Origin of the sequence: Thalassospira sp. MCCC 1A02898 (assembly GCF_001618185.1) — a bacterium.
GTDB lineage: Bacteria > Pseudomonadota > Alphaproteobacteria > Rhodospirillales > Thalassospiraceae > Thalassospira > Thalassospira tepidiphila.
This window is the reverse complement of record NZ_LPXK01000001.1, coordinates 288358-343866: the sequence shown is the minus strand read 5'-3', so window position 1 is coordinate 343866 and position 55509 is coordinate 288358. Positions and strand designations below refer to the sequence as shown.

Here is a 55509-nt window from a genome sequence, read left to right as displayed (position 1 = left end):
GGTGGTCGTCATGACACCGGCGTTATTGACGATGACATCAACGCCGCCAAATTCGGCGATGGTTTTGTCAAACAGGGCCTTAACCGCATCCGGCCGGGCAATATCCGCCTTGATTGCGATGGCCTTGTGGCCTTGCGATTTAAGCGAATCAGCCAGTTCTTCTGCCGGGGCGGCAGAGCTGGCATAGTTGATGACAACGTTAAAGCCATCCGCCGCCAGACGTTTGGCAAGCGCCACGCCGATGCCGCGCGATGCGCCGGTGATGATGGCGGTTTTGTTTTGATTGGCAGACATCAAAAGTCTCCTTGGTGGTTGTGGGGGCCTCAAGGGCATGGGCCCACTATGCCCAAGATGATTTTTTGGATAATTAGGTTATATTCGACATCATTATTCGAAATTGAATAACAATCAGGATGACGAATGGACCGGTTTGAGGAAATGCGCAATTTCGTGCGCGTGGTGGAGCGCAAAAGCTTTACCAAGGCGGCGAGTGATCTTTTGATCCCGCGTGCGACCATGACCAATTCCATTCAGCGGTTGGAAGAACGGCTGGGCACCCGGTTGCTGGAACGCACGACGCGCACCGTCAACCCCACACGCGACGGGGATGCCTATTACCAACGCTGTGTAAGGATTCTGGCCGATCTTGAAGAGGCCGATGGCAGCTTTACCAATGCCGACCCCAAGGGGTTACTGAGGGTTAATCTGCAAGGCACACTGGCCCGGACCTTTATCATCCCGGCCCTTGGTGATTTTCGGGATCGCTATCCGGGGATTGACCTGGTGCTGGCCGACGGTGATCGCTTTGTTGATCTGGTGCATGAAGGCTTTGATTGCGTGCTGCGCAGTGGCGATCTGGCCAGTTCATCGATGATCGGGCGGCGCTTGGCGCTTTTGCACGAGGCGACCGTTGCCAGCCCCGATTACATTGCCCGCATCGGCATGCCCGAAACCCTTGCCGACCTGAAAGGCCAGGGCCACCAGATGGTTTGTTTTTTATCCGGTGCCGATGACAAGCCGATCCCGCTTGATTTCAGGGTGGATGGCAAGCTTTGCGAGATCATGCTGCCGGCCAGTATTTCAGTGACCGGCGCCGATAGCTACGCCGCCTGTGCCGCGGCGGGATTGGGGATTGTGCAGGTGCCGCGCTATCGCGTTGCGGATGACCTTAAATCCGGAAAACTGATTGAAATCCTGCCCGATTGTCCGCCAGATCCGATGCCGGTTTCGGTGCTGTATCCGCAAAATCGGCAGCTTTCGGCACGGGTACGGGTGTTTGTCGACTGGCTGACAGAATTGCTGGCGGGGCTTGATTTTGCCGGGTCAGGCCGGGTTTGAACCGCGCGAAAGCAGTTTGATCCGGTTTCGAAATGAAACCAGATGCGCCTGCCAGTAATGGGTCATCATCGGCTTGAAACGGTTGTCATTCAGGCCATTGCGCCCGGGATGGGCCATCGAAAGCTTTTCAAGGCCAAGATGTTCCAGCGTGATGCGGGTGTAATCGCCAAGCGCGCTAAATCGGATATCGACCAATGTCGCCGGTTCCTTGGGATCGGCCATCGGCCAGTTCCATTCGAAACTCAGGCGTTTGGCGGGCTCCCACTTGGTGACCTTGCCCGCACGGACGATGAAATCCGGGCGGCGTTTGTCGACTTCCTGCAAATAGCGCACGCCATTTTCCGTCCCAAATTCCATAATACCCGGACGATTGCCAAGCAGGCGGTTGCGCGGCCCCTGTTTCCACCAGTGATCAATCCCGCCCGTGAACTGGTCAAAGGCGGTGGCTGCGTCACAGTCAACGCGAAGCGCAACAAAGGTTTTGGCTGACATCGAAAATCCCGTTTAACAGCAATGGCGCCGACTGCGTGTGCGGCTGTTCCTGTTTTGCAGAAAGCCTGTGGGCGGACAAGCAAAACCCGATCTGGCAGGCATAATGCGCCGGATCGGGTTTGAAGGGTGTGTGGTTTGAGCTTTGGCGGCTTAGTAGCCGACCTCGCGGTTCACAAGCCCGCGCGGCGTTTCGCCGCGGGCCAGACGATCAAGGTTTTCGGCAATCTGATCGACCGATTCTTCAAACCGGGTGGCCGCCGCAATATGCGGGGTGATGCGGATTTTCGCGTGATCCCAGAATGGATGGCTTTCGGGCAGTGGCTCGGTTGCCGCAACATCCAGGAACGCGCCGCGCAGATGGCCGGTATCAATGGCGCGCAGCAAGTCGGCCTCGTTGATCATGGCACCCCGGGCGGCATTAATGATCGCAGCCCCTTTTGGGAGGAAGGAAAGCGTGCTGCTGTTAAGCACGTTTTCGGTTTCCGACGTGCGTGGCAGAAGACAGATCAGGATATCGGACTGACCAAGAAATTCGGCAAGCGTTTCCTTACCGGCATAGGTCGAAATGCCTTCAATCGCCTTCATCGAGCGGCTCCAGCCCGAAACGGTAAAGCCGAGACTGGAAAGTGACACGGCAACGGCAGAGCCCAGTGCACCCAGCCCCATGACACCGACCCGGCATTGCGAAATGCGTGCGACGTCATGCTGGGTCCAGTCGGCCTTGGCCTGCTGGGCGCTATAGACATCAAAGTCGCGCATGAAGTGAAGCGCGGCGTAAAGATGATATTGCACCATCTGATCGGCCATCCCGGCATCTTCCAGACGAATGACCGGCAGTTCCTTTGGCAGGCTGGGCGAGGAAACAACATGATCGACCCCGGCACCGAGCGAGAAGATCGCCTTGAGCTTTGGCAGCGTCTTGATCAGGCCCTGCGGCTGTTTCCAGAACAGCGCATAGTCAATCGTTTCAGGATCGTAATCGTCTTCCTCGGTGACGATATTGGCGTCCGGCAGGCGGTCAACCATCACGCTTTTCCACTTTTGATCGTCGCCGGCAGCGGAAATCAGAATATTGAGCGGGGCGTTGGTGGTTGCCATCGGGGTCTCCTGGTCAAAACTTCGAAAGTTGGGGCGATGAAAAAGGTTTGCACATATCAAACGCGCCAGAGCGCAAAGCGTTCCGGCGCGTCAGTTGGCGCTTCAAACACAGTCTGTCACGGACCGCCCTGCTTTCACAAGGCCGGGTCGGCACTGGGTTTGTGCAGACTTAGTGGGCAAAGATCATCGCCGGATCGCGGAAGGTCTTGAATTCAAGACCATTTCCCGCCGGGTCTTCGACAAAGAAGGTGCCTTGTTCGCCCGGCTCACCCTTAAAGCGGATCTTGGGTTCGAGCAGGAATTTAACATTGGCCGCCTTAAGCTTGTCGGCCAGTTCGTGCCATTTTTCCCATTCCAGAACCGCCCCGAAATGCGGGATCGGCACTGCATCGCCATCGACATTCCCGGCACCGCTGTTTTGGCCGGCTTCCGGGCGGACATGGGCGGAAAGCTGATGCCCAAAGAAATCAAAATCAATCCAGGCCTCGGTCGAGCGGCCCTCGTCACAGCCGAGGATATCGATATAGAACGCGCGGGTGTCAGATATCGATTTGATCGGAAAGGCCAGATGGAACGGGGGCAGCGACATGGGTGTCTCCTAGATAATCTAATGCTGTATTGTTAGAGACAGTCTAAATCAGCATAATACCGGGCGTAAAATCAGAAGTTCTGAATTTAGGGTCAGGAAAACTATCGATATGGCGCTGCGCCCGACCACTCCGCCGCTGAACGCCTTGCGCGCCTTTGAAGCCGCCGCCCGGCTTGGCAGCTTTGCCCGCGCGGCTGCGGAACTCTCCGTGACCTCCGGTGCGATCAGCCAGCAGGTCGCCAATCTGGAAGCCAGCCTTGGCATGAGCTTGTTTGAGCGTAATGGCCCGAAACTGACGTTGCGCGAAGCCGGCCGGGCCTATTTGCCCAGTCTACGTCGGGCGCTCGACGAGATCGAGGCCGCCACCCTTGATCTGGTGACCCATGGCGCGGGGGAGCGGAAACTGGTCATCGGTGCGCTGCATACCTTGGCCAGTAGCTGGTTGATTCCAAGATTAAATCGATTTCAAAACGAACATCCCGATATCCGCCCGGTGATCGAAACCCTGGCACTTAATTTCGCCACCCCGGAACGCAGCCCGGACCTTGGCGCACGCCAGATGGATGTCGGGCTTTATTTCGGTGATGGTCGCTGGCCCGGGATGATCTGCGACAAGCTTTTTGATGAAATTCAAGTGGTTGTCGCCAAACCCGGATATGTTGCGTCAGGTGAGGCAGCGGGCGCAAACCGCCCTGTTGGCCCGGCAGAATTGATCGGACGCTACTCGCGACTGGTCCACACCACCCGGCCCAAGGCATGGCATGACTGGGCGCAGGCCAACGAGATTGCCATCACCGGTGCGCCCGGACCGGCGTTTGAGCACTTCTTCATGCTGATCGAGGCGGCCAAGGCAGGCATGGGAATCGCCCTGCTACCAAGGGTTTTGATCGAAGGACCACTTGCCGAGGGCAGTCTTGAAATCGTCAGCACGGCCAGCTTGAAATCCAGCGGCGCATACTATCTGATCACACCCGAAAGCCGTCAGGACGTTCCGGAAGTACGCGCCTTTCGCCACTGGGTGCTCGGTTTGGCAAGTCAATCCGGATTGTCAGAATAACGCAGCAAGTATTTGAAAATATGAACGGATGTTCCGTATTTCTGGATGCTATGCGCGGCGATAGATGCTGTGCAGCAGGTGATCCTTCTTCGGACCGGTGATTTTTATTTTTGTTTCGAAATGATCTGGCCCATTCCAGATCATGCAATGGTGATAAAAGTCCTCCCCACAGGGGTGAATGTCGCGGGCACAAACACCCTCTTCACCCGCTTCGCCAAATTGCAGCAGCACATAGCGATTGCCGAAACTCAACGGGTCGCGAAACAGAAGCTCGATTGCCGCCGGGTCCTTGTGCAGGACAAAATCATATTCCCGATAGCCATCAAACCGCTTGCCGTCCGGGCGGGTCAGAAACCCTTCCTCGCGATAGCGCAGTGTCTTGGGTTGGGCCGGATCGGCGGCATGAAACGTGACATCGCCGGTAAACTGCCCGGCTTCGCCCAGATCGCGCACAAGCGTCCAGTTGCCTGCAAGGGCATGGAAAATCTCGGATGCATTGGGGATGTTGGGTGCCATAGGTGTTTGCAGATCCATCTCGGGACAAAGAAGGCAGGGCGCGGAATGCGGGGCCCTGCCTTTTTAATGGGTTTCTAGTCGCTTAGGCGCCCGGCAGCATCCGCGGGAGTTTCTCACCGCCCAGGATATGCACATGCAGGTGCGGGACGTCCTGGCGACCGTGTTCGCGGGTGTTGGCGATCAGGCGGTAGCCGTCCTCAACCACGCCAGCTTCCTTGGAGATTTTACCAATCGCGCGGGTATAGGCGACGATTTCGGCGTCCGAGGCATTGAGCGCAAAGTCGTCATAGCTGGTGTAAGCACCCTTGGGGATGACCAGAACATGCGTTGGGGCCTGCGGCGCGATATCGTTAAACGCCAGCACATGGTCATCTTCATAGACCTTGGTGCACGGGATTTCGCCGCGCAGGATTTTGGCAAAGATGTTTTCCGGATCGTAGGGCTGAACGGCCATGATGATGCTCCTGATACCTTGTCGGGACATTGCCCGGATAGTTGAGGCTTTATGCCTTAATCTTTGCTGCGCGATGCCTTTTCGGCAATACCTGAAATGCTCTGACGTTCGGCCAGGATCTTCCAGACATCGTCAGGCTTCACCCCCTGATCGGCCCAAAGCACGGTCAGGTGGTAAAGCAGGTCCGCACTTTCCGATGCGACCTTTTCGGGGGTTTCGGCCAGGGCGGCAATTACGGTTTCAACGCCTTCTTCGCCGACTTTCTGGGCAATTTTGGCGGTACCCTTGGCAAACAGCTTGGCAGTATAGCTGGTTTCCGGGTCCGCACCCTTACGGGCAGAAACGGTCGCGTAAAGCGCATCAAGGATGTGTTGATTGGCCATGCTCTCATTCCTCACGTACCGGAATACCGGCGGCTTTCATGTGTTCCTTGACCTCGCGAATGCGATAGGTGCCGAAATGGAAGATCGAGGCGGCCAGAACCGCCGATGCATGGGCATCACGCACCCCTTCGACCATATGGTCGAGCGTGCCAACACCACCGGAAGCAATGACGGGCACATGGACGGCATCGGCAATGGTACGGGTCAGCGGAATGTTAAAGCCTGACTGGGTGCCATCGCGATCCATCGAGGTAACAAGAAGTTCGCCCGCACCGTATTCGACCATTTGTTTTGCAAACGAAACGGCATCAATTCCGGTGGGTTCGCGCCCGCCATGGGTGAAGATTTCGAAGGTGTCCGGGCCGGTTGATTTGGCATCAATCGAGACCACAATGCATTGCGATCCGAACTTGCGTGCGGCTTCGCGCACGAAATCGGGGTTTTTGACCGCAGCGGTATTGATCGAAACCTTGTCGGCACCGGCCAGAAGCAGCTTTCGGATGTCCTCAAGGCTGCGCACACCACCGCCAACGGTGACCGGCATAAAGCAGGCCTCGGCCGTGCGGGCAACCACATCAAAGATGGTATCGCGGTTATCACTTGATGCCGTGATATCAAGGAAGCAGAGTTCATCCGCACCCTCTGCATCGTAGATACGCGCCTGTTCGACCGGGTCGCCGGCATCGATCAGATCAACGAAATTGACCCCTTTGACGACGCGGCCGTCCTTGACGTCAAGACAGGGAATGACACGGGTTTTCAGCATGGTCTGTTTCCTGTTGGGTCGGTTACGAAAGGGCCGCGATGGCCTCTGCCAGATCGATGCGGCCATCATAAAGCGCACGACCGGAAATCGCGCCATCAATGCCAGCATCTGTGTGTTTCTTGACCGCGATCAGATCATCAAGCGATGAAACCCCGCCCGATACGATTACCGGGGTCGAGATTTCCGATGCCAGGGCAACGGTGCTTTCGATATTCGGGCCGCCCATCGCGCCATCACGGTCGATATCGGTAAAGATGATCGCCGCCACACCGCAATCCTCAAATTTCTTGGCGAGCTCAAGGGCGGTGACCTCAGACGTTTCCGCCCAGCCTTCAACCGCGACATAACCATCGCGGGCATCAATGCCGACAGCCACCCGGCCCGGCCATTTGGCACAGGCTTCCTTGACGAAATCCGGATTGCGAAGGGCCACGGTACCCAGGATCACGCGCGTGATGCCCTTGTTCAGCCAATAATCAACCGTTTCCATGGTGCGGATGCCGCCACCAAGCTGCGTCTGGGCCTTGCCCGAAACGGCGGCAAGGATGGAATCCACAGCCGCCCCATTGACCGGCTCACCGGCAAAGGCGCCGTTCAGGTCCACGATATGCACCCAATGGCAGCCGGCGGCGACAAATTCACCGGCCTGTGCGCCCGGATCGTCGTTAAACACGGTTGCCTTGTCCATGTCGCCGCGCAGCAAGCGCACACATGCACCATCTTTCAGGTCAATTGCGGGATAAAGGTTCACTGATCGGTGTCCTGTATTTTCTTGGTGTAGTAATAGCCTTCGACCATCTTGCCATCGACCATCGCGTAATAGGGATTGATGCCCCAACGGACATATCCAAGCCCGTTATACAGTGCGATGGCGGCTTCCTGGGTTTCGCGAAGGTCGAGTTTCAAAACGCTGTAGCCCGCTTCACGGGCGAAATATTCAATCGAACGCACGATCGCCTTGCCGTTGCCGCGCCCGCGTGCCCAAGGGGCAACGAAATGGCCGGAAATCTGGGCGGAATGACGCTGTGCTTCAAGGTTGGCCGGTGTTTCGATCAACTGGGCGGCACCGGAAATGATGCCGTCAACGCGTGACACAAACAGATGGCGACCAGGCATCAGCAACACACCGCGCCAGTATTTTTCCATGTCCGGGCGGTCCGGCGGTGTGAGCCAGCCAAAGCCACCGCCTTCGACAATCGCCTGGGTACAGGCATCGACAATATCGGAAATGTCACCCGCGGTCAGTTCGGTCACGCGTTCGGCAATCACGCCCGGCTGGATGGTATCAGATGGTGCGATCATGGCTTCCACCCCAGGAAGTTCCCGATGATGGTCAGCCCCGTTTTCTGGCTTTTTTCTGGGTGGAACTGGGTGCCAATCATGTTGTCACGCCCGATCATCGCGGTGATGTTCCCGCCATAGGAAACCGATGCCAAACGCTGATCCGGGTTGGTGACATGCATGTGATAGCTGTGCACGAAATAGGCGTGATCGCCATCCGAAATGCCGTTAAGGACCGGGTGCGCCTTGCCCGCCGGATCAAGCACCAGCTCGTTCCAGCCCATATGCGGGATTTTAAGGCTTGGGTCGCTGGGCTCGATGGCCACGACTTCGCCGGAAATCCAGTCAAGGCCATCCGTGACGACAAATTCACGGCCGACGGTCGACATCAACTGCATGCCGACACAAATGCCAAAGAACGGTTTTCCGCCTTTGATCACCTGTTCGGTAAGGACATCAACCATGCCCGTCACGGCATCAAGACCGGCACGGCAATCGGCATAGGCGCCAACGCCCGGAAGCACGATATGGCTGGCGTTGCGGACCTTTTCCGGGTCATCGGTGACAATGATCTCGTCAGAAAAGCCGGTTTCACGTGCAGCACGCTCGAACGCCTTGGCGCACGAACGCAAATTGCCGGAACCGTAATCTATAATCGCAACACTCATGGGTAGGATGGGCTCCCGGTTGAGGGGGTGGAGGTAAGGGCAGCTGCGGAGTGTGGGACGCGCAGCCGGGAATTTTTTGAACGCTCAAAGCAGCGATGTTCGGCGTCGGTTTCATCATGGCCCGCGACGATATCGACCATCTTCCAGCCAGATGCTGCCAGTTTGCGCCGGCGCAGGTCATTGGCGATCAGGCCAAAGCCGATACCGGTCACAAACGCTAGGGCAAAGTCCATTTCAGGCCCGCCGTTAAACAGCTCGACGGCAAAGGTGCAGAGAAATGAAACCGCGACAAGGCCGAAAAAGCCCAGCCAAAGGCGATGGTACAACGCCCAAAGGCCCGAGAGCAGAAAGGCCCAGAAATTAAAGCCTTCGCGGATCAGGATGGCGTTTTCCATCGGGTCGGCATCGCCGGGATGGGTATGGACTGTGTAAACCTTCATCGAAAACCGGTTCTCTGGACCGGTGGCAAAGTGTTGTCTGCTGTGCCACCGGTGTATTTTCGATCAGATCGAACTGACCTGCTTACAAGGAGCCGCCAAGCGTGCCCTTGGTGGACGGAATGGCATCGGACTTGCGCGGATCAATTTCGATAGCTGTGCGCAGGGACCGTGCAAGCGCCTTAAAGGCGCTTTCGATGATATGGTGGTTGTTCTCACCATACAGGTTCTCGACATGCAGCGTGATGCCAGCCGCCTGGGCAAAGCCCTGGAACCATTCACGGAACAGCTCGGTATCCATATCGCCCAGCTTGTCGCGGGTGAATTCGACATTCCAGATCAGATAGGGACGGCTTGAAATATCCAGTGCCACACGGGTCAGCGCCTCGTCCATCGGCAGCAGGCAACTGCCATAACGCGTGATGCCCTTCTTGTCGCCAAGCGCCTTGGCAAAGGCTTCGCCAATCGCGATGCCGCTATCTTCGGTGGTGTGGTGGAAATCAATATGCAGGTCGCCCTTGGCCCGGACTTTAAGGTCCATCAGGCTGTGACGCGAAAGCTGTTCGAGCATGTGATCAAGGAACCCGACCCCGGTCTCGACGTCATAAACGCCGGTCCCGTCAAGGTTCAGTTCAACCATGATCTGGGTTTCGTTTGTGTTACGCTCAACGCGGGCCTTGCGCATGCAAAGCTCCTTTCCTGCAGATATTGATGCATATGACGGGTCGTATGTAGCAACAAAGCTGTGGAAAAGCCAGTTTTAGGTGCCTACGTATTGGCCGCAAAATCACATGAATTCGTGCATCCGGTCGGCAAACCGTTTTCTACCCGACGTCACAGGCTGTTTTGGCATTAGACAAAGTCGAACTTATCGACGTCAAACAGGCCGCGATCGGTCATTTTCAGGTGCGGGATCACCGGCAGGGCCAGGAAGGCGACTTGCAGGAACGGTTCGGGCAAAACACATCCCAGATCCTTGGCTGCCTTGCGCAGATCAATCAGGTGCTCCTCGACGGTTTCGAACGGCTCAAGGCTCATAAGGCCCGCAACCGGCAGGGCCAGTTCAGCCGTGACTTTGCCGCCATCGGCCACCGCAAAGCCGCCGCCCATTTCAATCAGGCGATTGACGGCTGCTGCCATGTCGGCATCGCTGGCGCCGACCACAGTGATGTTGTGGCTGTCATGCCCGACGGAGGAGGCAATCGCCCCGCGTTTCAGGCCAAAGCCGCGCACGAAGCTGCGCCCGATATTGCCATTGATGCCATGGCGTTCGACGACTGCGACCTTGATCACATCATTGGCGAGGTCAGGTTTCAGGCCATTATCACCAATTTCAAGCGTTGCTTCATCGCGGAAGGTCAGGATAAGGCCCGGCTTGACCTTGATCACTGGCGTCTGGTTCTGACCTGGTTTGGGATCGCAGGCAAAGGCTTCTGCCGTGACCGGGGTGGCCTTCATCGACGTCAAACCGACCGGTGCAATTTCTTTGCGTTTGGCAAACAGATCCTTGGTGACAAGGCGGCCACCTGCGATGACGTCGGTGACGTGGCAGGCTTCCAGATCATCAAGGATCGCGATATCAGCCCGCCAGCCCGGCCCGATCAAACCGCGATCACGCAGGCCGAAAATGCGGGCTGCGGAATGGGACGCTGCGCGATAGGCATGATGGATCGGGCAATTACGTGCCTTCAAATGACCAATTAATCGCGAAACAAGACTATCAAGGTGACCTTCTTCACCAATATCAAGCGGGTTGCGGTCATCGGTACAGAGTGCCACGAAGCTTGAGCTGTTTTCATCAAGAATCTCTGCCAGTGCCTCCAGATCCTTGGACACCGATCCTTCGCGGATCAGGATCGCCATGCCCTTGGCAAGCTTTTCGCGGGCTTCCTCGGCCGAGGTGGCTTCGTGATCGGTACGAATGCCGACCGCCATATAGCCATTAAGGTCCAGTCCGCGAACCAGCGGCGCATGCCCGTCGATATGGCCATTCTGAAAAGCTTCAAGCTTGGCCATGATGCCCGGATCAAGGTTGAGCACGCCGGGATAGTTCATCATTTCCGCCAGCCCGACGACCTTTTCGTGCGACCGGAACGGCAGAAGGTCGTCGATCTCAAGCCGCGCACCGGCGGTTTCAAAGGCGGTGGCCGGTACGCAGGATGACAGATTAACCCGCACATCCATCACGGTCTGTTCTGCGCAATCCAGGAAGTATTTGATGCCCTCGGACCCCAGCACATTGGCAATTTCGTGCGGGTCACACAGGACCGTGGTGACACCGTGCGGCAATACGCAGCGATCAAATTCCAATGGTGTGACCAGTGAGCTTTCAATATGCAGGTGGGTATCGATAAAGCCCGGCACGGCGAACTTGCCGGTGCAATCAATCTCGGTCTCGCCAGCATAGCTGTCATGGGTGCCGACAATCCGGTCGCCAACAATGGCGATATCGGTTTCGGTGACCTTGCCGGTGATGACGTCAAGCAAGCCGATATTCCGCAGAACCAGATCGGCCTTGATTTTGCCCTGACCGGCAAGAATGCATTTGCCAAGATGGGTTTGGGTAAGATCGCTGCTCATGGGCTCTGGTCCTGTCTTCTTGAAATTCTTTTACCATCCCAAGGGTAAAGCATGTGGCGGGGGTATGCCTTGAATTTTTTGGGTATCTCAGCGTTGAAACTGTGTTTTGGTCGACATGAAGGTCGCGCGGTCAGCGGAAGCGGCAGTTGCGCGTGGCTTCTGCCCTTGACCGGGGCGTCTGCCGTGCTAACTCTTGGGCGAAGCAATCGATGAGATTCAAGGATAATTCATGAGCGAACAACAAAGCTGGCATGGCACGACAATTCTGTCCGTGCGCAAGGGCAATGAAGTCGTGGTGGCCGGTGATGGTCAGGTCTCGCTTGGTCCGACGGTGATCAAGGGCAATGCCCGCAAGGTGCGCCGGATCGGCCAGAAAGGCGAGATCATGGTGGGCTTTGCCGGGGCAACGGCGGATGCCTTTACCCTGCTGGAACGGCTTGAAGCCAAGCTTGATCGTCATCCGGGCCAGACGATGCGCGCCTGTGTCGAACTGGCCAAGGACTGGCGGACGGATCGTTACCTTCGCAAGCTAGAAGCCATGATGGCGGTGGCCGATAAGGACGTGTCACTGGTTCTGACTGGTCAGGGTGATGTTCTTGAACCCGAAGACGGCATTATCGCCATCGGATCGGGTGGCAACTATGCGCTTGCTGCGGCACGGGCCCTGCTAGATCAGGACCTCAGTGCCGAGGAAATTGCACGCAAGGCCATGGCGATTGCCGGTGAGATTTGCGTCTACACCAACGGCAATGTACTGCTTGAAAAAATTGATCTTGAGGATGCGAAATAATCAAGGTGCCAAATCGGGCCTTGTTACGGCATTCGTCGCAAAAAGATACGGAATAAATCATGACCCAACATTACAGCCCGCGCGAAATTGTTTCCGAACTGGACCGTCACATCATCGGTCAGAAGGATGCCAAGCGCGCGGTCGCCATTGCGCTGCGTAACCGCTGGCGCCGTCAGCAGCTTGACGAAACCATGCGCAATGAGGTGCTTCCGAAAAACATCCTGATGATCGGCCCGACCGGTGTCGGTAAAACCGAAATCGCGCGTCGCCTTGCCAAATTGGCCGAGGCCCCGTTCATCAAGATCGAAGCCACCAAATTCACCGAGGTTGGTTATGTCGGGCGCGATGTCGAACAGATCGTGCGTGATCTGGTGGAAGTTTCGATCGACCTGACCCGCGAAAGCATGCGCAAGAAAGTCCGCGCCAAGGCAGAAATGCAGGCCGAGGAACGCATTCTGGATGGTCTGGTTGGTGAAAATGCATCGTCTGATACCCGCCAGAAGTTCCGCAAGATGCTGCGCGAAGGCGAGCTTCAGCACAAAGAAATCGAGATTAACGTGCAGGAAAGCAGTGCGGCTTCTATGCCGACCATCGATATCCCGGGCATGCCCGGTGCACAGATGGGGATGCTGAACCTCAATGACATGTTCGGCAAGGCGTTTGGCGGCAATACCAAGCCAAAACGCATGACGGTCGAAGAAGCCTTTGAACGCCTGATCGATGAAGAAGGTGACAAGCTTCTCGATAATGACAAGGTCACCGCCGAGGCGATTGAAAATGTGGAACAGAACGGCATCGTGTTCCTGGACGAGATCGACAAGATAACTGCACGGTCCGAACGTGGTGGCGATGTGTCGCGCGAAGGTGTTCAGCGCGATCTGTTGCCACTGATCGAAGGCACGAACGTTTCAACCAAGCATGGCACGGTCAAAACCGACCATATCCTGTTCATCTGTTCTGGTGCGTTCCATCTGGCAAAGCCGTCCGACCTTCTGCCGGAATTGCAGGGGCGTCTGCCGATCCGCGTTGAGCTGAAGGCGCTGACCGAGGGCGACTTCCGCCGCATCCTGATGGAGCCGGAAGCATCGCTGATCAAACAGTATATCGCGCTGATGAAGACCGAGGATGTGACACTCGACTTCACCGAAGATGCGGTCGATGAAATTGCCCGTATTTCGGCCAATGTGAACGAATCGGTCGAAAATATCGGGGCGCGTCGCCTGCACACGGTGCTCGAAAAGCTGCTCGATGATATCAGCTTTACCGCCACCGACCGTGGGGGCGAGACGTTCAAGGTCGATGCCAATTATGTCCGCGAACAGGTCGAAGATTTGGCCAAGGATACCGACCTTTCGAAGTTTATTCTGTAATCGAAACGTTCAATCGGACCAGATATGCAAAAGGCCAGCACGATGTTGCTGGCCTTTTTACTGTAATACTATGCGGTCGCACTTTGGCCTATGGTGAAGCCGTTGAAGTGGATTGATTGGGGATGATCATGGCTTTCGACATCGTTTATCTGGCAGACAGGCCTGATTGCGTTGATGCTTGTGCGGCATGGTCGTTCGGGCGTTGGGGTGTGCAAAAGCCAGATAGCAAACTTGAAAATGTCAGGGCGTACTTTGCCCAATGCAGTCAAAAAGACGATCTGCCACTGACCCTTTTGGCAATTAATCGGGAAACCGGTTTGCCAATCGGCATGGCAAGTTTATGGCCGCAGGACGGAACAGATTGGCCAGAAAAGACACCATGGATTGCAGCTGTCTATACCCTGTACCGTTATCGCGGGTTGGGGATCGCGAGATGCTTGGTCAATCGTCTGCTTGGTGAAGCAGAACGTCTTTCAATTAAGACAGTGTATCTTAAAAGCGGATCGGCTGCCGAAATGTATCGTAGTTTCGGCTTTAAAGAGCTTGATCGCCAGCCTTCAATCACGGCCGCAGCGGGCTATAAAACCCTGTTTTCAAAAAATATTTGAATAGCATACCGGCGAGCGCAACTTATCAGGCGCTGTGCAGTTTCCGGACATTGTCGCCGGTTTTGGCCGGGAGATAGACCGTAAAGACCGAGCCAACACCCTGTTCACTTTCGATCTGCATGGTCCCGCGGTGGCGTTGCACCAAATGTTTGACGATGGCGAGGCCGAGGCCGGTGCCGCCAACCGCGCGGGAGCGTGCGGTATCAACTCGGTAGAAGCGTTCCGTCAGGCGCGGCAGGTGTTCACGGGCGATGCCATCGGAATGATCGCGGATGGCAACGGCCATGATGCGGTCATGGCGGAAACGCGCCAGTGCGCCCGGCGGGTTTTTCGCCAGACTGATCGAAACTTCGACATCGGTATTGGCGTGGCCGTATTTGATGGCGTTTTCGACCAGATTGACAAAGACCTGGGTCAGTTCCTTTTCCTCGCCAACCATTTCCGTGTCATCAAGCGTGCTGGTGACACGGATGTTCATGCCCTTGGCTTCGGCCTTCAGGGCAAGGCTTTTGGCGACCTTGCCGATGATCTTGCCGACATCGCAGTCTTCGGACGGCGGGGTATGTTCATTAAGTTCGATCCGGGCAAGCGACAGCAGATCTTCGATCAGATGCTGCATGCGTTGGGCCTGATCGCGCATCACCGGCAGGAACTGGTTGAGCGCATCGGGATCATCCTTGGCCGGGCCTTCAAGCGTTTCGATAAAGCCCAGCAGCACCGAAAGCGGGGTACGGAGTTCGTGCCCGGCATCGGTCGCGAAGTCGGCGCGCATCTGTTCAAGTTTGCGAAGCTCGGTCAGATCGGAGAATGTCAGAACGAAGTTCCGATCACCTGCGGCAGCAGGCAGGCGTGCGGTCAGTACGTCGAAGTGACGGTGCGCGTCAGCCGCCAGCACGAATTCCGCATGCTTCATGGTTTCGCGCGCGCTTGCGACATCGTCAAAGGCATCCAGCAGGATCGGGTCACGGATAAAACGCGTCAGATCACGGCCGGTTTCAAGGTTGTGAAACAGGCCCTTGGCCGCCCGGTTAAAGCCGGTGACCACGCGATGGCGATTGACCATCACCACCGGGTTTGGCAGGTGATCAAGGATTTCGGCATCGGTGCTGGTTTGTGCTTCAAGCAGCGCGATGCGATCACGAAAGGCTGCGGCAATCTGGGTATAGAGCGATGAAAGCTCGGACGCGGCGGCAAAGCTGATATGTTGCGGCGGGGTGCCTTTATAGCGGTCGCGCAGATCGGTCGCATAGCGTGCCACCCGGCGCAGATCGCCAAAATAGATGCGCAAGATCGCCGCAGCCCCGAGCCACGCGGCGGTCGCAGACAGGATCGCTGTGCCCCAGCCAAGCTGCTCCATCGCCGCAAGGACGACAAAGACAACACCTGCCGGAAAGGCAACGGCCAAAGCCGTAAGTATCAATTGGCGGAAACCCAATTAACGCTCCTGTTTAAACGGGGTGACGGCGGTTTACCATGCGTGTGATCAAAAGTGGACCTAAAATGGTTATGGGCCAGTAAAGATCAAATAAAACTTTGATGACAGTTTTCTAAGCACTGAAGTGATTGAAAATATCTGTCGGGTGCGTGGTGATGCCGTCCTCTGCCCAAGGCCTTTGGGCAAGATGCTCATGTGGGGAGCGTATCGGTTTGCGCCAACCGGCGGGCGGGTGTTTTGGCGCCCGCCGGTCAGGTTCTTGTTTGGTGTGATCAGAAGCCTGATCAGATGATTTCAGCACCCTGGTCGAAGCTCAGACGCGGCTGGCGTTCAAACAGCTTGCTGCCATCGCCATAGCCGATATTAAGCAGGAAGTTGCTTTTATACGGGGTGCCAGCAAAGAATTCGGCATCGACTTTGGCGTTATCGAAGCCCGACATCCCGCCACAATCAAGGCCAACGGCCCGAAGGGCCAGGATGAAATAGCCTGCCTGCAGCGTGCCATTGCGAAATGCGGTGGTTTTGATGGCCTCTTCCTTGCCGGCAAACCATGACCGGGCATCGGTATGGGGGAACAGATCGGGCAGCTTTTCGTAAAATTCCATGTCATGGGCGATGATGGCTGTCACCGGTGCTGTCATGGTTTTTTCGATATTGCCCTCTGCCAGGCAGGGTTTAAGGCGTGCACGGGCCTCGTCGGTGGTGACAAAGGTAATGCGCATCGGTTCGCAATTGGCGCTTGTCGGTCCCAGTACGGTCAGGTCCCAGGCCTTTTTGAGAAGTGCCGGGTCAACCGGTTTGTCGTGCCAGACATTGTGGGTGCGGCCATTGTGAAAAAGAAGGTCAAGTCCATCAGAATTAAGCATGCATCCTCGTCAATCAGAAGTGGTTGCCAAAAGTTCAATATGGTTACCATTAGATTTGTAATGTGGCGGACAATTGGCAAGAGCTGATATGAACTGTGGAAAAACAATCGGTTCACTGGTATTTTCGAAGTCAAAATGACCCTGCAAAACGCATTGCGTGGGGCAGGAGCCGGGTTTTCTACTGGGGGGGGATCCGAGGGCGCGAATGAGTTGCGCCCCGGAGTGGGTGGATCGCAAGATACTGGAAACAGATATGGCAGTTGAGACCAAAGGGCACAGCGCAATTTCGGCAGTGATGCGGGTGAAACCGCCGCGCAGGATGCACGGCCTTATTGTCGGTGTCTCCTTCGCGGTTGGGCTTACTTTTGGTGCTACGGCGGGCTTTGCCCAGATCGCGTCGGATAGCGCACCTGCAACGGATGAAACGGTTGAGGCGACGACAGCTGAGCCTGCGGTAACGGGTGCAGATGGCGCCGAAGCCCCGGAAACCCCGGACGTCCCGACGACCGATGCAACAGCACAGGACGCAACCCAGTCCGATGCGCCGCAAAATGCGGATCAGGAAATGGTTGCGCAAAGCGGAGACGCGACCTCGGCCGTGGTGTTTATGTATCATCGCTTTGGCGAGGGCGAATATCCTTCGACCAACATCACGATGGAACAGTTCGACCAGCACGTCAAAGAACTGACCAGCGGCCCTTATACCGTCTTGGGCGTTCCGCAGATCGTGAGCGCGCTTGCCGATGGCACGGGACTTCCGGACCGCACCATTGGCATTACGGTCGATGATGCCTATCGTTCAGTTTACGAAAAGGCCTGGCCGGTATTTCGTGAACACAACCTGCCCTTCACGGTGTTTGTTTCCACCGAACAGCTTGATTCGGGCTATGCCAACTACATGACTTGGGACATGGTGCGCGAATTGTCCAAGGCGGGTGTAACGATTGGTGGTCACAGCCAGAACCACGCCCATTTGCCTGATTTTGACATTGATCGCGTCAAGGCAGAGCTTGCCAATTCTGCCGCCCGGTTTGAGGAAGAACTCGGCTATGTTCCGGAAATCTTTGCTTATCCCTATGGGGAGGCCAATGGCGAGGTCATCGCCGCGGTAAAGGAAGCTGGCTATCGCGCGGCCTTTGGCCAGCAAAGCGGTGCGATGCACACCGAATCCGATTTCATGTATCTGCCGCGTTATGCTCTGAACGAGCATTACGGCGCGATGGACCGGTTTAATCTGGCGGCAAATTCCCTGCCACTTGTGGTCAGCGACGTCACACCGGCTGATTACACCCTGACCCGCAATCCGCCGGCCTTTGGCTTTACGCTGGCAGAACCGGCCCCGTCGATGAACTGTTATCCGTCCGAAGGGGAGCCGACCATGTCGCGCCTTGGCGAAGAACGGGTTGAAATCCGTCTCGATGGTCCGGTTTCAAGCGGGCGCTGGCGGATCAACTGCACCGCCATGGGGCCAGATTCACGCTGGCGCTGGTTCGGGATGCTTTATACCGTTCCATAAGCAACCGCTTGATGGCGTAAAACCCGATATTCAGCATCGGGATCTGAAATCCAAATAAAATCAACGCCATGTCCAGATACCGGGCATGGCGTTTTTCAAACAATCGTGCCGCTTTTATCGTGTTCTTGATTGGGTTCTTGCGCCCGATTGGGGGACAATGTAGGTTAACCACACTTCTTAACCGTAATTAATTGGTAATCACAGTGCCAAGTGACTTAAATCGAAAGAGTGTGCTTCTGATCATCTCGGGCGGCATTGCTGCCTATAAGGTGCTTGAAGTGATCCGTCGGTTGCGTGATCGCGGGATCCATATCCGCGCCATCCTGACCAAGGGCGGGGCCGAGTTCGTGACACCGCTTTCGGTTGCGGCACTGACCGAAAACAAGGTCTATCAGGATCTGTTTTCCCTGACCGACGAAGCGGAAATGGGCCATATCCGCCTGTCGCGTGAGGCCGACCTTGTTCTGGTCGCTCCGGCAAGTGCGGATATTCTGGCCAAGATGGCCACCGGACAGGCCGGTGATCTGGCGACAACTGCGTTACTTGCGACCAACAAGCCAGTGATGATTGCCCCCGCGATGAATGTCGAGATGTGGAACCATCCGGCGACGCAAGCCAATATCGCCACCCTTGAAAGCCGTGGCGTGCTCCGCGTCGGCCCGTCATCTGGTGACCTGGCCTGTGGTGAATTTGGATCGGGCCGTTTGGCCGAACCGGCCGAGATTATCGCAAGTGTTGTTGATTTCCTGGAACAGCAAGACGCGCCCAAACCCCTTGCCGGTAAAAAGGCAGTGGTCACAAGCGGCCCGACGCACGAGCCGATTGATCCGGTGCGTTATATCGCCAACCGGTCCTCAGGCAAGCAGGGCCACGCGATTGCCGAGGCGCTGGCACAGGCTGGTGCCGATGTGACGCTGGTGACGGGTCCGGTGACCCTGCCCGATCCCGCAGGGGTGAAGGTCGTGCGCATCGAAACCGCACGCGAGATGCTGCGTGCCGTGCAGGCCGCCCTTCCCGCTGATATTGCCGTTTGTGCCGCGGCGGTCGCCGATTGGCGCACGGCTGATGAAGCCGGTCAGAAACTTAAGAAAGATGGATCGGGGGTGATCCCGGACCTGAAGCTTTCGGAAAATCCGGACATTCTGGCAACCATTAGCAAGGCCGGCCCAATGCGCCCGGGGCTCGTCATCGGTTTTGCCGCCGAGACGGAGAATGTCACCGACCATGCCCGCGCCAAACGGGCACGCAAGGGGTGTGACTGGATCCTGGCCAATGATGTGGCGCCCGCGACCGGGACCTTTGGCGGTGATGATAACGAGATTTGCCTGATTTCAGGCGATGACGAAACCAGTGATGAACGATGGGAACGCCAAAGCAAGACCGGGGTTGCCCGCGCGTTAAGTGCGCGCATCATCAAACATTTTTCCTGACGGGCGTATCCCGGAAGGCAGACCGAACGATTAGACCGGCAGATGATCCTGCCGGGACAAGACAAGGATAGACGATGTCGCTTTTAAGCGTTGATTTAAAACAGCTTCCGCACGGGGCGGACTTGCCGTTACCGGAATACGCAACCGCGCAGTCAGCCGCCGTTGATTTGCAGGCCGCGATTGACGGGACGCTGGTTCTGGCACCGGGCAAACGTGCCATGGTCGAAACCGGTATCGCCATCGCATTGCCCGCCGGGTTTGAAGCGCAGGTGCGTCCGCGGTCGGGTCTGGCTGCGAAAAACGGGGTCACGGTCCTTAATAGCCCCGGCACGATTGATGCCGATTATCGCGGCGAGATCAAAGTCATCCTGATCAATCATGGTGACGAAGCCTTTGAAATCGAGCGCGGCATGCGCATTGCCCAGCTGGTCGTCGCACCGGTGACGCAAGTGACATGGAATGCCGTAGAAGACTTGAATGAAACCACGCGCGGTGCGGGTGGTTTCGGTTCGACCGGAACAGCCAGCCCGGCCCGTTAGGCCAGGGAAAGCATGCTGGTCGATCCGGTTTGACGCTATCTGGTTATGCCGTCTGGGGGGATGGCTGAACCGCAAGGGGAGTTGAGTGAAAAAATGCTGAAGCTTTCTAAGAAGATGCTGTTTGCGATCGAGGCGGTCGTGGACATTGCCTATAACGCGGCGGGTGAGCCGGTCCAGAGCCGGGATATCACCGCGCGTCAGGGCATTCCGAAGCGCTATCTTGAACAGACGTTGCAACAGTTGGTGCGTGCCGACATTCTGGTCGGCGTGCGTGGCCCACGCGGGGGATATCGGCTGGCGCGTGAACGCCGTCGCATCACGCTTGCCGATATCGTTTCTGTCATTCGATCAATGGAAACATCCGATGACCCGATCGAGGATCCGGCAGGATCACCACTGGGCAAGGAAGTCGTCCGTCCGCTGTGGCGGGAATTGCAGGACGAAATGATGAAGCAGCTTGAAAAAATCACGGTCGAAGACCTGTGTAATCGGGCACGTGATGCGGGCCTGCGCAGCGGGATCGAAGAGTCCCCGGATTTCATCATTTGATCTTATCGGGGTGCAGCGGTTTGGTGTATCGTCATTGCACAAGAAACTGCTGCTATTGAAGGTAAAACTACAAGTTTATGGAACGTTGCCCGGCACAGGATGTGTAAAAAATCTTTCAATCCGTTTGACCCGGATAAATAGCGAGATAAATACAGATCAAAGATGTGCTTGATGGCAAAAATACAGAAACGTGCGAGGAAAACATGACTGAGTTTCGCGGCAAGATTTACGACAGCATCATCGACACCATTGGCGCAACGCCGCTGGTGCGCCTTTCGCGACTGGCAGAGGCCGAAGGTGTCAAAGCCGATCTGATCGGCAAGCTTGAATTCTTTAACCCGCTGGCCTCGGTCAAGGACCGTATTGGTCTGGCGATGATCGAAAATGCCGAGAAATCCGGCAAGATCAAGCCGGGCGCAACCCTGGTGGAGCCGACCTCGGGCAATACCGGTATTGCGCTGGCTTTCGTCGCAGCGGCAAAGGGATACAAGCTGATCCTGACCATGCCTGAAAGCATGTCACTGGAACGTCGCAAGATGCTGATGCTTCTGGGCGCGCAGATTGATCTGACCCCGGCGGCCAAGGGCATGAAGGGTGCGGTTGCCCGTGCCGAGGAACTGGTTTCGGAAATTGACGGTGCCGTCATGCTTCAGCAGTTTGACAACCCGGCCAACCCGGAAATCCACCGCAACACCACGGCCGAGGAAATCATCAAGGATACCGCCGGCAAGGTGGATATCTTTGTTGCCGGTGTCGGTACTGGCGGGACCCTGACCGGGGTTGGTGAAGTGCTTAAAAAGCATAACCCGAACATCCAGATCGTTGCTGTTGAGCCCGAAGACAGCCCGGTCATTTCCGGTGGCGCACCCGGCCCGCATAAAATTCAGGGCATTGGTGCGGGCTTCATTCCGGGCAACCTCAATATCGATGTCATCGACAAGGTCATGACCATCGGCAACGAGACCGCCTTTGCCACCGCCCGCAAGCTTGCCAGCATCGAAGGCCTTCCGACCGGTATTTCGTCCGGTGCAGCGGTTGCGGCCGGGATCGAGCTTGGTCAGTTGCCGGAAAACGAAGGCAAGCGCATTGTTGTGATCATACCGAGCTTTGCCGAACGGTATCTTTCGACCCCGTTGTTCGAGGGCCTGCAATAAGCAGCCTGAAAGACCAAATATTTCAAAGGGTCCGGCACGATGTGCCGGGCCTTTTTCATTGGCGGAATGCGGGGCTCCGGCTTGGTTGATTGAACAAGCAAAGCATTTCGTTGCGATATAGATATGAAATCTTTGCTTGAGGCCACTGTTCCATGGGCTATATGCAAAAGCCTAATGGATTACCATCTGATCTGATGGCCGACGTTCTGACAGGAAGCCCACCCGCGTGAGTGATTTCGATTTCAGCGAAAATGAAGTGCAACGCTATGCCCGCCACATCGTCCTTAAGGAGGTTGGCGGCACGGGGCAGATGAAGCTTAAACGCGGTCGGGTTCTGATCGTTGGGGCGGGGGGACTTGGATCGCCGCTTGCGATGTATCTGGCCGCTGCCGGGGTTGGCACGATTGGCATTGTCGATGCCGACACGGTCGAACTTTCAAACCTGCAACGCCAGATCGCGCATGGCATGAAGGATATCGGAACGCCCAAGGTCGACAGTGCCAAGGCAACCATGGCCGATATGAACCCCGAAGTCACCGTGCAGGCCCACAACACCCGCCTGGATGCGTCAAACGTCATGGATCTGATTGCCGATTATGATGTGATTGCCGACGGTTCGGATAATTTCGATACGCGCTTTTTGCTTAACGATGCCTGCTACCACGCGGGCAAGACGCTGGTTTCGGGTGCCGCCCTTCGCTTTGACGGGCAGGTATCGACCTTCAAGGCCCATCTGGGTGCGCCGCATCCCTGTTATCGCTGCATTTATCATGCTCCGCCGCCCGAAGACGCCATTCCGTCCTGTGCGCAGGGCGGCGTTTTGGGCTCGGTTGTTGGCATGATCGGCGGCATTCAGGCGACAGAGGTGCTCAAGGAACTGATGGGCATTGGCGACGGCCTTTCAGGGCAGCTTTTGATTATCGATGCGCTGTCCGCCTCGTTTCGCAAGATCAAGGTGCCCCGCGATCCGGGCTGCCCGACCTGTTCAGAAAACGCCACAATCAAGGACCTGTCTATTCATGAGCACTGAGTCTGATACGCCCAAAAAGCTTTCCCTGGTGGTGTTTTCCGGGACCTATGAAAAGGTTCATTACGCCCTCGTAATGGCATCGGCCGCCTTGGCATCGGGCCGTGAAGTGACGCTGTTCTTTACCATGGAAGCCAGCCGGGCGCTGTTTGCGCCGTCGGGGTGGCGTCATCTGCGCACCGAGGTTGACGGGGCGACGGCGACTTCGATTGATCTTAGTTACTCGACGCGCGGCATCGGCACTTTCGAAGAATTGTTGTCGGCCTGTGCCAGCCTCAACGCCAAATTCATGATCTGCGAGATGGGCCTGCGCGCCCTTGGCCTTGAAAATCAGGCAAAGCGCGAAGAATTGGCAATCGAGACCGGCGGTGTTGTCACGTTCCTGAATGATGCCAAACAGAATGGCGAGATGCTGTTTATTTGAATTTTACGACGGTGTAGATAGCTGCTTTGTCAGCAACCCTCGCAGGTACTCAGTGAGTTCTGTTAGATCGGGCGACCCGCACTTCTTATAACTTTCGTCAACTCTCTTTAGAATTTCACAATATTGAGGCCTAGTTTCTCGGATGGACTCGGGGATAATTTTTGTACCAGGTAGCCACATATTCAAATTTTGACAAAGCACGAAGTATGAAAGAGCTCTGGCAGTCCGGCCATTCCCCTGCACAAATGGATGAATCCAGTTAACACGCCAAAGAACATATGCGGCTGTTTTAACAGGCTCATTCGCTCCATCGTACCTATCCAGTTCGGCTAAAAAATCGATCATAAGTTGATCAACTTTTTCCCATTCAGGAGGTTCGTGTGGGGTGTTTGTAATATTTACATATTCTTTACGGTATTCGCCGGGGTTGCTTGACAAGTAGTGGACTGCATAGAAGTTTAACTCCTTGATAAACCGATGGTTTATCTGGAAGTCGCCATGATGTTGCGAGACAATGTAGGATGTTTGCAGGAAATCATACTGTCTTCCTAGATTAGCAATCTTTACATCGTTACCTAGGTCCGAAAGTTCATCAACAACAATTAACCCACTCAAAGCTTTCCCCTTAAGCAAAAAAATAGACCCGAGCTTTCGGGTCTATTCTATCAACCTTTGGTGGTTGATCAATGTCTTGCTTAATTAGCTTTCCGGATCTTAGGGCTCGTAAGAGCCTCACGTACGGTTTCAATCGTATTCGTGTCGTCACTCGGAGCATTACCGTAGACAAACGCGATTTTTTGCTGTGCGAGTTCGTCTGCGGTCATTTCTCGAGTACGTGCTTTCTCGATAAGGTCTACAAGATGTTGATCCATAGATATTCCCCAGCGAACGTTAAATCTATATACTTATAACACAAAAAGTCAGAAGATTCAATTGTTTAACTAAAATGGCAAGAGGGCGCATAAAGATTCTAATTTCAATAACTTAGCCAATCTAAAAGCTAATAATGAACATAAAGCTAAATTTAAAGTAGCATTAAAGCTGCGAAATTCTTTACCAATCAAACAAGTTTTTGGGCGGCGCCTTCTTACCATATGTGGTGTTGAGGGAATTATATTTCGGTTGAGCACACAAAATGTCAATACAGATAGCTGCTAAATTACCATGAGTTTGATGCCCAACCCGGCAAGACAGATGCCAACACCGCGTTCGATCCATGATTTGATTGCGGCAATGCGCGCCTGCACCGATGGCAGGGTCAGGGCTGTTGCGACAAGCGCAAACCAGATCATATGGCAGGCCGCGATATAAACACCATACGCGACTTCCTGAATGATCGCGGTGTCTGGTGAAATTACCTGACTGAACAGCGATACGATAAACAGCATTGTTTTGGGGTTGAGCGCATTGCAGGCAAAACCGATCCAAAACGCCGATCCGCTGTTTTGTGCCGGACTGGTTTGGTTTTGATCCGGCTGATCAGAAGGTGTTACGTTCGAAGCACTTTTGCTGTGATCCGGCCTACCCAGCAGGCGTCGAATGTCCGGCCAAAGCGCCGATACGCCAAGCCAGATCAGATAAGCCGCCCCAAGGTAGCGCAAAGCCGATAAAACCCAGATATTGCTGGCAAAAACAACACCAAGCCCGATCAGCGTGTAGCCGAGATGCACCGAAACGCCAGTACCGATCCCGATGGCGCAAAGCACGCCTGCCCGCCGTCCGCGTGCAAGGGCGATCCGGGTCACCATCGCAAAGTCCGGGCCGGGGCTGATCACGGCGAGAACGGTGATGATGCCAACGGCAATGATTTCCATCGATAAGATATCGCCTGTCCATTCCGGCATGATGTGATCCCTTGTGAATGATGAATTCATTTGATGTGTGAGTGAATTCAGTATCAAACTGTTCAGATCGCCGGAAAATCGAAAAATACTGGTACTTATTGTGAGTAATATTCACAGAAAACGCAGTTTGCCACCCTTGGCGGCCCTGCCCGCCTTTGAGGCCGCAGCCCGCCGTCAGAGCTTTTCGCGTGCGGCGGATGAGCTTAATCTGACACACGGTGCGATCAGTCGCGCGGTCGCACAAATCGAGGAACGTCTGGGGGTTAAGCTGTTTGTTCGGCGCAATCGGCGTGTCTGGCTGACGGCCGCAGGCGAGCGGTTGTTGAAGGCAACAACGGTTGCGCTTGATGGGCTTGATCAGGCGATTGAGGATATCCATCGCCATGACAAGTCGTCCCCGATATTGACCGTATCGTGCGAGCCCAGCCTTGCGATGCGTTGGTTGATGCCGCGACTTGGCGACTTTCGCGAGGCCAATCCGGATCTTAATATTGATCTGAGACTGGCGGGCGGGCCGGTGGATTTGTTGGCGGATGGCTGCGATGTTGCCATCCGGCGTGCGGATTACGGGATTTCCGAGCATTACATCACCACCCGACTTTGGCCGGAATATGCGGGGCCGGTTTGCGATCCGGAATGCTGGGAAACCATCCTTTCAAGGGATTTGTCCAACGCCCGCTGGCTTCATACGCGAACGCGTCCCGATGCCTGGGATGACTGGAAGCGGACAAGCGGCAGCACGGCAACTCCGGCAAGCGAGCAGTATTTCGATCATTTCTTTTTTGCCCTGCAGGCAGCCGTTAACCGACTTGGTACGGCGATTGGTCCCTTGCCGCTTGTGGCTGATGATCTGGCGTCCGGGCGGCTGATAGCACCGCATGGCATGGCGCCGACGGGCTTTGATTATGTCCTGATCACGCTTGATCCGCCCAAGCGTGACCCGCGGGTTGCGCTGTTTTTTGACTGGTTGATGTCCAAGGCAACCGACATGGAGCATGCCATATCACCAGCCTGACTGTGATCAGTGAACTGGTTGGCCGCGCATCAGCTCGGAACATTGATTGCGTGCCAAGCGTTTGGGGATTGTTTGAATGGCAAGGGTTTATCGCATGCTGACCGACCTTCCCTATTTCGCCACGGCGGAAAAATACTTCGATATTGGCGTGATCGATATGATTGCGCGTCTGGTGGCGGCAACAGTCATTGGCATGCTGATCGGGTTGAACCGTGATGTGAATGGCAAGCCAACCGGCATGCGCACCCTTGCCCTTGTGTCACTTGGTGCTGCAGTGGTGTCAGTCGTGGCGGTCCATTTTCAGGATCTGATTGATCATCCCGACGCGCTTTCACGTGTGGTACAGGGGATTTTGCAGGGTGTTCTGACCGGGATCGGTTTCATCGGTGCCGGTGTTATTTTGCGTGAGCCAAAAAACATGTCGGTTACGGGGCTTACCACCGCTGCGACCGTCTGGATGACGGCAGCACTTGGCATCGCCTGTGCGCTTGCGGCCTGGCATATCGTGATTATTGCAACCGTCTTGACCTTTATTATCCTGGTTGCGCTGAAACCGGTCGAGCTTATGCTGGTGCGCTGGGTGGGCAATTCAGAGGCCGCCAAGGACGCCAAGGAGAGCTAGGGGACGGTTAGGGTAATCCGCCTTGGCGGGTTTGCGCTTAAAAATCCTCGCCCTCGCGGAAGGCGGCAAGGTCGTCAATGCGGTGATAGGGCAGAAGCGTCTGAAGATTTTCGGGCGGTGTGCCGTTCATCAGGTCATGCAGGTGGCGGGCAAGAACTTCGCCGACATGGCGTTGCGGCTGGTAGTAATAGGCAAGTTTTTGTTTCGAAAGCATGCGAAACGGCATGCCGCCAAAGCCGACAACACCAATTCCGTCGCGGATGGTGTCCATGCCAAGTTCCATCAAGGCCTCAAGCGCGCCGATCATCGTCATCTGACTTGCGCAGACGACAGCCGTGACATCGCGCTGATTGGCAAAAAGCCGTGTTGTTGATTCGCGCGCAGCCCGCACGGAAATTTCCGACGGCATCCAGATCAGGCTATCGGGATCAAGTCCCGCATCAACCATGGCCCGGCGGGCCCCCTGTTTGCGATATCCGAAAAAGGTCAGGGCTTCGGGCGGGTCGATCATGCCGATATTGCGGTGACCATCATCAAGCAACCGTTTTACCGCGTCATAGGCAGCCTGTTCGTCATCGTGGTCGACAAAGGCATGCGGGGTCAGAAGTTCTGTCCGGCCAAAGCTGACAAATGGAAAGTCATGTTGCAGACAGTATTTCGCGCGACTGTCTTGCAAGGTTGTGCGTGAAAACACCACGGCATCGGCAAGGCGTTGGGTATGAACCTTGCGCACCGGATCAAGCGGATCTTCGCCGCGGGTCTGGGCCAGCACCAACAGGGAATAGTTATCGGCCTCAAGACCCTGGGTCAGGCTTTCGACCTGTGCCAGAAAGCCCGGGTCGCCGTAATCACCGACTTCGGGGGAATACAGAATGGAACAGACCTGCATGGTTTTACCGGTTCGAAGCATGACGCCACGGGCATCTGGCTGATAACCGATTTCTGCTGCGGCTGCCTTTACGCGGGCGACGGTGTCAGGTTTGACTTCCGGCCCGTCTTTAAGCGCACGCGATACCGTCGTGATCGATAGACCAAGGCGATCGGCAATCGTACGCAAATTGGGGCGAGCAGCAGGCATATACAGGTCCGTTCCATTCAAATTTCGGACAATCTAAGCGCCCGGTTGGCCTAAGGCAATGCGTTCTGTGAAATCACCTTGCGCATGAAATCATAGGATGCCTTGGGGGTACGTTTCTGCGTGGTGTAGTCAACATGCACCAGACCGAAACGCTTTTCATAGCCATATGCCCACTCGAAATTATCCAGAAGCGACCATGGCATATAGCCCCGAATGTCGGCACCCTCGGACTTCGCGCGAAGCAGGGCTTCGAGATATTCGGTGTAATATGCAATGCGGTCCTGATCATCAATCTGGCCGTTTGCCTTCGGGATATCGGTAAAGGCACCACCGTTTTCGGTAATGAAAACAGGTGGGTTACCGTAATCATCCTGCAGGATCTTCATGGTCTGATAGAAGCAATCCCCGTCAATCGCCCAGCCCATTTCCGTGCGGCGGAAATAGTTTGGCGGCTGGGCATGTTTGAACGGCCATGCAGCGCCTTCGGCGGCCTGAATGTAGCTTGGGAAATACTGGTTTAGCCCCTGGAAATCGACCTTGGTCTTGATGGCTTCAAGATCGCCATCCTGAATATGGGGCTCCATCCGGTCGATAATCAGTTCCGGATAGCGACCGTAATATACGGGGTCCAAAAAGATGCCGTTCCATTTGGCTTCGAACAGATCAATCAGATGCGCATCCTGTTCGCGACGGTGCGGAAGCGTATAGCCCTTGTGCATCGGCAACACGAAACCGACCGGCACATCCGGATAATGGTTCTTGATCACCCGGGTCGCACGCGCGTGACACAGGTTAAGGTGGTGGGCAACGCGCATTGCCGCACGCGGATCGGTAATCCCCGGCGCATGGCGGCCTTCTTCGTGGCCGACCCAGGCAACGACATTCGGCTCGTTGAAGGTGACCCATGATTTTACCCGGTCGCCAAGTCGGCTGAACAGAAGTTCGGTATAGTCGCCAAACCAGTCAACAATGTCACGGTTGGTCCAGCCACCGCGATCCTGAAGCGCCTGTGGCAGATCCCAGTGATAGAGGCACAGCCACGGATCCAGCCCACGTTCAAGCATGCCGTCAATCAGGCGGCTGTAAAAATCAATGCCGGTTTCGTTGACCTTGCCGGTGCCTTCGGGCATCACGCGTGGCCACATCACCGAAAACCGGTAATGGGTTGCGCCCAATCCTTTGATAAGATCAAGGTCTTCGGCCCAGCGATGGTAATGGTCGCACGCGACACTGCCATCATCGCCATTGGCAACGCGGCCCGGTGTTGCGCAATATGTGTCCCAGATGCTGGCACCGCGTCCGTCATCTTTTGCGCCGCCTTCGATCTGATAACTTGATGTCGAGACTCCCCAGCGGAAACCGTCAGGAAATGATTTGGTCATGTTCGCTTCCTTGCCCTAGCTTTGGATGTCTTTATATTGAACGCATCCAAAATCGTAACGTTTCGAAAAGCACAGCAAAAAAGCTTCCGTACTTTCATCTTGGCCTATTATGGTAAGGTTTTCGTGATTGACAAGGGTGAATAAAGCGCTTATCAAAAAAATCGTAACGTTACGATTTTCCGGTCATATCACTTAATAAGAAGCCGGGCGTGATCGTGTCCATTAGGGAGGAACATCCGTTATGATGAAATTTTCAAAGATTGCCGCAAGCGTGGCATTTCTGAGCGTCGGTGTGTCTGCCGGTGCACTTCATGCCCAGACTGCCGAAGTTCTGCACTGGTGGACTTCGGGAAGTGAACAGGCGGCCCTTGGCGAAATCCGCAAGGCGTTCGAGGCCAAAGGCGGCACCTGGGTCGATACCCCGATTGCCGGTGGCGGCAATGCGCGTGCAGCGGCTGTGAACCGTATGCTGGGTGGTGACCCGGCCGCCGTATTTCAGTTTTCCATTGGTCAGCAATTGCGCGAATTGGCTGATCAGGGGCTTCTGGCCAATGTCGGCGACGTTGCCACGGCAGAAAACTGGGATGAAAAGCTTCCGCCGCTGATCGTCAAAGCCGCGAAATATGATGGCAACTACATTGCCGCACCGATCAACATCCATGGTGAAAACTGGATGTTCTATAACACGTCGGTTCTTGGAGAGGCCGGGATCGAGGTTCCGAAAACCTGGGATGATTTCATTGCTGCGGCAGAAAAGCTTAAGGCCGCCGGTGTGATCCCGATTGGCCTGGGTGGTCAGCCCTGGCAGGAACGCATCATGTTCAACAGCGTCCTTTTGGGTGTTGCCGGTCGTGAATTTTATGCCGAGCTTTACAGCACGCTTGATGATGACCTTCTGAAATCCGATACCATGCGCAAGGTGTTTGAAACCTTTGCCGCGCTCAAGCCGTTTGTCGACGAAGCAAGCCCGGGCCGTAACTGGAACGAAGCGACCAACATGGTCGCCAAGGGCGAGGCCGCCTTCCAGTTCATGGGTGACTGGGCCAAGGGTGAAATCATCGCAGCCGGGATTGAGCCCGGCACGACAGTCGGATGTGCCTTCGCCCCGGCGATTGATACCGCCTATATCATGACCGTCGATGCCTTTGCTTTCTCGGCCATGGATGGCGAAGACGCAACGCCTGCACAGACCTTGATGGCGCAGGTGATGCTTGAGCCGGACGTGCAGATTGCCTTTAACAAGAAAAAGGGATCGATCCCTGCCCGTCTTGATGTGCCTGCTGACAGCTTTGATGTCTGCGCCCAAACCGCCATCAAAACTCTTCAGGACAAGAAAACCCACCTTGTCAGCACCGGTTTGTTCGGTGTGCCAAGTGCGGTTTCGGGTGCGATTGATGACACCATCTCCAATTTCTGGAACAGTGCAGATATGAGCCCCGAAGAGGGTCAGGCACAATTCCAGCAAGCGATTTCCTACGCAAAATAACGATTTTGCGAAATTCCGGATATTGCGGAAAAGCGCCGCTGAAACCATGGATATGGGTGCAGCGGCGCCTCCATAAATAGGCGAGAATGTCATGGCCGAACCGGCACCGGACGTGTTGCAGCACTCCGAAGATCGAAAATTCAAACTCAAGTCTGGAAAAAAGCATTGGCGGCCGCAATGGAGTGCGGGGATGGCGCTGATCCCGGCGATGACAATCACGATTGTCTGCTTTTACGGGTTCATCATCTGGACTTTCGTCATTTCACTGACCCGTTCACGGCTTTTACCCGTCTATAAATTCACCGGCTTTGAGCAGTATGTCCGGCTGTTTGCCAATGAGCGCTGGTGGACGGCGATGCAGAACCTGGCGATTCACGGGTTCCTGTTTATCGGTGGCTGCGTTGTTTTTGGCTATTTTCTGGCGATTCTGATTGATCGCGGTGTCAAGGCAGAGGGGATGTTTCGAACGCTCTTTATGCTGCCGCTTTCGATGTCGTTCATTGTTACCGGTGTGATCTGGCAGTGGGTAATGAATCCGGGGCTCGGCCTGCAAGAGGCCGTGCGCGCCCTTGGTTGGACCGGTTTTGAGTTCAACTGGATCGTGCGCCCCGACAGATCGATTTATACGCTGGCGATTGCTGGAATCTGGCAACAGGTCGGGTTGTGCATGGCACTGTTTCTGGCCGGTCTTCGCAATATTGATCCCAATATCTGGAAAGCATCGCGCGTCGATGGCATTCCGGTATGGCGGGTTTATCTGCACATCATCACCCCGATGATGCGCACGGTTTTCTTCACGGTCTTTATTCTGATGAGCGCGATTGTGATGAAGGCGTTTGACCTGGTGGTCGCCCTTACCGGCGGTGGACCGGGCTTCTCATCGGATCTGCCGGCCCGATTTGTTGTCGATCATATCCTGAACCGTCAGGAACTTGGTCTGGGGGCGGCCGGTGCGTTTGTCTTGCTGTGCACCGTGATTGCCGTGATTTCCCCTTATATCTATTTCGAGCTCAAAAAAGAGCGCGGCGGGCGGGGGCATTGATCATGCGATATAATCGATGGGCCCTTTACGGATTGCTTTGCCTCGCGGCCATTATGATCATGGCCCCTGTTTTCATCATGATTTCGACATCGCTGAAATCAATGGATGAAATCAGGAATGGCAGCATCTTTACTCTGCCAGCCGACCCAAGCTTTGCCGCCTGGAGCAAAGCCTGGTTTGGTGACTGCACGCAGACACTTGGCGAAAAATGCGGTGGGTTGTCATCTTCGTTCATGACCTCGGTACAGATCGTCATCCCGGCCTTGTTCCTGTCGGTCGGGCTGGGCGCGGTGACGGGCTATTCGCTGGCGGTGTGGAAGATGAAGGGGGCGAATGTGATGTTTGCAGCCCTTCTGGTGGGCATGTTCATTCCCCCGCAAGTAACGCTTTATCCCCTGATCATCATGATCCGTGAGTTGGGGATTTTCGGGTCCATTCCGGGTCTTATTCTGGTGCATGTCATCTGGGGTGTCGCATTTACCACGATGATGTTCAGAAACTTTTTCAAAACCGTTCCGCAGGATCTTTTGAAGGCGGCCCGCATTGACGGGGCCGGGTTCTGGCGATTGTTCTGGCATGTGATGTTGCCTTTGTCGCTGCCGATCCTGGGTGTCGCGATGATTTTGCAGTTCACCTACATCTGGAACGACTTCCTGTTGGGGCTGACATTTGGCGGGCGTTCCGGCCAGCCAATGACGGTGGCACTGAACAACCTTGTCGGATCCCAGTTCGGCGAGAAGGAATACAATGTTGATATGGCTGCAACCATGCTGACGGCCTTGCCCACACTGGCGGTTTATCTGCTGTCCGGGCGGCTGTTTGTGCGCGGCATTGCCGCAGGTGCAGTGAAAGGATAACGGGAATGAATGGCGTTGAACTGCGCAATGTGACCAAGGCCTATGCCGGTATCACGGTGATGGAAAACATCAATCTGGAAATCGCCGATGGGGATTTTCTGGTGCTATTGGGGCCATCGGGGTGCGGCAAATCAACATTGCTGAACATGATTGCCGGGCTTGAACCAGTGACCGGGGGCGCGATTGATATTAACGGGCGCGATGTAACAGCACTTGAGCCGGATGAACGCGATATCGCGATGGTGTTTCAATCCTACGCCCTGTATCCGACGATGTCGGTGCGCAAGAATATCGGCTTTGGCCTTAAGATGGCCGGAATGCCCAAGCCCGAGATCGAAGAACGGGTGAACGAAGTCGCCGAGCTTTTGCAGATCACGCCGCTTCTGGATCGCAAGCCATCGCAGCTTTCGGGCGGGCAGCAGCAACGTGTTGCCATTGGCCGGGCGCTGGTGCGCGAGCCCGCGGTCTTTCTGTTTGATGAGCCATTATCGAACCTTGATGCCAAACTGCGTGCAGATATGCGGATCGAGCTTAAGCGTTTGCATGAACGTCTTGGCCGCACGATTGTCTATGTCACCCACGATCAGATCGAGGCAATGACACTGGCAACCAAGGTTGTCGTCCTTGATCGCGGCAGCATCCAGCAGGCCGACACCCCGGAAAATGTATATCGCCGCCCGGCAAACCGGTTTGTCGCAAGCTTCGTCGGGGCACCGACGATGAATTTCGTCGACGGCACCCTTGTTCGCGATGGTGATCAGGTCTTTTTCGATACCGGTAACGGGAAATTGCCGCTGGTTGATGTCCCCGCCGAGGCCAATGATCTGGTCGGGCGTCCGATGACGCTGGGCGCACGTCCGGAACATTTGATGTTTGATGATGCCGGGATTTCGGCGCGTGTTGTGCTGGCGGAGCCGACCGGCCCCGATCAATATGTGCGCTTGGCGGTGGCCGGTGCGGAAATGACTGCCCGAAGCGGCCCGGAACAGGCATTCAAGTCGGGATCAGATATCGGGGTCGTGATTGATGGCGCGCGGATGTCGCTTTTTGATCTGCAAAACGGCAAGGCGCTTTTGCACGGCTGAGTTTGATCGTTTGCTGGCCTTGGAATTGAAAAATGGCGGTGCCGCAATGCACCGCCATTTTAGTTATTTGACCATCATTGGTTCGGGCAGCGAACTGTCGGAAAACAGCGGATAGCGCGCGCGTGCGTTGGGCAACTGATAGTGCCACCATTCATGATCGTAATATTCGAACCCGGCACTGACCATGATGCCAAGCAGCAGGAAGCGGTTGGCTTCGGCCTCTTTGGAGATCAAATCAGACCCGTGATAGGACCGGATATGCATTTCATCAAACCCTGCCCCCATATCCAGTTCCTTGCCGTTTTGATCAATCAGCGTTAGATCAATGGCCACACCACGACCATGTGGCGATCCGAAATCCGGATTGGCGACGAAATCGGGGTTGGGCGAATGGTTCCAAAGGGCCCGTTGGGCTTCCTGGGGACGAAACGCATCAAGAATGCGCAGTTTCACCCCCTGACGACGCGCCATGGCGGCGGCCTTTTTCAGACAGGCAGCGGCATCCGCGTGAAGATAGCAGGCAGGTCGTGTATAAATCGGTGCCCCGGTGAAATTGCGATCCGTGGCATAGACGATATCAATTTCGACATCATATTCGTAAGGCGTAATTTCGACCAGCGCCATCGCCGGAGGCTCCCTGTTCTTGTCGTTCACCGATTACATAAAGAAGATGCTGACTGGACAGTCGCGCATATCAGATGGCGCCGACCATAGCGCATCGGACGCCGCAAAGACAAAGGCGGAAAAGTCCGGTCCGACAATTTTGGCGATTGATACGGCATCAACGTCGCTATCGACGGCCGTCTTGATAAATGGCGAGGTCAAAGGCGAACTTTATGAAGATATGGAACGTGGTCAGGCCGAGCACCTGATGGGTTTCATCGCCAAGACGCTTGAGACCGCAAAAGTCGACCTTGCCGATCTTGACGGGATTGCGGTGACGGTTGGTCCGGGGGCGTTTACCGGCATGCGGATCGGTCTTTCGACGGCGCGTGCGCTTGGTCTGGCGCGCAAGATCCCGGTGGTCGGTGTCAGTTCGCTTGAAGCCGTCGCCTATGGTGTGACGGAGCGCGATCATCAGGGCCGCAACATCCTGGTCGCGCTTGATAGCAAACGAAACGAGATCTTTGCCCAGGCTTTTGATGGCAAAAAACGCCCGCTTAGCAATGCTGAATGTGTCGCCCCGCGTCAGGCCCTGATGATGGCACCACCCGGTGATACCTTGCTTGCCGGGGATGCCACCCCGCGCCTTCTGACCGCTGCTGCCCATGCGCCGGATGCCTTTTATGATTGCACGGCACCCGGCCTTCCGCGGGCGGGCAATGTGGCAAGGATCGCGGCCGCGCGTTGGGAAACCGGTGAAAACCTGGCGCCGGTGCCGCTTTACCTGCGCGCGCCCGATGCAAGACGTATCGAAGATCAGGGACCGCAGAAAAAGAAATGAGCCCGGCCAAATCCAACGATGGCAGTTCTGGTTATGACGCCTCGCAGATTGTGCTGGTGCCTTTGACGGCGGCCTTTGCGACGGTGGCAAGTGCGCTGCATGCCGAGGGGTTTGATGATGCCTGGGATGAGGATGCGATTATCCGGTTGCTTGATGTACCCGGTGCGTTTGGCATTCTGGCTTATCGACCCGGCGATCAGGCCAAAAATGCGAAAGACCAGCCACTTGGCTTTGTTCTGATGCAGACTGTTCTCGATGAGGCGGAAATCAATACGATCACGGTTGCCCCGGATGCCCGGCGCATGGGGGTTGGACGCGCATTGCTTGATGCGGTCAAGGATCGTCTCGTGACGGCGGGTGTTACCCGTATCTTGCTGGAAGTCGCAGTCGATAATGATGGCGCGATTGCGCTTTATCGTCAGAACGGCTTTGCCGAAATCGGGCGTCGCAAGGGCTACTATGCCCGGCCCGATGGCCGAAAAGTTGATGCCTTGGTCCTCGAACGACTGATCTAGATAATTTTTTCGATGTCGGTGACCTTTTCGATCCATGGCAGGAATTTTTGTTTGCCAATAGGGTGTTAGGTAATCTGGAACAATTTTAATCGATTATACCCACATAATGAGTGTGGTTTTGAGCGCCAACCTGTTGTAGTGTAAGCCTGCATCGGAACTGGCGGTTTTATGATCCCTTGCGGATTATGAGCCGGTAGGTTCCCGGTGTATCAGTGATTTCGGCCAGTTCGACGACTTCGTCGCCCATCTCGGTTACCGAGCGCGGAACGTTTTTCAACGGTTCACCGGCGCCAAGGGTAACCTCCAGAACCTGACCCGGTGTCATGGTTTCGAGTTTGAGGCGGGTGCGCACAAATGTCATCGGGCAGACGTCGTTTGTGATGTCTATTTTATGGTCGGGGGTTGCGGTGGCCATGTTGGTCTCCTGCCTTGATGCGTAACTTTGAAGTAGCGCCCTTCATCGCAGGTAGCAAGTGGCCAGAAGAATGCCGATATGATTGTGATTGCAGGGTGTTAGTACCGGCGATCTACAGGAAGCGGAATTTATCGCGAATTCAACCTTGCGATATGTGGCGGATTTTTCAATATTGAGCCACAAGAGATCGACGCCAGAGACACGTCTCGGCTGGGGACAGGTGGAACCGGAAACGGAAACGAGAAACAAGACAATGCTTGCAGAATCAACTATCGAGCAGAAATGCATCGACGCGGGCCTGAAAATGACGGGCCAACGCCGGGTGATTGCCCGTGTGCTCTCTGAGTCCGAAGACCACCCGGACGTTGAACTGGTTTATCGTCGGGCGACCGACATTGATCCGAAGATTTCGATTGCGACCGTATATCGCACCGTGCGCCTGTTTGAAGAGGCGGACATCCTTGAAAAACACGATTTCGGCGATGGCCGTGCGCGTTACGAGGAGCTGACCGAAGAACATCACGATCACCTGATCGACATGCGTTCGGGCGAGGTGATCGAGTTTTCGAACGAAAAAATCGAAAACCTTCAGGAAGAGATTGCGAAGGAACTGGGCTTCCGTCTGGTGGGGCATCGTCTTGAGCTTTACGGTGTTCCTTTGAAAGACGGCAAGTAATTCCAGCGTTCAATTGCGCACTGAACTTACAGTTTTCAAGGCCACTTGCCTGTTTCAGCAAGTGGCCTTCATAATTTTGTTACCTGTTCTTCACAAAGCCTTCACTCGCTCTTCACGCCGTTCTTGCGCAAAATCCGTGCAGTTGAACGAAAGGGTGTTGTCATGCGTGACGAAAAACAGCTTCAGCGGCTTGAGGTTCGCCTTGCCGAGAATGAAAACGAAATTCTCGCTAGCCAGAAGCTTCGCTACAAAGTGTTCTATGAAGAACGCGGCGCCAAACCGACCGAGGAAATGGCAGCCGAAAAGCGCGACTTCGATCACTATGATCCGCTCTGCGATCATCTGCTTGTTCTTGATCACAATCGCGGTGCCGGTGCAGATGCGGTTGTTGGCACCTATCGCCTGCTGCGCCAGTCGGTAGCCAACGAACATGGCGGCTTTTACAGCGCTGATGAATACCATATCGAAAGCATGCTTAATGCGGTGAAAGATACCGGCGAGATCATGGAACTTGGCCGTTCCTGTGTCGAAGCCGAATACCGCACCATGCCGACCTTGCAGCTTCTGTGGCAGGGGATTGCAGCATATGTTTTCAAATACGACATCAAACTGATGTTTGGCTGCGCATCCTTCCATGGCACCGATCCGGATGCCTTCAAGGATGTCCTGACCTATCTGCATCACAATCACCTTGCCCCCGAAGACATGCGCCCGCGTGCGATCGCCGATCGTTACGAGCCGATGATGCGTGCCGAGATCGATGGCATTGATCAGCGCCAGGCACTTCGTGATCTGCCGCCGCTGATCAAGGGCTATTTGCGTCTGGGTGGTTTTGTCGGTGACGGGGCAGTGGTCGACCATCAGTTCAACACCACCGACATTTGCATCGTGTTGCCGACCGAAAAGGTAACCGATCGCTATTACAAGCATTACGAACGCACCGCGAGGGTATCGTGAACTGCTATGTGTGCGCTGCCATCCGCCTGATGGCCTATGTGCTTCTGACACTGGTTTTGCTGCCGGTGCAGATGGTGGCAATTGCCGCACGATTGAAGCTGGCTGAAGAATTGCCGCGGTTCTATCACGTCCTTTGCCTGCGCATCCTGCATATCGAAGTCCGGGTTTCGGGTGTTGATATGATGGATGGTCCGGGTGTGATCGTTGCCAACCATGCATCCTATCTTGATATCCCGGTGCTGGGTGCCTTGACCCGTGGCAGCTTTATCGCCAAGACCGAAGTTGCCGACTGGCCGGTGTTTGGTTTGCTTGCCAAACTTTCACGCACCACCTTTATCGAACGCCGTGCGGCCCGATCCCGCGAACAGAACGATCAACTAAGTCAGCGTTTGCGCGATGGTGACAAGCTGATCCTGTTCCCGGAAGGGACAAGCAACGACGGTAACCGTGTGTTGCCGTTTAAATCGACCCTGTTTGCCGCGGCAGAGCGTGTGATGCCCGATGGGTCGCCGGTCAAATTCCAACCTATTTCGATTGCAGCCACCCGTCTTGACGGTGCGCCGATCGGTCGCGATTTGCGGGCATTTTATTCCTGGTACGGGGATATGGACTTGGCCCCGCATTTGTGGCAGTTTCTCGCGCTCGGCAAGGTGACGGTTGAGATTGTTGTCCATCCGCCTGTGACGCTGGCAGATGCAGCCGGATCACGCAAGGAACTTGCCCGGATGTGTGAAGCCCGTGTTGCCCAGGGACATCAGGCAGCTTTGCGTGGCTTGCATCAGGGTGTGCCGGTTCAGTTGATTGACAGTGATCTGTCGGGCGAGCTGATTGGGTTTTCGCCGCTTGCGATCATTTCGGAAGATTTTCGACTGTTTGGTCCGGATCGACAGTTCGGCTCCTGACCGTTTTGCCGTATAATGCCCCGGTTGATGTGAAATTCGGTTTCACCTGACCGGGATTTCAGATAACGAGATGTCCGAGGAGTTCCGATCACCGATTGTTCGGAACTCAGGCGCGGTGTGAGTGATCACACCGCTTTTCGGCGTTTTGAGAGAGCGAAACGGATCTGGCGTGACTGAACCGAAGAAACTTTTTGTAAAAACATATGGCTGTCAGATGAATGTCTATGACAGCCAGCGCATGCAGGATGTACTGGCGCCGCTGGGTTACCAGCCGGTCGACAGTGCCGAGGGGGCCGATATGGTCATCCTCAATACCTGCCATATCCGCGAAAAGGCCGCCGAAAAGGTATTTTCTGATCTGGGCCGCGTGCGCAAGCACAAGGAAGCCAAGGAAGCCAATGGCGGCGACAAGATGATTGTCGCCGTTGCCGGATGCGTCGCGCAGGCCGAAGGGGCCGAATTGATGAAGCGCGAACCGATGGTCGATATGGTGTTTGGCCCGCAGACCTATCATCGCCTGCCTGAAATGGTTGCACGTGCCAATCGCGCGGTTGGCCGCAACCGCATCGTTGATACCGATTTCCCGGCCGAAGAAAAATTCGATCATCTGCCAGAGCAGGTTTCAAAACAGGGCTATTCAGCGTTTCTGGCCATTCAGGAAGGCTGTGACAAGTTCTGTACGTTCTGTGTTGTACCCTATACCCGCGGGGCAGAATATTCGCGCCCCGGTGCCGATGTCATCCGCGAAGCCAAGCAACTTGTCGCCCATGGCACGCGCGAACTGACCCTTTTGGGGCAGAACGTGAATGCCTATCACGGCGAAGCGCCGAATGGCGGCGAATGGACGCTGGGCCGTTTGTTGCGTGAATTGGCCGAAATCGACGGGCTTGATCGTATCCGTTACACCACGTCGCATCCGCGCGATGTTGATGAGGATCTGATTTCGGCGCATCGCGATCTTAAAAAGCTGATGCCGTTCCTGCATTTGCCGGTTCAGGCCGGTGGCGACCGGGTTTTGCAGGCGATGAACCGCAAACATACCAATGCGGATTACCGTGATATCGCAGCACGGCTTAAGGATGCTTGCCCTGATCTTGCGCTGTCTTCGGACTTTATCGTCGGCTTCCCCGGTGAATCCGACAAGGATTTCGAAGACACGATGGAGATCGTGTGCGACATCACCTTCATTCAGGCGTTTAGTTTCAAATACAGCCCGCGCCCGGGAACCCCGGCATCGGCGATGGAGCTGCAGGTGCCTGAAAAAGTCAAAACCGAACGGATCATGCGCCTTCAGGCGCTGCTGGCGGAACAGCAGTTGGTGTTCAACCAGAACAGTGTCGGCAAGGAGATGGATGTCCTTCTGGAACGTCGGGGCAAGTATGAAGGCCAGTTGGTGGGCAAAAGCCCTTATATGCAGCCAGTTCATGTCAGCGGTTTGCCGGAATCAGCCCTTGGACAGATCGTTCGCTTGAAAATTACCGAAGCGCTGCCTAATTCCCTTGGCGGCGAACTGGTCGACGCCACCCGAAACGACCAGAAATCTGAAAGGAACGTTGCGTGAGCGGCACCCCCACGAAAAGCAAGACCAACACCAAAACCAAACACGCCCCCAAGGATTCCGATCAGATCGAGTTTCAGGACAACGCGCTTGCCCAGGTTTTGTACGGCCCGCAGGCCGAAAACCTGACGCGTTTGTCTGAACGGACCGGTGTTCAGGTTTCAAGCCGCGGGCTTGTGGTGATGCTGGCCGGTGATCCGGCCAAGGTCGCACAGGCCAAAAAGGTTCTTGCGCAGCTTTATGCGCGTCTGCGTGACAAGGAAATCGATCATATCGATGTCGAAACGGTGGAAGGTGCGGTGCGCCTGTCCGAACCGGACGACACTGATCCATGGAGCGGCCAGACCAAGGATATGTTTGGTGGATCACGTCTGACGATCCAGACCAAGAAACGCCGGATTTCGCCGCGCTCCAAGCGCCAGAAAGATTATGTCGAGGCGATCCTTGATAACGAGCTGATCTTTGGCATCGGCCCGGCCGGTACCGGTAAGACCTATCTTGCGGTCGCGATGGCGGTGCAGGCGTTTATTTTGGGTCAGGTGGATCGTATTATTCTGTCGCGACCGGCGGTCGAAGCCGGTGAACGCCTTGGCTTCTTGCCGGGTGATCTGAAAGACAAGGTCGATCCGTATCTTCGCCCGCTTTATGACGCGCTGCATGACACGCTTCCGGGGGATGTGGTGATCAAACGCATGGAAAGTGGCGAGATCGAAGTTGCCCCGCTGGCCTTCATGCGTGGTCGTACCCTTTCGCACGCCTTTGTCATTCTGGACGAGGCGCAAAACACCACCCCGATGCAAATGAAAATGTTCCTGACCCGTCTGGGTGAAGGATCACGCATGGTGGTGACTGGCGACATGACCCAGATCGATTTGCCTGATGGCACGAAATCAGGTTTGCGCGATGCGCTTGAAACCATTGGCGATGTCAAAGGTGTTGCCACGATCAAGTTTGATCAGCGCGATGTGGTGCGCCATCACCTTGTGACCAAGATTGTCCAGGCCTATGACGCGGCGGATGCCCTGCGTGATCGCCTGAAAAAGGGCTATCGCGGGGACAAGGACAGCGCTGCCAAGGATGCGGGTGATGACGGCACCGCTTGAACTGGACCTTGAGGTCGAAGCAGGCGACTGGCATCAGGACGAGATCGCGGCCATCGAAGCCGCCGTGATCGCGGCCCTGGATGGTGCGCTTGGCGACGGTGCCCTTTGGGATGACAACGCGGTGCCGACCGACGGGACCGAAGATGAAGGCGATGGTGCATCGCTTCTATCGGTTGCCCCGGTGATCGAGATCGGGGTGCGTTTGTCAGATGATGCATCGGTTCAGATCCTCAATCGTGATTATCGCGACAAGGACAAACCGACCAATGTGTTGTCCTTTGCTGCCCTTGAAAGTGCCGAGGATGCCGATGCCTTTATGATGGCGCCAGATATGCCCTTGATGCTGGGTGATATCGTGATTGCGCGTGAAACATGTGCGCGCGAAGCCATCGAACAGCAAAAGCCATTGAAAAATCATCTTGTTCATCTTGCCGTTCATGGCACGCTACATCTTGTCGGCTACGATCATATGGTTGATGATGAAGCCGAAGAGATGGAAGAACTTGAACGTCAAATTCTTGCCGGACTTGGGATTGATGATCCCTACGAACCGATTGAAGATGAACCGGTTTAGTAGCCCTGCACACGGTTTGTTTGAATTATAGGATGTCGAAACCGACCCATGAACGACTCTAGTCAACGTGACGACGACCACGAGAGTATGCGCCCTCGCACTGGCGAGGATACAATTCAGGACGCTGAAAACGGCTCCTTATGGGATAACGTGGCCTCGGCCCTGGGGTTCAAGCGTGGCAAATCCCGCAACGGTGAAGCTTCGCTCAGCGATACGCTTGAAGAACTCGCCGAGCGGACCGAACAGGATGAAGAGCCGGTCTCGCTGCACGAACGTTCCCTGTTTGAAAACATCATTGCACTTCGCGACATGACGGCAGAGGACGTCATGATCCCGCGCGCCGATATTGTGGCGGTTGCCAAGACCATCGCACTTGAAGAACTGGTCGAGGTGATGGTCAAGAAGGCCCATTCGCGGCTTCCGGTGTATGGCGATACCCTTGATGACATTGCCGGCATGGTGCACATCAAGGATGTGCTTGGCTGTGTTGCTGCTGGTCGGGAATTCAGTCTGCAGTCACTGCTGCGTCGGGTTTTGTTCGTGTCGCCGGCCATTCGGGTGCTTGATCTATTGTCGGAAATGCGGCTGTCGCGTACGCATATGGCGCTTGTTGTTGATGAATTCGGCGGGATTGATGGTTTGATCACCATCGAGGATCTGGTGGAAGAAATCGTCGGCGAGATTGATGACGAGCACGATATCGACCAGACCCCCAAACTGATCCGCCTTTCGGATGGTTGTTACATCGCTGATGCCCGGTTCGAGGTCGAAGACCTTGAAGAAAAGCTGTCCTTCGGATTACTTGACGAGGACGAAGACGAGGATATCGACACGCTTGGTGGGCTTGTCTTCTCGTTGGCGGGGCGCGTTCCGGCACGTGGGGAATTGATTGAACATCCAAGTGGCATTCAGTTCGAAGTCCTTGATGCCGATCCAAGGCGCATCCGTCGCCTGCGTATTCATATGATACGCCGGGAGGATGAGGATCCCGCCGCTGCCATCGAAAAGCAGGAAAAAGCGGATGATTGAGGCCATGGCGCGCCGACTTGCCGGTCTTTCAGGCTGGCGCAGGCGTTTTGTGTGGTTGTTGTCCGGTGCGGTGGCGGTTTTGGCGCTGCCGCCTTTCTTTATCATCCCTGTTTTGCCGATCTGCTTTGCGGTTTTGCTCTGGAGCCTTGAGGGTGTTCGTTGCAACAAGGGGGCGCTTTCTGCCGGCTGGTGGTTTGGTACCGGCCATTTTGCCGCCGGTTTTTACTGGGTCAGTCATGCCTTCCTCGTTCAGCCCGAAATTTATGGCTGGATGATTCCGTTTGCCCTTTTGGGGCTTGGCGGCGGATTGGCGATCTTTCCGATGCTTGCCGTTTGGGCGAGCTGGCGTTTGGGCAATGGCCTGATTAGGCGCGCAGTATTGCTGGCCGTTTTCTGGGTGGTGGTGGAATATCTGCGCGGTCATATCCTGACCGGTTTTCCATGGAACCTTTTGGGCCATGTTTGGGCCGTTGATGCGGCACCCATGCAGTTTGCCTCGGTTGTCGGGGTTTATGGTCTTTCCCTCGTCACGGCCCTTTTTGCAACCTTGCCTGCGGCCTTTGTTGCCGGAAAACCCGGCAAGATAGCAGCTCTTGGCGGGATCATGATTGCGGTGGGCCTTTGGGGTGGCGGGGCGATGCGTCTGATGATGGTTGGGCCTGCAGAGACCGAGGTGGCCCTCTCAGAGCTGCCAGCCGACGTGCCGATTGTGCAAATTGTTCAGCCCAATATCCCCCAGCGGGAAAAATGGCTGCCCGAACTGCAAAACCAGCATTTCTCACTGCTGCTTGATATGTCGCGGCGACCGGAAACCCTGCGTCCGGATCAAAAACGCATCGTGATCTGGCCGGAAACGGCCGCGACCTTTTTTGTTGAGACCCAGACACAGGCCCGCATGCAAATGGCCGGTGTGTTGGGGCCTGAAGACATCCTGATTACCGGGGCACCAAGGACCTATCCGCGTGACACGGATGAATACAAGGTCTGGAACGCCATTCAGGTGATTGATGCCACTGGCCATATTGTCGCCAGCTTTGACAAGTTTCATCTGGTGCCGTTTGGTGAATATGTACCGCTCCGATCCATCCTGCCATTTCCGAAACTTACAGCGGGGCGAACAGATTTCTCTGCCGGACCGGGGCCGCAGACCTTGTCTGTCAACGGTATGCCGAGTTTCTCGCCGCTGATTTGCTATGAGGTTATTTTCCCTGGAGCGGTGATTGACGACAATCATCAACCCGACTGGCTCTTGAATGTCACCAATGACGGGTGGTTTGGACACAGCGCAGGCCCATATCAACATATGGCCGCAGCCCGTTTTCGCACCATCGAGGAGGGTCGCCCCCTCGTAAGGGCAGCCTATACCGGGGTATCGGTTGTCTTTGACGCCTACGGGCGCAAGCTTACTGACTTGGGTTTAGGAGAGAGGGGAATCCTGGTGCACCCCCTTTCGAGTAACAAAAACCATACAACAGTATATTATTTGTGGCGTGACTTGCTATTTTACGGTATTGTTACCTTCTTTGCCGTTCTCGCTATGGGATATAAACGCAACGCAAAATCCCTCTAGGCGGCTGAAAATTTTGCCAAACCGTCCAGAAATTGTCCCTCAAAACAAGGACGGATAGGCCGGAGTGAGAGAAGGAACTGCCATAAAATGTCGCCTAAGGATGAAACTAAGATGGTAAAGAACACACGCGGTCGGGGCCGTGGCCGGACCGCAAGTGGTGCTCCAAATCCTGTCGATATTCACGTTGGTGCGCGTGTTCGCTTGCGCAGGACTCTTCTTGGCATGAGCCAGGAGAAGCTTGGTGAAGCGATCGGCCTGACATTCCAGCAAGTACAGAAGTATGAGCGTGGTGCCAACCGCGTTGGTGCATCGCGTCTGTATGACCTGTCGCGGGTTCTTGAAGTGCCTGTATCATTCTTCTTTGACGACATGCCCGACGAGATTTCGTCGAAATCGGTGCATGAACGTCGGGAAATGTCGGAAAGTCCGGACCCGTTTGACAACGATCCGATGAACCGTCGCGAGACGCTTGAACTGGTGCGTGCCTACTACCGGATTACCGATCCGAACCAGCGCAAGAAAATCTTTGAACTCGTCAAATCGATGGGTGCATTGCAGGGCACTGATTCCGATCAGAAATAATCGGTTCGACCGATGGTTTTCGGCAAAAGACGTATTTCACAGACCGTGAATTACGTCTTTGTCTTTTGAGCGCAGCCACCCCCGATGCACTGCCGTCGGGATTAAGGTTTTGTGTCAATGATGCTTGACCTTCAAATAGCGATCGGGCACAACCGACGAGACAGTTCGACCCGGACTGACCATTGTGGACGGATTTGGACCGCTTGCCACCACACAAAAAAAGGCTAAGTGGGCGCTATCGATACGGCCTCGTATCGGGAGCCCTCCGGTCCAGTTTTGGAAACCCATTACCGGAGAAGGTCTTATATGTCTCTTTCCGATTATCTATTTACCAGTGAATCCGTCTCGGAAGGTCATCCGGACAAAGTCTGTGACCGCATTTCCGATTCCATCGTTGATGCTTTTCTTGCAGCGGATGAAGATTCGCGCGTTGCCGTCGAAACCCTTGCCACCACCAACCGTGTGGTTCTGGCAGGCGAAGTTCGCGGTCCTGAAAGCGTGACCAAAGAGGTCATGATCGAAAAGGCCCGTCAGGCAATCCGTGAAATCGGTTACGAGCAGGATGGCTTCCACTGGAAGACGGCCGAGATCGAATGCCATGTGCATGAACAGTCTTCTGATATCGCGCAGGGCGTTGACTCCGCTGGTGAAAAAGACCTTGGCGCTGGTGACCAGGGCATCATGTTTGGTTACGCTTGTAACGAAACCGATGAACTGATGCCGGCCCCGATCCAGTTTTCGCATCGTATCCTGCGCGCCATGGCCGCTGACCGCCACTCCGGCAAGGTGCCGCAGTTCGGTCCGGATGCCAAAAGCCAGGTAACCCTGCGCTATGCTGCTGGCAAGCCGGTTGCGGCAACATCGGTTGTTGTATCAACCCAGCATGCCGACGGCCTTTCGCAGCGCGATGTTCATGAGCTGGTTATGCCGTATATCGAAGCGGCCCTTCCGCAAGGTTGGATGCCGCCGGCTGATGAAATCTACATCAACCCGACAGGCCGTTTCGTGATTGGTGGTCCTGATGGTGATGCCGGCCTTACCGGCCGTAAGATCATTGTCGATACCTATGGTGGTGCGGCCCCGCATGGTGGCGGCGCGTTTTCGGGTAAGGATCCGACCAAGGTTGACCGTTCGGCTGCTTACGCTGCGCGTTATCTTGCGAAAAACGTCGTTGCGGCTGGTCTGGCCGAGAAATGCACCATTCAGCTTGCTTACGCGATTGGCGTGTCCAAGCCGTTGGCGCTTTACGTCAACAACCATGATACCGGCAATGTTGACGAACTGAAGCTCGGTGACGTTCTGCGTCAGCTGATGGATCTCAGCCCGCGTGGCATTCGTGAACATCTGTCGCTGTGCCGTCCGATCTACACGCCGTCTTCTGCTTATGGTCACTTTGGCCGTCAGCCGACCGAAGATGGTGGCTTCTCCTGGGAGCGCACCGATCTGGTCAGCGACCTGAAATCGGCATTTGGTGCCTGATTGACAGAAAGCGCGTTAAAAAGTGCGATTTGCCAAAATCGCATGACGTGATAAGAGGCGGGCGGCCCGGACATTTCGGGCCGCCCGTTTTGATTTTCAGTCCGCCTGATCCACAAATTCCGACCCTGATCGACAGAAACGACCATGCGCAACAAAGACCGTCCGCTTCCGACCCCTGATCGCCCGAATTTCTATGGCCGTCGCGGCAGCCGGCCACTTAAGGATTCTCGCAAGGCTCTTGTAGATGCCATGCTGCCAAAGATCGGGATTACCTATCCCGACGCAGCCGGGGTCGATCCCAACAGCTATTTCGATGGTACGCCGGAACAACTGTGGCTTGAAATCGGCTTTGGCGGCGGGGAGCATCTGGCAGGTCAGGCCGAGGCCAATCCGACGGTGGGGATTATTGGTGCTGAGCCGTTTATGGACGGGGTTGGTAGCCTAATGCGCCATCTTGATGAGCGTAATCTGACCAATGTGCGCGTGGTGGCCGATGATTCGCGCCCGCTGCTTTATAAGCTGATTGATGCCTGCTTTGATCGGGCCTTTTTGCTGTTTCCCGATCCCTGGCCGAAGAAGCGCCATGCCGAGCGCCGCTTTATCGGGCCCAAGAATCTGGCGCTGCTTGCCCGTCTTCTGAAAGACGGCGCAGAGTTCCGGGTCGCCAGTGACGATATGCAGTATATTTCCTGGACGTTGCAGCACATGCATAACCATCCGGATTTCGAATGGCTGGCCGAAGGACCGGATGATTGGCGCACGCCGCCAAGCGATTGGGTCAAAACCCGCTATGAGCAAAAGGCGCTGCGTCAGGGCAAGAAATGCAACTATCTCCGGTTCCGCCGCAAGCCACGTCAATCCTGATCCTTGCCTGATTTGGATTCTGTCTGACGGGAGTCGGCAGGTTCAGGGCAGAGCTGCGATTCCGGCATGACAGGGTGATCACGGCACCCTGACTTTACTGTTTCATGAAGATAGGCAAAGCATGTTCGTCCCGACGGTTTGGATGTGTATGAGGTATCTATGCGGCCCAAACATGTTTTATCCGGTGCCCTCGAACGAGACAAAAGTCAGGCTGTGCAGGCGTTTGCCGGGTTGGCAGCGCACAGTGTCCGCCGGGCTATCGGGTGCGGGTGTTTTGATGTCGTCTGTGATGCATGCCCGCGGTTTGCTGTCACGGGCGGAATCCTTAGGTTGAATGGCATCGGCAGCCGGTATCCTGACTTGATTTTTGCGTAAACCGGCTGTATAAGGCCGCCAAGCTTTTTGTAAATTCTGACAAAGAGTGGGCCCTGCGCCCGCTCTTTTGTGCTTTTTGGGGTATGGCATCGCTTTATGGCTGAGCTGATTGGACAACAGTTAAAAGACCCGTTGATGGCGAAAATCGTTGAGATTATCGAGCCGTCAATCAACGCGCTGGGCTTTGAGCTGGTTCGGGTTTCGATGACAGGTCAGGACCATAACATCCTGCAGATCATGGCAGATCGCCCGGGTGCGAAAGGCAGCATCAACGTTGAAGATTGCGCCCAAATCAGCCGTACGGTTTCTGCCCTGATGGATGTCGAGGACCCGATTTCAGGTGCCTATCACCTTGAAGTCAGTTCCCCGGGTATCGACCGCCCGCTGACCCGTGCCGCGCATTTCGAAGTGTGGAAGGGATTTGAGGCAAAGGTCGAACTGGTGATGGCCAAGGATGGTCGTCGCCGTTTCAGCGGTGTGCTGGATGGGATTGAAGATAATGCGGTCGCCCTGATTGTAGATGGCGAACGTGTCTTGTTGCCGTTGGCCGATATCGCAAAAGCGAAATTGGTCCTGACAGATGAATTGATCGCGCACGTCACCGGCGACCGCCGGAATGACGATAACGCAGAATAGAGGTTGGATATGGAAGCAACTTCGGGAATGCCGCGGCCGGAACTTTTGCAGGTCGCAGATGCCGTTGCCCGTGAAAAGGGCATTGATCGTGACGAGGTTCTCGGTGCTATGGAGCAGGCCATCCAGAAGGCCGGCCGTTCCAGATATGGTCACGAGCATGACATTCGTGCCCATATTGACCGCAAAACCGGCGAGATCAAACTCGCTCGTTACATCGAAGTCACCGATGAAATCGAAAACGATTTCACTCAGATGTCGCTCGAACAGGCACGTATTCGTGACGAGAACATCAATCTTGGTGAATTCCTGATTGATCCGCTGCCGCCGATTGATTTTGGTCGTATTGCTGCCCAGACCGCGAAACAGGTCATCGTGCAGAAAGTGCGCGATGCAGAACGCGAACGCCAGTACGAGGAATACAAGGACCGTGCCGACGAAGTTATCAACGGCGTTGTCAAGCGTGTTGAGTTTGGCAACGTTCTTGTTGATATCGGTCGCGCCGAAGCCATCCTGCGCCGTGAAGAACTGATCCCGCGTGAGACGGTTCGTCAGGGTGACCGGGTACGTGCCCTGATCCTTGATGTCCGTCGTGAACAGCGTGGCCCGCAGATTTTCCTGTCGCGTACCCACCCGACCTTCATGGCAAAACTGTTTGCCCAGGAAGTACCGGAAATCTACGACGGCATCATCGAAATCAAATCGGTTGCCCGTGACCCGGGTTCGCGCGCGAAAATTTCGGTTCTGTCTTCGGACAGCTCGATCGACCCGGTCGGTGCCTGCGTCGGTATGCGCGGTTCGCGCGTCCAGGCGGTTGTTGCCGAACTTCAGGGCGAAAAAATCGACATCATCCAGTGGTCGGAAGACCCGGCAACCTTTGTTGTGAACGCTTTGGCCCCGGCCGAAGTCACCAAGGTTGTGATTGATGAAGAAACCAACCGTATCGAAGTCGTGGTTCCGGACGATCAGCTGAGCCTTGCCATTGGCCGTCGTGGTCAGAATGTGCGTCTAGCGTCCCAGCTGACCGGTTGGGATATCGATATTCTGACCGAGGAAGACGAAAGCGAACGTCGTCAGGAAGAAGCACGCAAGCGTGCGGAAATGTTCATCAAGGCGCTTGATGTTGACGAAGTTATCGCCCATCTCCTGGTCGCCGAAGGCTTCACCTCGATCGAGGAAGTCGGTTACGTGCCGCTGGCAGAACTGGCTGAGATCGAAGGTTTCGAAGAAGAAATCGCCGAAGAGCTGCGTAACCGCGCACGCACCTTCCTTGCCGAAGAGGCCGAGCGTCTTCAGAAACGTCGCGAAGAGCTTAAGGTTGCCGATGATCTGGTTGAATTCCCGGGTCTGTCGCTGGCTGTTGTTGTTCGCCTTGGTGAAAACGACGTCAAAAACCTTGAAGATTTCGCGGATCTCGCCAGTGACGAGCTGATCGAATATGTCGGGGATGCCGATTCCATTACCATGGATCAGGCCAACGACATGATCATGGAAGCCCGTCGCAAGCTTGGCTGGTTCGAAGGTCTTGAAGAAGAGACCGAAGAATCCGCGGAAAGCGAAGAGGCCTAAGGCCGATCGGAGGATGCCATGTCGCATCGTAAAGGCGGCAAGGTAGCCGAGGTTCCGGAACGCCGGTGCATTGTCACCGGCGAAGTCCGGCACAAGGAAGATCTTCTCAGGGTTGTGATCGGGCCGGATGGTTCGGTTGTTCCCGACCTTGAGGAACGGCTGCCGGGACGGGGATTATGGTTGTGCCCGTCGCGGGATGTGGTAAATACCGCCTGTGCAAAGAACGCCTTTGCCCGGGCGGCCCGACAAAAAGTCGTGGTCGACACCGCACTTGCAGACCGGATCGAAGAGCTGCTGACGCGCAAATGCATCGATCTGTTGTCGCTGGCGCGGCGTGCAGGACAGGCTGTTGCAGGATTTGAAAAGGCCCGTGCCCAGATTGCCGAGGGCGCAGCCTTAGTATTGGCGGCACGCGATGGTGCCGCAGACGGAAAATCAAAGATCGAGGCCAAGGCCCGGGATCTGCCGATTTATTCCGTTCTGGATGCTGCTGAAATCGGCGCGGCCTTTGGTCGCGAAAAAGCAGTACATGTGGCCGTTGCGCCAGGAGGCCTTGCCAATCGGTTGGGGCGTTCGTGCAAACGGCTTGAAGGATTTCGCGCTGTCTGAGATCAGACGAGCGCCAGACGGACAGGACAGGATCGGCGTATGTGCCCGATCCCGCAGGAAATGAGGAAGTTGAACGGATTATGAGTGATCGCGATCAGGAGAAGAAACCGCTGAGCCTCAACAGATCGAAGCTTGAATTGAGCAAGACGGTCGAGGCAGGGCAGGTTCGTCAAAACTTCTCGCATGGACGGTCAAAATCTGTGACCGTCGAAGTGCGCAAGAAGCGTACATTCGAAAAGAACGAATCCGGTCGCTTCCGTGAGGTGAAGAAGGATCTCGTTGAAGAACAGTCCCCGGCAGCAGAAAAGCCGGCACCGGAAGCAAAAAAAGAGCCGGTTGAAGAGCCGAAACCGCGTCCGGCGGTTGATGATCATGGCAATCTGACCGACAGCGAACGCGCTGCCCGTATGGCTGCTTTGAAGGCTGCTGAAGAGCGCCGCAAGCAGGACGAGGCGGATGCGGAAATCCGCGCCCGCGAAGAAGCTGCGCGCAAGGCCGAGGAAGAAGCACGCAAGGCAGAAGAAGCCAAGGCTGCTGCCGAAGCCAAACAGGAAGAAGCGCCTGCTGCGTCTGAAAACGACTCTCCTTCGGTGGAAGAAGTCGAACAGCGCCTTGCCGCTTCGACGGCAAAAGGCAAGACCTCCAAGCCGAAACCGGCTGCCAAACCGAAGGCCGAGGAAACCGTTATTCAGGGCGAACCGGCAGAGCCGCTGGTTCCCGAAGAACGTCGTCGTTCCGCCCCGGCAGATGGCAAATCCAAAAGCCGCAAGGAAATTGACGAGGAAAATGCCCGCGTGGCAGCCCGCAAACGTGCCGAAGAAGAAGCCGGCCGTGCGGCGCGCACCAAGGGTGACGAAGGCCGTCGTCGTGGCAAGCTTTCGATCAATAATGCAATGAGCGGTGACGAAGGTGGTCGCCGTCGTTCCATGGCATCGATCAAACGCCAGCAGGCCAAAGCCAAAGCGCGTGCCCAGGGCCCGCAGAAACCGAAGGAAAAAGTCGTGCGTGATGTGGTAATCCCGGACGTTATTACTGTCCAGGAACTGGCCAACCGTATGGCTGAACGTGCCGCAGACGTGATCAAGACCCTGATGAGTCTTGGCGTCATGGCAACGATTAACCAATCGCTTGATCCGGATACCGCACAGCTCGTGGTCGAAGAATTCGGTCACAACGTCAAACGTGTATCTGATGCCGACGTTGAAGAGTCGCTGGTCAGTGTAGATGACAATGACGCGAAGCTCGTGGGCCGCCCGCCGGTCGTGACCGTCATGGGCCACGTTGACCATGGTAAAACTTCGTTGCTTGATGCCCTGCGCTCCACCGATGTTGCCGGTGGCGAGGCTGGCGGTATTACCCAGCATATCGGTGCTTATCAGGTCACCATGGCAACCGGCGCCAAGATCACCTTCATCGATACTCCGGGCCACGCCGCATTTACCGAAATGCGTTCGCGCGGTGCGAAAGTTACCGATATCGTGGTTCTGGTTGTTGCAGCCGATGACTCGGTCATGCCGCAGACCATTGAGGCAATCAGCCACGCGAAAGCGGCTGGCGTTCCGATGATTGTTGCCATCAACAAAATCGACAAGCCGGGTGCAAATCCGAGCAAGGTGAAAACCGAACTTCTTCAGCACGAAGTTGTGGTCGAGGAAATGGGTGGTGACGTTCAGGCCGTTGAAGTATCGGCCAAACAGCGCACCGGCCTGACCGAACTTGAAGAAGCCATTCTGCTGCAGTCCGAGGTGCTTGACCTTAAAGCCAACCCGGAACGCGTTGCCGATGGTGTTGTTGTTGAAGCCCGTATGGAAAAAGGCCGCGGTCCGGTTGCGACCGTTCTGGTCCAGCGCGGCACCCTGCGTACCGGTGACATCTTTGTCACGGGTCCGGAATGGGGTCGTGTCCGTGCCCTGATCGATGATCACGGCAACCGTGTCGCAGAAGCTATTCCGGGTATGCCGGTCGAGGTGAACGGTCTGAACGGTGTACCGTCTGCCGGTGACGACTTTGTGGTTGTTGAAAACGAAGCCAAGGCACGTGAAGTTTCTGACTTCCGTCAGCGCCGTATTCGTGAAACCCAGGCCGCTGCAATGAAGAAATCAGCACTCGAGAACATGTTCTCGCAGAGCGGTGATCTCAAAGAACTGCCGATCGTCATCAAGGGTGACGTGCAGGGTTCTGTCGAAGCACTTATCGGCACCTTGCAGAAGCTTGGTAACGAGGAAGTCTCGGTCCGCGTTCTGCATAGCGGTGTTGGTGGTATCAACGAATCCGACGTCACACTGGCGCGTGCATCCAATGCACTGATCATCGGCTTTAACGTGCGTGCAAACCAGCAGGCCCGTGAACAGTCGCGTCGTGACAACGTTGATATTCGTTACTATTCGATCATTTACGATGTTGCAGATGACATCAAAAAGATGCTGTCGGGCATGCTGTCTCCGGAAGTTCGCGAGAAGTTCCTGGGCTATGCGGAAATCCGCGACGTCTTTACGATTTCCGGCAACAAGATCGCCGGTTGCATGGTCACCGAGGGTATCGTCAAACGTGGCGCAGGCGTCCGCCTGCTGCGCGACAACGTTGTCATTCACTCTGGCGAACTTTCGACGCTCCGTCGCTTCAAGGACGAAGTCAAGGAAGTCCGCGAGGGCTATGAATGCGGCATGTCGTTCGCCAAATATAACGATATCCAGTCGGGCGATGTGATCGAGTGCTTCGAGAACGAGGAAATTGCCGTCGAACTGTAAGACGGTGAGGAACTGAAATGGCGAAGCAACCAGCCAAAGCACCAAGTCAGCGACAGCTCCGCGTGGCGGAAGAAATCCGCCAGGCGCTGTCGCAGGCATTGGAGCGTGGAGACATTTACGATCCGGATCTGACACGGCGCCCGGTAACCATTACGGGTGTCAATCTTTCACCGGATATGCGCAATGCCATGGTATCTTTCACCCCGCTTGGCGGCGGAGAGGCAGAAACGTCGATGAAGGCGTTGATGCGTCAGAAAGGTCACCTGCGCAACCATGTGGCCCACACGGTGCACATGAAATACGTGCCTGCATTGCGATTTGTCGAAGACAAGAGTTTTGATGTCGCTGACCATATTGGTGCCCTGCTGCGCGACCCGCATGTTGCGCAGGATCTTGTGGATGACCGGTCGGGCGACCCGGAAGATGAGGACGACTGATGGCGCGTCGCCGTCGCGGTAAAAGCATTAATGGCTGGCTGGCGGTGGACAAGCCCCTGGAGATCACGTCATCAACCGTGGTCAATCAGGTGCGCCGTCTGCTTGATGCCAACAAGGCAGGACATGGCGGGACACTTGACCCACTGGCGTCTGGCGTTCTGCCAATTGCCTTTGGCGAAGCAACCAAAACGGTTGCTTATGTCATGGATGGCAGCAAAAGTTATCGCGTGACGCTGAAATTCGGCGAAGCGCGCAGTACGGACGATGCCGAAGGCGAGGTTATCGAAACCTCCGACCATCGTCCGACGGAAGACGAAATCAAGGCTGTGCTGGGTGAATTCATCGGTGAAATCCAGCAGGTGCCGCCAAAGTTTTCGGCGATCAAGGTCAATGGCAAGCGTGCCTATGACCTTGCGCGCCGCGATGAAGATGTGGTGTTGCAGCCACGTCCGATTCTGATCAAGGATCTTCGACTGGTCGACATGCCAGATCGCGATCACGCCGTGTTTGACGTTGTGTCAGGCAAGGGCGCGTATATGCGATCTTTGGCGCGCGATATCGCGCTGCGCCTTGGTACCGTCGGCTATATCGCCGCGCTTCGCCGGACTTCGGCGGGGCCGTTTTCGGAAGGGAACGCCATTCCCCTGCAGGAACTGCTGGATATGGACCCGGACGAGGTGATGAAGAAACTGCTTCCGGTTGAGACCGCGCTGGACGACATCCCGGCGCTGGCCCTGACCGAAGTCGAGGCGCAACGCCTTTCCTCTGGCCAGCCCGTTGGGCTGTTGCCGGTGGCAAAGCGCAATGCCCTTGAAAGCCCCGTCGTGCAGGACGAGATCGTCTGTGCCATGCTCCATGACCGCGCTGTTGCGTTGGCTGAGATCACTGGTGGCGAAATTCGGCCTGTGCGTGTTTTTAATCTCTAAAGGCGAAAGGATGCCTGATGTCGATTACTGCTGAACGCAAAGCTGAGCTGATCAAAGAATACGGTCAGAAAGACGGTGACACCGGTTCCCCCGAAGTCCAGGTTGCTATCCTGACTGAACGGATCAAGAACCTCACCGAGCACATGAAAGAACATAACCACGACTTCCACAGCCGTCGTGGTCTTCTCATGATGGTTGGTCAGCGTCGTCGTCTGCTGAAGTACCTGCAGCGCAAAGACCAGTCGCGTTACGAGAGCGTCATTGAACGCCTCGGTATTCGCCGCTGATATCGAACTGCGGCGGAGGGTGACCTCCGCCGTCGTTTTTTTTATTGTTCCGGCGGATCGGAACACGAGAAGCAGGGTCGGATGGGCCGACCCGATGCTTACGCCGGACCCATTACTCATGGCGCTGTCATGTAAGCCTCATGAGTAATGTGTTCGGAACTCGTGTACACTTTCGGGTCCGCCAGAGGTTTGTAAGAGGAAGAGAAAATAATGTTTAATGTCGTCCGTAAGGAAATGCAGTGGGGCAATGCCAAACTGGTTCTCGAAACCGGTAAAATCGCCCGTCAGGCAGATGGTGCCGTCAAGGTTACCTACGGTGAAACCGTTGTCCTGTGTACTGCTGTTGGCGCCAAACAACCGCGCCCGGATGTCGACTTTTTCCCGCTGACGGTTAACTACCAGGAAAAAGCATTTGCCGCTGGCAAAATCCCGGGTGGCTTCTTCAAACGTGAAGGCCGTCCGTCTGAAAAAGAAACCCTT

Annotated in this window: 61 protein-coding genes (2 of these 61 cut by a window edge); 39 read left to right on the top strand and 22 right to left on the bottom strand. The window is 55.6% G+C overall.

Features of this window, described 5'->3' with window-relative positions:
• Positions 1-294, bottom strand: the 5' end (the start) of a protein-coding gene (locus AUQ41_RS01575) for an SDR family oxidoreductase (RefSeq protein WP_063086183.1). The gene continues 447 nt to the left of window position 1, outside the view; only the first 294 of its 741 coding nucleotides appear in the window; it begins with the start codon at positions 292-294; the stop codon falls past the left edge of the window.
• Between the two features lie 126 nt (positions 295-420).
• Here AUQ41_RS01575 and AUQ41_RS01570 point away from each other — a divergent pair, with 126 nt between their 5' ends.
• Entirely contained in the window at positions 421-1338 is a 918-nt protein-coding gene (locus AUQ41_RS01570; RefSeq protein WP_063086181.1) for a LysR family transcriptional regulator, read from the top strand.
• On the opposite strand, the gene AUQ41_RS01565 is transcribed toward AUQ41_RS01570, so the two are convergent.
• The 3 genes from AUQ41_RS01565 to AUQ41_RS01555 all read right to left on the bottom strand — a co-directional run bounded on the left by AUQ41_RS01565 (position 1324) and on the right by AUQ41_RS01555 (position 3517).
• Positions 1324-1830 carry an SRPBCC domain-containing protein gene (locus tag AUQ41_RS01565; RefSeq protein WP_063086179.1) on the bottom strand — a complete coding sequence of 169 codons (507 nt, stop codon included), beginning with the start codon at positions 1828-1830 and terminating at the stop codon, positions 1324-1326. The genes AUQ41_RS01570 and AUQ41_RS01565 overlap by 15 nt on opposite strands.
• 150 nt (positions 1831-1980) lie before the next feature.
• Positions 1981-2928 (bottom strand): glyoxylate/hydroxypyruvate reductase A, encoded by a 948-nt coding sequence (locus AUQ41_RS01560; protein ID WP_063086177.1) that lies wholly within the window; start codon positions 2926-2928, stop codon positions 1981-1983.
• 169 nt (positions 2929-3097) lie between these two features.
• Complete coding sequence (locus tag AUQ41_RS01555; RefSeq protein ID WP_063086174.1) at positions 3098-3517, bottom strand: VOC family protein; 420 nt, start codon at positions 3515-3517, stop codon at positions 3098-3100.
• 109 nt (positions 3518-3626) lie between these two features.
• On the opposite strand from AUQ41_RS01555, the gene AUQ41_RS01550 reads away from it, so the two are divergent.
• Positions 3627-4574 (top strand): LysR substrate-binding domain-containing protein, encoded by a 948-nt coding sequence (locus AUQ41_RS01550; RefSeq protein WP_063086172.1) that lies wholly within the window; start codon positions 3627-3629, stop codon positions 4572-4574.
• Positions 4575-4622: 48 nt separating this feature from the next.
• Here the strand turns inward: AUQ41_RS01550 and AUQ41_RS01545 are convergent, their stop codons facing one another.
• The 10 genes from AUQ41_RS01545 to ade form a co-directional block, all read right to left on the bottom strand.
• The gene (locus AUQ41_RS01545) at positions 4623-5090 is read right to left on the bottom strand and encodes a DUF6314 family protein (RefSeq protein WP_232308284.1); all 468 of its coding nucleotides are present in this window, start codon (positions 5088-5090) and stop codon (positions 4623-4625) included.
• An 82-nt stretch (positions 5091-5172) separates the two neighbouring features.
• Positions 5173-5544, bottom strand: coding sequence for a histidine triad nucleotide-binding protein (locus tag AUQ41_RS01540; protein ID WP_063086170.1), 372 nt, complete (start codon positions 5542-5544; stop codon positions 5173-5175).
• Positions 5545-5600: 56 nt separating this feature from the next.
• A complete protein-coding gene (locus AUQ41_RS01535) occupies positions 5601-5927 on the bottom strand; it encodes a phosphoribosyl-ATP diphosphatase (protein ID WP_063086168.1) in 327 nt (108 codons plus the stop codon).
• 4 nt (positions 5928-5931) lie between these two features.
• Positions 5932-6693, bottom strand: coding sequence for an imidazole glycerol phosphate synthase subunit HisF (gene hisF / locus AUQ41_RS01530; protein WP_063086166.1), 762 nt, complete (start codon positions 6691-6693; stop codon positions 5932-5934).
• Positions 6694-6715: 22 nt separating this feature from the next.
• Positions 6716-7444 carry a 1-(5-phosphoribosyl)-5-[(5-phosphoribosylamino)methylideneamino]imidazole-4-carboxamide isomerase gene (gene hisA / locus AUQ41_RS01525; protein ID WP_063086164.1) on the bottom strand — a complete coding sequence of 243 codons (729 nt, stop codon included), beginning with the start codon at positions 7442-7444 and terminating at the stop codon, positions 6716-6718.
• The gene (locus tag AUQ41_RS01520; RefSeq protein ID WP_040822270.1) at positions 7441-7995 is read right to left on the bottom strand and encodes a GNAT family N-acetyltransferase; all 555 of its coding nucleotides are present in this window, start codon (positions 7993-7995) and stop codon (positions 7441-7443) included. The genes hisA and AUQ41_RS01520 overlap by 4 nt, the downstream gene beginning before the upstream one ends.
• Positions 7992-8642 carry an imidazole glycerol phosphate synthase subunit HisH gene (gene hisH / locus AUQ41_RS01515; RefSeq protein WP_063086162.1) on the bottom strand — a complete coding sequence of 217 codons (651 nt, stop codon included), beginning with the start codon at positions 8640-8642 and terminating at the stop codon, positions 7992-7994. The genes AUQ41_RS01520 and hisH overlap by 4 nt, the downstream gene beginning before the upstream one ends.
• Positions 8639-9082: a DUF2628 domain-containing protein gene (locus AUQ41_RS01510; RefSeq protein WP_063086160.1), complete on the bottom strand. Its 444-nt coding sequence runs from the start codon at positions 9080-9082 to the stop codon at positions 8639-8641. Before AUQ41_RS01510 ends, hisH begins: the two co-directional genes overlap by 4 nt.
• 82 nt (positions 9083-9164) lie before the next feature.
• Entirely contained in the window at positions 9165-9764 is a 600-nt protein-coding gene (hisB, locus tag AUQ41_RS01505; RefSeq protein ID WP_062957116.1) for an imidazoleglycerol-phosphate dehydratase HisB, read from the bottom strand.
• Positions 9765-9931: 167 nt separating this feature from the next.
• Positions 9932-11659 carry an adenine deaminase gene (ade, locus tag AUQ41_RS01500; RefSeq protein ID WP_063086158.1) on the bottom strand — a complete coding sequence of 576 codons (1728 nt, stop codon included), beginning with the start codon at positions 11657-11659 and terminating at the stop codon, positions 9932-9934.
• Between the two features lie 229 nt (positions 11660-11888).
• Between ade and hslV the strand changes: the two genes are divergently transcribed.
• From hslV to AUQ41_RS01485, 3 genes are all read left to right on the top strand, one after another.
• Positions 11889-12449: an ATP-dependent protease subunit HslV gene (hslV, locus tag AUQ41_RS01495; protein WP_008888827.1), complete on the top strand. Its 561-nt coding sequence runs from the start codon at positions 11889-11891 to the stop codon at positions 12447-12449.
• Positions 12450-12508: 59 nt separating this feature from the next.
• Positions 12509-13819 (top strand): ATP-dependent protease ATPase subunit HslU, encoded by a 1311-nt coding sequence (gene hslU, locus AUQ41_RS01490; RefSeq protein ID WP_063086156.1) that lies wholly within the window; start codon positions 12509-12511, stop codon positions 13817-13819.
• A 128-nt stretch (positions 13820-13947) separates the two neighbouring features.
• A complete protein-coding gene (locus AUQ41_RS01485) occupies positions 13948-14427 on the top strand; it encodes a GNAT family N-acetyltransferase (RefSeq protein WP_168173393.1) in 480 nt (159 codons plus the stop codon).
• A gap of 25 nt (positions 14428-14452) precedes the next feature.
• Here AUQ41_RS01485 and AUQ41_RS01480 read toward each other — a convergent pair whose 3' ends face one another.
• Together AUQ41_RS01480 and AUQ41_RS01475 are read right to left on the bottom strand one after the other, a co-directional pair.
• Positions 14453-15862, bottom strand: a complete 1410-nt coding sequence (locus AUQ41_RS01480; RefSeq protein WP_008888829.1) for an ATP-binding protein — start codon at positions 15860-15862, stop codon at positions 14453-14455.
• Between the two features lie 284 nt (positions 15863-16146).
• Positions 16147-16728, bottom strand: coding sequence for a malonic semialdehyde reductase (locus AUQ41_RS01475; RefSeq protein WP_063086152.1), 582 nt, complete (start codon positions 16726-16728; stop codon positions 16147-16149).
• A gap of 253 nt (positions 16729-16981) precedes the next feature.
• Between AUQ41_RS01475 and AUQ41_RS01470 the strand changes: the two genes are divergently transcribed.
• The 7 genes from AUQ41_RS01470 to AUQ41_RS01440 all read left to right on the top strand — a co-directional run bounded on the left by AUQ41_RS01470 (position 16982) and on the right by AUQ41_RS01440 (position 23367).
• A complete protein-coding gene (locus AUQ41_RS01470) occupies positions 16982-18244 on the top strand; it encodes a polysaccharide deacetylase family protein (RefSeq protein ID WP_063086150.1) in 1263 nt (420 codons plus the stop codon).
• Between the two features lie 203 nt (positions 18245-18447).
• Positions 18448-19674 (top strand): bifunctional phosphopantothenoylcysteine decarboxylase/phosphopantothenate--cysteine ligase CoaBC, encoded by a 1227-nt coding sequence (coaBC, locus tag AUQ41_RS01465; RefSeq protein WP_063086148.1) that lies wholly within the window; start codon positions 18448-18450, stop codon positions 19672-19674.
• A gap of 74 nt (positions 19675-19748) precedes the next feature.
• Complete coding sequence (gene dut / locus AUQ41_RS01460; protein ID WP_063086146.1) at positions 19749-20213, top strand: dUTP diphosphatase; 465 nt, start codon at positions 19749-19751, stop codon at positions 20211-20213.
• A gap of 93 nt (positions 20214-20306) precedes the next feature.
• The gene (locus AUQ41_RS01455) at positions 20307-20762 is read left to right on the top strand and encodes an Rrf2 family transcriptional regulator (protein WP_008888834.1); all 456 of its coding nucleotides are present in this window, start codon (positions 20307-20309) and stop codon (positions 20760-20762) included.
• A gap of 203 nt (positions 20763-20965) precedes the next feature.
• A complete protein-coding gene (gene cysK, locus AUQ41_RS01450) occupies positions 20966-21916 on the top strand; it encodes a cysteine synthase A (RefSeq protein ID WP_040822518.1) in 951 nt (316 codons plus the stop codon).
• Between the two features lie 226 nt (positions 21917-22142).
• Positions 22143-22946, top strand: coding sequence for a molybdopterin-synthase adenylyltransferase MoeB (locus AUQ41_RS01445; protein WP_063086143.1), 804 nt, complete (start codon positions 22143-22145; stop codon positions 22944-22946).
• A complete protein-coding gene (locus tag AUQ41_RS01440) occupies positions 22936-23367 on the top strand; it encodes a DsrE family protein (RefSeq protein ID WP_063086141.1) in 432 nt (143 codons plus the stop codon). The genes AUQ41_RS01445 and AUQ41_RS01440 overlap by 11 nt, the downstream gene beginning before the upstream one ends.
• Positions 23368-23370: 3 nt before the next feature.
• On the opposite strand, the gene AUQ41_RS01435 is transcribed toward AUQ41_RS01440, so the two are convergent.
• Both AUQ41_RS01435 and AUQ41_RS01430 read right to left on the bottom strand, forming a co-directional pair.
• Positions 23371-23982 carry a Fic family protein gene (locus tag AUQ41_RS01435; RefSeq protein WP_063086139.1) on the bottom strand — a complete coding sequence of 204 codons (612 nt, stop codon included), beginning with the start codon at positions 23980-23982 and terminating at the stop codon, positions 23371-23373.
• A 539-nt stretch (positions 23983-24521) separates the two neighbouring features.
• Positions 24522-25211, bottom strand: a complete 690-nt coding sequence (locus AUQ41_RS01430) for a LysE family translocator (protein ID WP_063086137.1) — start codon at positions 25209-25211, stop codon at positions 24522-24524.
• A gap of 100 nt (positions 25212-25311) precedes the next feature.
• Between AUQ41_RS01430 and AUQ41_RS01425 the strand changes: the two genes are divergently transcribed.
• Together AUQ41_RS01425 and AUQ41_RS01420 are read left to right on the top strand one after the other, a co-directional pair.
• A complete protein-coding gene (locus AUQ41_RS01425) occupies positions 25312-26226 on the top strand; it encodes a LysR substrate-binding domain-containing protein (RefSeq protein ID WP_063086134.1) in 915 nt (304 codons plus the stop codon).
• A gap of 76 nt (positions 26227-26302) precedes the next feature.
• Positions 26303-26848, top strand: coding sequence for an MgtC/SapB family protein (locus AUQ41_RS01420; RefSeq protein ID WP_008888840.1), 546 nt, complete (start codon positions 26303-26305; stop codon positions 26846-26848).
• Between the two features lie 37 nt (positions 26849-26885).
• Here AUQ41_RS01420 and AUQ41_RS01415 read toward each other — a convergent pair whose 3' ends face one another.
• The gene (locus AUQ41_RS01415; RefSeq protein WP_063086132.1) at positions 26886-27926 is read right to left on the bottom strand and encodes a LacI family DNA-binding transcriptional regulator; all 1041 of its coding nucleotides are present in this window, start codon (positions 27924-27926) and stop codon (positions 26886-26888) included.
• A gap of 50 nt (positions 27927-27976) precedes the next feature.
• On the bottom strand, positions 27977-29308 hold the full coding sequence (locus tag AUQ41_RS01410) for a GH1 family beta-glucosidase (RefSeq protein WP_063086129.1): 1332 nt from the start codon (positions 29306-29308) through the stop codon (positions 27977-27979).
• Between the two features lie 241 nt (positions 29309-29549).
• On the opposite strand from AUQ41_RS01410, the gene AUQ41_RS01405 reads away from it, so the two are divergent.
• The 4 genes from AUQ41_RS01405 (at position 29550) to AUQ41_RS01390 (ending at position 33778) form a co-directional block, all read left to right on the top strand.
• The gene (locus tag AUQ41_RS01405) at positions 29550-30794 is read left to right on the top strand and encodes an ABC transporter substrate-binding protein (RefSeq protein WP_063086127.1); all 1245 of its coding nucleotides are present in this window, start codon (positions 29550-29552) and stop codon (positions 30792-30794) included.
• Positions 30795-30885: 91 nt separating this feature from the next.
• A complete protein-coding gene (locus AUQ41_RS01400) occupies positions 30886-31836 on the top strand; it encodes a carbohydrate ABC transporter permease (RefSeq protein WP_083952722.1) in 951 nt (316 codons plus the stop codon).
• Positions 31837-31838: 2 nt separating this feature from the next.
• Positions 31839-32693 carry a carbohydrate ABC transporter permease gene (locus tag AUQ41_RS01395; RefSeq protein ID WP_063086125.1) on the top strand — a complete coding sequence of 285 codons (855 nt, stop codon included), beginning with the start codon at positions 31839-31841 and terminating at the stop codon, positions 32691-32693.
• 5 nt (positions 32694-32698) lie between these two features.
• Positions 32699-33778, top strand: a complete 1080-nt coding sequence (locus AUQ41_RS01390; RefSeq protein ID WP_063086122.1) for an ABC transporter ATP-binding protein — start codon at positions 32699-32701, stop codon at positions 33776-33778.
• Between the two features lie 63 nt (positions 33779-33841).
• Here AUQ41_RS01390 and ddpX read toward each other — a convergent pair whose 3' ends face one another.
• Complete coding sequence (ddpX, locus tag AUQ41_RS01385; protein WP_063086120.1) at positions 33842-34402, bottom strand: D-alanyl-D-alanine dipeptidase; 561 nt, start codon at positions 34400-34402, stop codon at positions 33842-33844.
• 19 nt (positions 34403-34421) lie between these two features.
• On the opposite strand from ddpX, the gene tsaB reads away from it, so the two are divergent.
• Complete coding sequence (tsaB, locus tag AUQ41_RS01380; protein ID WP_063086118.1) at positions 34422-35222, top strand: tRNA (adenosine(37)-N6)-threonylcarbamoyltransferase complex dimerization subunit type 1 TsaB; 801 nt, start codon at positions 34422-34424, stop codon at positions 35220-35222.
• Complete coding sequence (rimI, locus tag AUQ41_RS01375; RefSeq protein ID WP_063086116.1) at positions 35219-35737, top strand: ribosomal protein S18-alanine N-acetyltransferase; 519 nt, start codon at positions 35219-35221, stop codon at positions 35735-35737. The genes tsaB and rimI overlap by 4 nt, the downstream gene beginning before the upstream one ends.
• 166 nt (positions 35738-35903) lie before the next feature.
• On the opposite strand, the gene AUQ41_RS01370 is transcribed toward rimI, so the two are convergent.
• Positions 35904-36152 (bottom strand): sulfurtransferase TusA family protein, encoded by a 249-nt coding sequence (locus AUQ41_RS01370; protein ID WP_063086111.1) that lies wholly within the window; start codon positions 36150-36152, stop codon positions 35904-35906.
• 253 nt (positions 36153-36405) lie between these two features.
• Between AUQ41_RS01370 and AUQ41_RS01365 the strand changes: the two genes are divergently transcribed.
• The 19 genes from AUQ41_RS01365 to pnp all read left to right on the top strand — a co-directional run.
• Positions 36406-36828, top strand: a complete 423-nt coding sequence (locus tag AUQ41_RS01365; protein WP_063086109.1) for a Fur family transcriptional regulator — start codon at positions 36406-36408, stop codon at positions 36826-36828.
• 162 nt (positions 36829-36990) lie between these two features.
• Positions 36991-37785: a GNAT family N-acetyltransferase gene (locus tag AUQ41_RS01360; protein ID WP_040822534.1), complete on the top strand. Its 795-nt coding sequence runs from the start codon at positions 36991-36993 to the stop codon at positions 37783-37785.
• A complete protein-coding gene (locus AUQ41_RS01355) occupies positions 37782-38687 on the top strand; it encodes a 1-acyl-sn-glycerol-3-phosphate acyltransferase (protein ID WP_063086108.1) in 906 nt (301 codons plus the stop codon). Before AUQ41_RS01360 ends, AUQ41_RS01355 begins: the two co-directional genes overlap by 4 nt.
• 169 nt (positions 38688-38856) lie before the next feature.
• Entirely contained in the window at positions 38857-40248 is a 1392-nt protein-coding gene (miaB, locus tag AUQ41_RS01350) for a tRNA (N6-isopentenyl adenosine(37)-C2)-methylthiotransferase MiaB (protein WP_083952723.1), read from the top strand.
• Complete coding sequence (locus AUQ41_RS01345) at positions 40245-41348, top strand: PhoH family protein (RefSeq protein ID WP_083952724.1); 1104 nt, start codon at positions 40245-40247, stop codon at positions 41346-41348. The genes miaB and AUQ41_RS01345 overlap by 4 nt, the downstream gene beginning before the upstream one ends.
• Positions 41332-41922 carry an rRNA maturation RNase YbeY gene (gene ybeY / locus AUQ41_RS01340; RefSeq protein WP_063086106.1) on the top strand — a complete coding sequence of 197 codons (591 nt, stop codon included), beginning with the start codon at positions 41332-41334 and terminating at the stop codon, positions 41920-41922. The genes AUQ41_RS01345 and ybeY overlap by 17 nt, the downstream gene beginning before the upstream one ends.
• Before the next feature lie 87 nt (positions 41923-42009).
• A complete protein-coding gene (locus AUQ41_RS01335) occupies positions 42010-42951 on the top strand; it encodes a hemolysin family protein (RefSeq protein WP_063086104.1) in 942 nt (313 codons plus the stop codon).
• Complete coding sequence (lnt, locus tag AUQ41_RS01330) at positions 42944-44521, top strand: apolipoprotein N-acyltransferase (protein ID WP_063086102.1); 1578 nt, start codon at positions 42944-42946, stop codon at positions 44519-44521. Before AUQ41_RS01335 ends, lnt begins: the two co-directional genes overlap by 8 nt.
• A gap of 111 nt (positions 44522-44632) precedes the next feature.
• Positions 44633-45103, top strand: coding sequence for a helix-turn-helix domain-containing protein (locus AUQ41_RS01325; protein WP_008888859.1), 471 nt, complete (start codon positions 44633-44635; stop codon positions 45101-45103).
• 306 nt (positions 45104-45409) lie between these two features.
• Complete coding sequence (gene metK / locus AUQ41_RS01320; RefSeq protein WP_063086099.1) at positions 45410-46582, top strand: methionine adenosyltransferase; 1173 nt, start codon at positions 45410-45412, stop codon at positions 46580-46582.
• A gap of 144 nt (positions 46583-46726) precedes the next feature.
• Positions 46727-47446: a tRNA (guanosine(46)-N(7))-methyltransferase TrmB gene (locus AUQ41_RS01315; RefSeq protein WP_063086097.1), complete on the top strand. Its 720-nt coding sequence runs from the start codon at positions 46727-46729 to the stop codon at positions 47444-47446.
• Positions 47447-47917: 471 nt separating this feature from the next.
• Positions 47918-48457, top strand: coding sequence for a ribosome maturation factor RimP (rimP, locus tag AUQ41_RS01310; protein ID WP_232308281.1), 540 nt, complete (start codon positions 47918-47920; stop codon positions 48455-48457).
• Positions 48458-48466: 9 nt separating this feature from the next.
• Positions 48467-50023, top strand: coding sequence for a transcription termination factor NusA (gene nusA, locus AUQ41_RS01305; protein WP_063086093.1), 1557 nt, complete (start codon positions 48467-48469; stop codon positions 50021-50023).
• An 18-nt stretch (positions 50024-50041) separates the two neighbouring features.
• Entirely contained in the window at positions 50042-50632 is a 591-nt protein-coding gene (locus AUQ41_RS01300; RefSeq protein ID WP_008888871.1) for an RNA-binding protein, read from the top strand.
• 80 nt (positions 50633-50712) lie between these two features.
• Positions 50713-53379, top strand: coding sequence for a translation initiation factor IF-2 (infB, locus tag AUQ41_RS01295; RefSeq protein WP_063086823.1), 2667 nt, complete (start codon positions 50713-50715; stop codon positions 53377-53379).
• Positions 53380-53396: 17 nt separating this feature from the next.
• On the top strand, positions 53397-53816 hold the full coding sequence (gene rbfA, locus AUQ41_RS01290) for a 30S ribosome-binding factor RbfA (protein ID WP_008888873.1): 420 nt from the start codon (positions 53397-53399) through the stop codon (positions 53814-53816).
• Complete coding sequence (gene truB / locus AUQ41_RS01285; RefSeq protein ID WP_063086091.1) at positions 53816-54742, top strand: tRNA pseudouridine(55) synthase TruB; 927 nt, start codon at positions 53816-53818, stop codon at positions 54740-54742. The genes rbfA and truB overlap by 1 nt, the downstream gene beginning before the upstream one ends.
• A 17-nt stretch (positions 54743-54759) precedes the next feature.
• The gene (gene rpsO / locus AUQ41_RS01280) at positions 54760-55029 is read left to right on the top strand and encodes a 30S ribosomal protein S15 (RefSeq protein ID WP_008888875.1); all 270 of its coding nucleotides are present in this window, start codon (positions 54760-54762) and stop codon (positions 55027-55029) included.
• Between the two features lie 210 nt (positions 55030-55239).
• Positions 55240-55509, top strand: partial view of a polyribonucleotide nucleotidyltransferase gene (gene pnp / locus AUQ41_RS01275; protein ID WP_063086089.1) — the 5' end (the start) only. It continues 1854 nt past the right edge of the window; the window shows 270 of its 2124 coding nt (coding positions 1-270); its start codon is at positions 55240-55242; its stop codon lies beyond the right edge, outside the window.

What these genes read in the sequence shown, in the direction of transcription:
- AUQ41_RS01430 (WP_063086137.1), bottom strand. Translation starts at nt 25,211, where the DNA reads ATGCCGGAATGGACAGGCGATATCTTATCGATGGAAATCATTGCCGTT.
- AUQ41_RS01555 (WP_063086174.1), bottom strand. Translation starts at nt 3,517, where the DNA reads ATGTCGCTGCCCCCGTTCCATCTGGCCTTTCCGATCAAATCGATATCT.
- AUQ41_RS01410 (WP_063086129.1), bottom strand. Translation starts at nt 29,308, where the DNA reads ATGACCAAATCATTTCCTGACGGTTTCCGCTGGGGAGTCTCGACATCA.
- AUQ41_RS01455 (WP_008888834.1), top strand. Translation starts at nt 20,307, where the DNA reads ATGCTGAAGCTTTCTAAGAAGATGCTGTTTGCGATCGAGGCGGTCGTG.
- hslV (WP_008888827.1), top strand. Translation starts at nt 11,889, where the DNA reads ATGAGCGAACAACAAAGCTGGCATGGCACGACAATTCTGTCCGTGCGC.
- AUQ41_RS01565 (WP_063086179.1), bottom strand. Translation starts at nt 1,830, where the DNA reads ATGTCAGCCAAAACCTTTGTTGCGCTTCGCGTTGACTGTGACGCAGCC.
- rpsO (WP_008888875.1), top strand. Translation starts at nt 54,760, where the DNA reads ATGTCGATTACTGCTGAACGCAAAGCTGAGCTGATCAAAGAATACGGT.
- metK (WP_063086099.1), top strand. Translation starts at nt 45,410, where the DNA reads ATGTCTCTTTCCGATTATCTATTTACCAGTGAATCCGTCTCGGAAGGT.
- AUQ41_RS01325 (WP_008888859.1), top strand. Translation starts at nt 44,633, where the DNA reads ATGGTAAAGAACACACGCGGTCGGGGCCGTGGCCGGACCGCAAGTGGT.
- AUQ41_RS01485 (WP_168173393.1), top strand. Translation starts at nt 13,948, where the DNA reads ATGGCTTTCGACATCGTTTATCTGGCAGACAGGCCTGATTGCGTTGAT.
- rimI (WP_063086116.1), top strand. Translation starts at nt 35,219, where the DNA reads ATGAGCCCGGCCAAATCCAACGATGGCAGTTCTGGTTATGACGCCTCG.
- AUQ41_RS01335 (WP_063086104.1), top strand. Translation starts at nt 42,010, where the DNA reads ATGCGCCCTCGCACTGGCGAGGATACAATTCAGGACGCTGAAAACGGC.
- AUQ41_RS01300 (WP_008888871.1), top strand. Translation starts at nt 50,042, where the DNA reads ATGTCGCATCGTAAAGGCGGCAAGGTAGCCGAGGTTCCGGAACGCCGG.
- cysK (WP_040822518.1), top strand. Translation starts at nt 20,966, where the DNA reads ATGACTGAGTTTCGCGGCAAGATTTACGACAGCATCATCGACACCATT.
- hisH (WP_063086162.1), bottom strand. Translation starts at nt 8,642, where the DNA reads ATGAGTGTTGCGATTATAGATTACGGTTCCGGCAATTTGCGTTCGTGC.
- AUQ41_RS01520 (WP_040822270.1), bottom strand. Translation starts at nt 7,995, where the DNA reads ATGATCGCACCATCTGATACCATCCAGCCGGGCGTGATTGCCGAACGC.
- AUQ41_RS01545 (WP_232308284.1), bottom strand. Translation starts at nt 5,090, where the DNA reads ATGGCACCCAACATCCCCAATGCATCCGAGATTTTCCATGCCCTTGCA.
- AUQ41_RS01470 (WP_063086150.1), top strand. Translation starts at nt 16,982, where the DNA reads ATGGCAGTTGAGACCAAAGGGCACAGCGCAATTTCGGCAGTGATGCGG.
- lnt (WP_063086102.1), top strand. Translation starts at nt 42,944, where the DNA reads ATGATTGAGGCCATGGCGCGCCGACTTGCCGGTCTTTCAGGCTGGCGC.
- AUQ41_RS01475 (WP_063086152.1), bottom strand. Translation starts at nt 16,728, where the DNA reads ATGCTTAATTCTGATGGACTTGACCTTCTTTTTCACAATGGCCGCACC.
- AUQ41_RS01400 (WP_083952722.1), top strand. Translation starts at nt 30,886, where the DNA reads ATGGCCGAACCGGCACCGGACGTGTTGCAGCACTCCGAAGATCGAAAA.
- ybeY (WP_063086106.1), top strand. Translation starts at nt 41,332, where the DNA reads ATGACGGCACCGCTTGAACTGGACCTTGAGGTCGAAGCAGGCGACTGG.
- AUQ41_RS01370 (WP_063086111.1), bottom strand. Translation starts at nt 36,152, where the DNA reads ATGGCCACCGCAACCCCCGACCATAAAATAGACATCACAAACGACGTC.
- hslU (WP_063086156.1), top strand. Translation starts at nt 12,509, where the DNA reads ATGACCCAACATTACAGCCCGCGCGAAATTGTTTCCGAACTGGACCGT.
- hisB (WP_062957116.1), bottom strand. Translation starts at nt 9,764, where the DNA reads ATGCGCAAGGCCCGCGTTGAGCGTAACACAAACGAAACCCAGATCATG.
- AUQ41_RS01315 (WP_063086097.1), top strand. Translation starts at nt 46,727, where the DNA reads ATGCGCAACAAAGACCGTCCGCTTCCGACCCCTGATCGCCCGAATTTC.
- ade (WP_063086158.1), bottom strand. Translation starts at nt 11,659, where the DNA reads ATGAGCAGCGATCTTACCCAAACCCATCTTGGCAAATGCATTCTTGCC.
- rbfA (WP_008888873.1), top strand. Translation starts at nt 53,397, where the DNA reads ATGGCGAAGCAACCAGCCAAAGCACCAAGTCAGCGACAGCTCCGCGTG.
- AUQ41_RS01550 (WP_063086172.1), top strand. Translation starts at nt 3,627, where the DNA reads ATGGCGCTGCGCCCGACCACTCCGCCGCTGAACGCCTTGCGCGCCTTT.
- AUQ41_RS01365 (WP_063086109.1), top strand. Translation starts at nt 36,406, where the DNA reads ATGCTTGCAGAATCAACTATCGAGCAGAAATGCATCGACGCGGGCCTG.
- AUQ41_RS01415 (WP_063086132.1), bottom strand. Translation starts at nt 27,926, where the DNA reads ATGCCTGCTGCTCGCCCCAATTTGCGTACGATTGCCGATCGCCTTGGT.
- rimP (WP_232308281.1), top strand. Translation starts at nt 47,918, where the DNA reads ATGGCTGAGCTGATTGGACAACAGTTAAAAGACCCGTTGATGGCGAAA.
- nusA (WP_063086093.1), top strand. Translation starts at nt 48,467, where the DNA reads ATGGAAGCAACTTCGGGAATGCCGCGGCCGGAACTTTTGCAGGTCGCA.
- AUQ41_RS01405 (WP_063086127.1), top strand. Translation starts at nt 29,550, where the DNA reads ATGATGAAATTTTCAAAGATTGCCGCAAGCGTGGCATTTCTGAGCGTC.
- AUQ41_RS01510 (WP_063086160.1), bottom strand. Translation starts at nt 9,082, where the DNA reads ATGAAGGTTTACACAGTCCATACCCATCCCGGCGATGCCGACCCGATG.
- AUQ41_RS01420 (WP_008888840.1), top strand. Translation starts at nt 26,303, where the DNA reads ATGGCAAGGGTTTATCGCATGCTGACCGACCTTCCCTATTTCGCCACG.
- dut (WP_063086146.1), top strand. Translation starts at nt 19,749, where the DNA reads ATGTCGCTTTTAAGCGTTGATTTAAAACAGCTTCCGCACGGGGCGGAC.
- AUQ41_RS01440 (WP_063086141.1), top strand. Translation starts at nt 22,936, where the DNA reads ATGAGCACTGAGTCTGATACGCCCAAAAAGCTTTCCCTGGTGGTGTTT.
- AUQ41_RS01390 (WP_063086122.1), top strand. Translation starts at nt 32,699, where the DNA reads ATGAATGGCGTTGAACTGCGCAATGTGACCAAGGCCTATGCCGGTATC.
- AUQ41_RS01535 (WP_063086168.1), bottom strand. Translation starts at nt 5,927, where the DNA reads ATGGCCAATCAACACATCCTTGATGCGCTTTACGCGACCGTTTCTGCC.
- hisF (WP_063086166.1), bottom strand. Translation starts at nt 6,693, where the DNA reads ATGCTGAAAACCCGTGTCATTCCCTGTCTTGACGTCAAGGACGGCCGC.
- ddpX (WP_063086120.1), bottom strand. Translation starts at nt 34,402, where the DNA reads ATGGCGCTGGTCGAAATTACGCCTTACGAATATGATGTCGAAATTGAT.
- infB (WP_063086823.1), top strand. Translation starts at nt 50,713, where the DNA reads ATGAGTGATCGCGATCAGGAGAAGAAACCGCTGAGCCTCAACAGATCG.
- AUQ41_RS01540 (WP_063086170.1), bottom strand. Translation starts at nt 5,544, where the DNA reads ATGGCCGTTCAGCCCTACGATCCGGAAAACATCTTTGCCAAAATCCTG.
- AUQ41_RS01395 (WP_063086125.1), top strand. Translation starts at nt 31,839, where the DNA reads ATGCGATATAATCGATGGGCCCTTTACGGATTGCTTTGCCTCGCGGCC.
- truB (WP_063086091.1), top strand. Translation starts at nt 53,816, where the DNA reads ATGGCGCGTCGCCGTCGCGGTAAAAGCATTAATGGCTGGCTGGCGGTG.
- AUQ41_RS01560 (WP_063086177.1), bottom strand. Translation starts at nt 2,928, where the DNA reads ATGGCAACCACCAACGCCCCGCTCAATATTCTGATTTCCGCTGCCGGC.
- AUQ41_RS01570 (WP_063086181.1), top strand. Translation starts at nt 421, where the DNA reads ATGGACCGGTTTGAGGAAATGCGCAATTTCGTGCGCGTGGTGGAGCGC.
- AUQ41_RS01360 (WP_040822534.1), top strand. Translation starts at nt 36,991, where the DNA reads ATGCGTGACGAAAAACAGCTTCAGCGGCTTGAGGTTCGCCTTGCCGAG.